Below are 55,200 nucleotides of genomic sequence, written 5' to 3'. Positions count from 1 at the left end.
CAGGTCGGCACCGCCGTCCAGCAGCGCCTGCACCTGCGCCTCCAGCGCCGCCAGGTAGCTCTCGACGGACGCGATGAGCGCCGGCGCCGCGCCCGGCGCGCCGTAGCCCGGCACCAGGGTGCGCAGCCCCGGCTGGCCGGCCAGGCGGCGCAGCGCCTCGCGCCAGGGCGCGGCTTCGCGGCCGGGGTCGATTTCAGGCACCCGCCCCGCGGGCACCAGCGCGCCGCCAAAGGCCACGCCGCTGCGCTCGTCCAGCACCACCAGGTCGCCCGCGGTGTGGCCCGCCAGGTGCAGCAGCGCGATGCGCCGCCCGCCCAGCTCCAGCACCTGGCTGCCTTCCACGCGGCGGCCGGGCAGCACCAGCCGCGTGCCGCGCATCACGGCCTCGCCCAAGTCGGCGCGCAGCCGGCGCAGGCACTCGTGGCAGCGCTGCGCCATGAGCTCGGCCGTGGCCGAGTGCGCCAGCACGGGAATGCCGGCCTCGGCAAAGGCGGCGCCGCCCATGAGGAACTCCGGGCGCGCCTGCGTGATGACGGCCAGCACCGGCTTGCGCCCGGTCAGGCGCCGTGCCTCGGCAATGGCCCAGCGCGCCAGGCGCGAGGAACCGCCGGTCTCGACGAGGACCGGACCGGCGGGCGTGTCCAGCACCCCCAGGTTGCCCACGGCGTCCTGGTTGCCGGCGTCGGCCGCCTCCAGGCTGCCGGGCAGCACCCACACGCCCGGTGCCACGGCCTGGGCGGCGCCGTAGCGGGCGGGCGGCGGATTCGCCATCGCGGCGGACAGCGCCGGCGCAGCCGCGGTGCCCGCCAGGGCGGCGAGCGCGGCCAGTGCCAGGCGGCGGCGCGGGATCAGGGGAGTCGATGCATGCACGGCCGGCAGCATGGCATGCGCGCGCCGCGGCTCAGGCCGAGAGCTGCAGCTTTTGCTCGAAGTGACGGCCCTCGGTGTCGTCCACGCGGGCGACGAGCTCGCCGCCGCGCGGCTCGGCCTTGAGCCAGAAGCGCAGGTGCGGGTTCTCGCTGAGCGAAAAGTCCACCTCGGCCTGGAGCAGGGGCGCGCCGGCGTAGGCCAGGGCGATGTGCCGGACGAACTGGGCCTTGGTGTACATGCGCGTCACCTGGTCCATCACCAGCCCGGAGTCGTTGGGATGGCTGACCATGAGCTGCGCGCGCAGGGGCTGACCCGGCGGCGCGTCCTCCTGCACCGCCAGCCGCATGCGCCCCAACGCGGCGCGGGCAGCCTCGGCGTCCTTGCCCGGGGGCGCGGAGCAGCCGCCGGAGGCTTTGACGAAACGCTTGCTCATGACCAGGCGGCCGTCGGAGAGCTCGGCCACGGCGCGGACAAACCCGTACTCGTCGATGCGCACGCGGGTCTCGAAATCGGCACGGCCGCTGGCCGGGCCGTACTCCATTTGCGCGGCCAGCGGCGAGGGGTTGTTGTCTATGACCAGCACCAGGCGGCGCACCGACAAGCCGCGTTCACTCTGGGCGAAGCCCATGCGCACGCCCAGGGGGACGACGGCCGCGTCCTCCGCGCGCACGGGCGCCTGCAGGGCAATGAGCGACTCGTCCTCGGCGATGGGACGGCGGCCGAACAGGGCCTCGCGCTGCTGCTGCCAGCGCGGGTTGTTCTCCGACTCCTCGGCCGTGCGCAGTTGCGCGCGGGCGGCGGCCGGCGCGGCCAGCAACAGGGCCAGCGCCTCGCGGCGGTGAAGAAGTGACGGCTTCATGGCGACCTCCTCGGAAAACTGCTGAACTGCTGGGCGAGGCAAGTGCCTGGCAGCGGGCCCGGGTGCGGGTGCGGGAACGGCACCGCCGCGGCCTGTTCAGCGCGCCCACTCCAGCTCGGCGTAGGCGGTGGTCAGGTTGCGGCGATGGAAGTCCGGCGCCAACTGCCATTGTCCCGGCAGGCGGGTGGCTTCCAGAGTTTCGGTCAGGCTCAGGCCTTTTCCCAGCGCGGCTTCCACCTCGCGCCGCAGGTCGGCGAGGTAGGCGGCGGTGGGCTGCAGATCCGCGGGCCAGTGGTCCATCACGCGGCCATGGCCGGGCACGGCGCGGCGCACGCCGCTGTCCTTGGCCAGGTCCTGCAGCACCTGCTGCCAGCCCAACAGCCGGCCGTCGAGCACGGGCAGGTGGCCGTCGAAGGCGAGGTCGCCCAGCCACAGCGTGCCGCTGGCGTCGTCCAGCACGGTGAGATCGTCGTCGGTGTGGGCCGTCGGCCAGGCGCGCAACTGCAGCGTGCGCCCGCCCAGGTCCAGCTCCATGCGGTCGGCCACGGCCAGCGTGGGCGGCGCGATGCGCTCAGGCACGTCCGTGGCGCCCTCGCGCTGCAGCGCGCGCAGGTAGTAGGGGCCGCGCGCGGCCAGCGCCGCCGCAAGCTTCAGGTGGCCCACGATCTGCGGCGGCCGCCCGCCGTTGGCCGTGGCAAAGGCGCCGTTGCCCATGACGTGGTCCGGATGCACGTGGGTGTTGACGAGCCAGCACACCGGCAGCGGGCTCACGGCGCGCAGCGCGGCCAGCAGGTCGCGCCCATGCTGCGGGCTGCCGCCGCTGTCGATCACCGCGGCGCAGCGGCTGCCCAGGATGAACCCGGTGTTGGCGACGCGGCCGTGGGCGGCGTCCCACACGGCGTGCTGGCCGGGAAAGAGGTAGACGCCGGGGGCAATGGGCTGCGCGGCGCTTGGAACGCCGGCCTGGGCGCCGGCTTTGGGGTCCGGCCCGCCCACCGGCGCGCAGCCGGCCGCGAGCCAAGAGAACGCGGCAGCGGCCAGGAAACGGGTGAGGGACATGCTTGCGACTCCAGCCGGTCCATCGCGGCGACTTCCGGTCCCCGGGACCGCTGCCGTGGCGGCAGCGGCGGGGCCGTGGTGCGGCGGCCGGCACCGGCCGCCGGGGGGAAGGCTTACTTGCCTTCGGCCATCTTCTTGAGGTTGGCCAGGCCGCCCTGGTAGACGCCGGTGACGGCCTTCACCGCCGCCTCGTCGTTCTTGTCGGCCGGGGGATCGTTGCCGGGAAAGGCACGGTAGAAGGCACCGCGCCACTCGACCACCGATTTGCCGTCGCCGTCCGGCGAGACCTGGATGGTGGAGGTGTAGTTGCTCACGGGCAGCGCGCCGCCGTCCTTGGCGCGGTAGGTGTAGCGGCGCTGCTCGTCGCTGTAGCCCTCCAGCGTCTCGACGATCTCGCCGCCGCCCTTGATGGCGATGGTGCGCACCGAGCCCACCTCATTGCCCTTGTCGGCCGGGCTGGCGGCCACGGCCGGATGCCACTTGGCCAGCCCATCGAAGGCCTTGATCTGGTCCCACACCTTGGCGGCGGGGGCGTCGATGTTGATCTTCTCGACCACCTTCTGGCGGGTCGGCCCGTGGGCCAAGGCACTGCCGGCAAAGGCGGCGGCCAGGCCAAAGGCCATCAGGCGCTTGAACAGCTTGGGATGCACGTTGGTCGTCTCCTGTCGTTGTGCTTGAAAGCTCTGGGAAGCTGGGGAAACACCCGTCAGGGCGGCGCCGCCACGAAGGCGCCGAAGCCCCGGGGATTGGAGCCGGTGGGGATGCGCGCGCGCAGTTGGCCGCTGGCGGCATCCAGCACCGAGAGGTCGTCGTCCATCCAGTTGACGACCAGCAAGTCGTCGCCCTGCACCGCCACCCCTTCCGGCGAGCCGAAGCCCTCCAGGCGCTGCAGTTGCGTGAGCGTCTGCGCGTCCAGCACGCTCACCGTGTCCTCGTGCTGGTTGGTGACGTAGAGGCGCGCGCCGTCGGCCGACAGCGCCGCGCCGTAGGGCGCGCGGCCCAGCGGCACGCGCTGCACCTCGCGCAGCGCGCGCAGGTCCACCACGCTCATGTCGTCGCCCTGCACGTTGAGGGCCAGGAGGCGCGCGCGCGGCTCGTCCAGCAGCAGCGCGTAGGGATGGCGGCCCACGGCCACGCGCTGCGCCACGCGCCCGGCGCGCAGGTCCACCACCGCCACCACGTCGTCGTCGCGCTCGGCCACGTAAGCCGTGGCGCCGTCGGCCGACACGGCCACGCCGCAGGGCGTGCGGCCCAGCGCGATGTCGGCCACGCGCTCCAGCGTGCGGGTGTCGAAGCCCAGCAGGCGCTGGCCCTGCCAGTCCGCCACCCAGACGCGGCGGCCGTCCGGCGCGGCGGCGATGCCCAAAGGCTGCTCGCCCGCGGGCCGCGTGGCCAGCAACCGCGCGCTGCCCTGCTCGATCACGGCAAGCTCGCGGCTGTCGGGGTTGGTGATGAAGACACGGTCGCCGGCCACCGCCACGCCCGCGGGCGAGCGACCCACCGGCACGGTGGCCACCACGCGGCGCTGCGCGATGTCCACCACGCTCACGTCGTGGCTGCCCTGGTTGGTGACGTAGGCCAGCGCACCGGCACCGCCCGCCACGCCGGGCGCGGCCTGCAGCGCCAGCGCCAGCAGCGCGCCCAGCGCCGCGGCGCGGCGGCGCATCCGGCGGGCGGCGCGGACTTCAGAACGCCACATCCGCAATGCCCAGCACTTGCCAGCCGCGCTCGCGGGCCACGGCGCGCAGCTTGTCGTCCGGCCGCACGGCCACGGGGTCGGTCACGGCCTCCAGCAGCGGCAGGTCGCCCGCGGCGTCGGAATAGAACCAGCTCCGCTCGAAATCCTGGAGCGCGAGCCCCTGCGCCGCCAGCCAGCGGCGCACGTGCGCCACCTTGTGCTCGCGGTGGCAGGGCTCGCCCTGGATGTCGCCGCTGAGCGAGCCGTCACCGGCGCGGTGCGGCTCGGTGGCCAGCAGCTGCGCCACGCCGAAGACGCGGGCGAAGGGCTCGGCCACCAGGCGCGAGGTGGCTGTGACGATGGCGCAAAGATCGCCCGCGTCGCGGTGGCGCTGCACCAGCGCCAGCGTGGAGCGCGGCACGCGGCGCGCCATCTCGGCCTCGAAGTCGCGCCGCCAGGTGGAAAAGAGTGCCTGCGCCTGCGCGCCGGGCGGGCAGACCACGGCGCGGTGCAGCGCCTCCAGGCCTACGCGACCGGCCACGTAGCGGCGGCAGGCGTCGAGGTAGCGCCTGGGGGCGTCCTCGGGCACGGCATAGCGGTCGGCCAGGAACTGCAGCCACTCGCGCCCGCTGTCGAAAGGGATGAGGGTGTGGTCCAGATCGAACAACGCCAGTCGTTGAGGCTTGGCCATGGCGTCAGTCGTACTTGATGTGCTTGAAGCGCGGGTCATCGGGCGTGCCGTCCAGCGGCGAGTCCTCGTCGCGGCCAGGCTGCCACATCAGCACGTCCTCGATCTTGTGGGCCAGTGCGAAGTCCTTGTCCGTCACGCCCTTGGCGGCGTGGTTCATGAGCTTGACGATCACGAAGGCGTAGGAGACCGTGAGGTCGGGGTGGTGCCAGGCCGCCTCGGCCAGATGGCCCACGGTGTTGACGACCATGAGCGTGGACTTCCAGCCGCTGGTCTTGTACTTGCGCCGTATCCAGCCGTCCTCGCAGTACCAGGCGGGCAGCTCCTCCTTGAGCCGCGCGTCTATCTCCTCGGGGCTGTACACCGTGTCGGCGGTGGACTTTCGCCATTTCGTCATGACATCCCTCCTGAAGCGGCCGGCCGGGTGCGGACATCGCACCGTGCAACGCCGCCGCAAGGCGCAGTCTTGCGCCTTGCGGGCAGCGCTGCCCAGACCCGGGATGAAGCCCACGCCGCGGGCATCAAGTCATTCCGTGCCAACGGGCGGACCGTTGGTCGCCGGCGCTGCGTCAGCTCCAGTCGTCCATGTCGTGCTTGATCTTGTGGCGGTTGGCGATGAGCTCTTCCACCGAGGGCTCGTTGGCCAGCGCGCGGCGCAGGGCCAGCTTGGTGGCCTCGTAGTTGGTGCGGTACATGTCCTTCTTGTCCAGCTCGGCGTGGGTGGCGCAGCGCGGGTCGATCCAGACCAGGGAGATGATGCAAAGCTCGTTGGCGATGTCCTTGGGGATGACGCCCTCGATGAGGCAGTCCACCACCGCGTCGGCCGTGGCCGATTGCACCACGCCGCCGAAGAGCTCGATGTTGGTCATGTCGCGCAGCGTGACCTTGGGCACCATCATGGTGGCCGGGCGGACGAGCTGGTTGCACGCACGAATGGCGAACATGGCCGTGTGGCCCTTGCTCTGGGCCATCATGTTGGCGAAGGCCTGGCCCACCGGGCCGTCGGTGCGGCCGATGAGGATCTCCGGCATCGCATCCGTGAACTGGCCCTCGGCGGCCAGCACCGTGGCCTCGCCGGCGTGGAAGAGAAAGTCTTTGCTCATGTGTTGTTTCCTGTGAGTGGGGATGAAGCAGGTGTGGTTCGTCAGCCTGTAGGAGGCCCGCAAGCGGCCCCCTACAAGGCGTGGTCGTTGCCATGTCAGCCGGGCAGCAGGATTTCCCCCCGCCCGCCCGTGGCCAGGTCGCCGGCCAGGCGGCGCACGCGCCGCGACGGCAGCCCGGCAAAGGCCCCGCCATAGGCCACCAGCGAGCGCGCCAGCAGTTGCCAAATCACGCCCACGTCGTGCCGCGTGGCGATGAAGTTGGGCGACGCCTCGATCGCGCAGCCGCCCGCGCACAGCAGCGTGCCGCGGCGCATCTGGAAGCCGGCGTGCGCGCCTAAAGCGCCGCCCACGGCCACGGTGCCGGCCACCAGGCGCGAGGCGGCGAAATCGCCCGCGCCGCCGTGCACCAGCACCAGGCCGCGGCGCATGCGGTCGGCCAGCCGCGCGCCGGCGCGGCCCTGCACCAGCAGCACGCCGCCCTTGACGCCTTCCATGCTCCCGGGCAAGGGTGCTGCGGCAAAGTCGCCCACGTTGCCCTGCACGGTGATGCGCCCGCCCTGCATCTCGCAGCCGGCCAGCTCGCCGGCATGGCCGGCCACCGTGATCTCGCCGCCGCTCAGGCCCGTGCCGAGCAAGTCGCCAACGCAGCCGCGCACGGCGATGCGGCCAGAGGCCATCTGCCAGCCGATGCGGTCGCAACGGGAGAGGTCGCCCTCGAACACCAGGCTGTCGCCGGCACCGTCGTCCGTGCGCGCCACCTTGAAGAACTCGGCCAGCGGCAGCGGCTGGCGGCCCTGCCACAACGGCAGCGTTTCAACCGCGGCCACGTCCATGCCGGCCAGCGCCTGGGGCACGAGCGAGCGCAAGTCCAGCCGCAAGGCCGGCGGCTGCAGGAGGGTGAAAGTCCAGGTCATGCCGCCGCCTCCAGCAGCTTGTGCAGGTGGAAGTGGAAGGGTCCCAGCTTGCCGCCGTAGTTGCCGGCGGTGATGCGCAGCAGGCCGCTGTCCACGCCCCGCGCCGTGGCCGCGTGCAGGCCCGCGCGCATGGCGGCGGCGACGTCGGCCTCGGTCAGCCCGTCGATGACGATCTCCATCACGCAGTCCTGGCCGGGCGCGAGGTCGCTGCGCGGCGAGAGGCCGGCCAGAGAGGGGCAGAAGGCGTCGTTGGTGGAGGCCGGCAGCGTCTTGTACTTGCTGCCCACCTTGGAGCCGGAGCGCACCACGCCGCCGGGGAAGGGCATGATGACGTTGGGCACCGCCCGCATCGCCGCCACGGCGGTTTCGGCAGCCGCCAGCGCCGCGTCCACGTCGCGCGCCACCAGCAGCAAGTTGCCGCCGCCCACGCCCTTGACCACCGCCGTGGTTTCCTGGGCAACGAACTCGCCGTCCATCACCGGCACGCGCCAGTAGCGCCGGCCGTCGATCACCTTGCTCACCTGCCAGCCGTCGCCGAAGAAGCGCAGGTTCTTGCCCAGCGCGATGGCCTCGCCCTCGTCGATGCCGGCGTACACCGCCGTCGTCGGGCAGGTCAGCACGCACTGGCCGACGCGGCGCTCGACCTGCTTGGCCAGCTCCTTGCCCGACATGGAGAAGATCAGCACCGACACGCCCGCGCGGCCGTCCGGCGTTTCTTCAGGCGCCAGCTCGCGCTCGATGGCCGCCTCGCAGCCGCAGGCGATGACGGAAGTGGCAAAGCCCGTGGCGGCCACCGCGGCGTGGCGGGCCCACGCCAGGTTGTGCGCCGTGATCAAGAGGCGCGTGCCCTTCATGGGGAAGGCTTCCGCGAAACCGTCGTCCACCAGCACGCCGTTGAGCAGCACGGGCGCTGCGGTCGTGGAGGTCGTCATGCGCCGGCCTCCTCGGCGTTGGTGAAGCAGGCCGCGGGCAGCAGCCGGCCGCCGTTGCAGCAGGCGCACAGCTCGTCGCGGCCTATGCCGGCGTGGTCGGGGTGGATGCTGCCGTGGCGCTCGGCCCAATTGCGCAGCAGCCGCGTGATGCCGCGGTCGTACTCCGGCGTCACGAAGTGCGTGCCGCCCGTGGGCACGGCGGTGATGCGCCCGGCCTGCGCCACCAGCGTGCCGTCCTTGAACACCAGCTCCGGCGTGGTGAACATGGCCTGCGCGTCGAGCTGCCGCCGGTACACGGCGATGTCGGCTGCCGAGCCGGGCGCCAGCCGCCCGCGGTCCTTCAGGCCCAGCAGCCGCGCCGGGCCGGCGCGGGTGATGATGGCGATTTCCTGCAGCGTGTACTCGCGCGTCAGGTCCTTCAGTGCCGACTGCGCCGCCACCTCCGGGTGCAGTTTCGAGAGCTGCTCGTCTCTGAAGCTCTTGTCCATGAGCAGCCGTATCAGGTGCGGGTAGCTCGTGAACGGGCCGCCGTTGGGATGGTCGGTGGTGAGCACCACGCGCCACGGGTCCTTGATCAGCAGGAACAGCTCCAGGCCGATGCACCACTGCAGCGCGTTGACGTAGCTCTGCTCGCGGTACTTGAAGGGCACCACGCCGCAGCCGCCCACGCACTCGATGTCCGCGCCGGTCCACTTGCGCGGGTGCGCCAGCGCCGCGGTGGCGAGCTGCGACATGGTGTCGCCCGACGCCGTGACGGTCTGGCCGAAGATCACCTGGCCGACGTCTATGGAGACGTTGGGGTGGGCGTTGACCACCTCCGCCAGCTCGTGGGCCGCCGACGAGAACTTGTAGGGCCCCTCCTTGCCGTAGCTGTGGAACTGCACGTGCGTGAGGTGGCCGGGCAGGCCTTCGAGCGCGTCAATGGTGGCCAGCGTCGAGGCGATGTTGCCGGCCGCGCCCAGGTTGCTGGCGTGGATGTGCAGCGGGTGCGCCAGGCCCAGCTCGTGCACGGCGCGCGCCAGCGTGGTGACGACCTGGCGCGGCGTGATGCCCCAGTGCGTGTGCGTGCCGTCCACGTCCAGCCGGCGCTGGTTGAACTTGAAGGCCGAGATGCCGCCCGGGTTGACCACCTTCACGCCCATGGCCTTGCTGGCGTCTATGGCCCAGCCGACGTAGTCGCGCAGCCGCTCGAAGGGCTGGCCTTCGGCCAGCATCTGCAGGAACAGCTCCTCGTTGCCCAGCATCACGTAGGCGCCGTGGTCGAGGATGGGCACGTCGCCCATTTCCATGTGCGCGTGGCGCGCGTTGCTCAGCACCATGGCCGGCTCGAAGGCGGCCGTGTAGCCCATCTCCACGTAGCGGTAGCCGGTGGACAGCGTGCCCGGCGCGCAGGTGCCGCAGGAATCGAATTCCAGCGGGTTGACGGGCCGCGGCAGCGGGTCGCGGCCGCGGCGGTGGTCCTCCGGCAGCAGCATGCGAGCGAGGTTGACCTTGCCGCCGCCGATGTGGGTGTGCAGGTCTATGCCGCCGGCCATGACCACGCAGCCCGCGGCGTCGAAGCTTTGCGAGGGCGGCGCGCCGGCGTCGGCGGCGGCGATGCGGCCGTCGCGCACGTGCAGGTCCATCACCACGTCCAGGCCCGAGGCCGGGTCCATGACGTGGCCGTTCTTCAGGACGAAGTCAGTCATGCGTTCTGGGCCTTTTCGAGCTCGGCGCCGAGGGCCGCCACCACCTGGTCCACGCCGGGCAGGCCGTCGGGGCGCAGGGCGCGCAGCGGCATGAGCACCGTGCCGTCGGTACGGAAGAGGTGGCCGGAGCGGCCCAAGCCGGGCGTGGCCACGGGAATGAAGACGCTGGGCTCGCCGCCGGCAGGCGGCGGCGTGTCCGGATGCGCCAGCAGCACCAGCGGCACGCCGGCCGCGGGCGGCGGCTCGGGGTGGAAGGCGTTGACCCACAGCAGCGCGTCCACGGCCTTGTCGGCCAGCAGCCGCCGCGCGTCGTGGCGCAGCGGGTCGTGCTCCAGGCCCAGCGCCGAGGCGTGGGTGCGCGTGGGCAGGCCCGACAGCCAGGAGAACACCTGCTGCACCGTGCCGCCGCCCTCGTTGCCGCCCAACGGCAGCGAGGCGGCGCGCGTGGCGTGGTTGAGCGCGTTGACGATATGGTGAACGGCTTCGGCCGCCAGCGCGCCGTGCTCGCCCAGGCGGGCGGGCTCCCACACCAGCACCGCGTACTGCGCGGCGGCCAGCGCCTCGGCCAGGGCCTTGAGCGCGGGGTCGGCCTGCGGCAGCGGGCGGCTGGCGCACAGGGCCTGCAGCACGGACAGGGTGGTGAACAGGTCGCCCCCCTGCAGCGGCAGCGCGTCCACCGCCACGCCGCTCTGCGAGGGCGCGTCCGGCTCCAGGCCCAGGTAAACCAGGCGGCGCTGGGCCACGAGGGAGGTGTCGCCCACGCCGCAGCGGCGGAAGAACTCGGGGAAGTTGTCGCTCGGCCGGGTCAGGCAGATGAGCAGGTCGGCGCGGTTGCGGACCTCGGCCAGCGTGGCCGTGAAGCCGCCGCGGTCCTGCAGCGCGCGCGTGGCGTTGAAGAGGGCGCTGCCGTGCAGGTGGTCGGTGACGGCGCCGCTGCGCTCGGCCAGGCGGTAGAGGGCGCGGGCGCCGGCCACGTCGGTGGCCAGGCCCCCGAACAGCGGCAGCCGGCTGCGGCGCAGCAGTTGGGCCGCGGCACTGACGGCCTGGGCCAGCGTGGCTTGGGCGCCGTTGACCAGCGGCGCGGGCGCTGGGCCGGGCTGCGCGGCGAAGCTTGAAAGGCCGCGGCGCGCGCGCGGGCAGTCGCTGCCGGTGAGCTGCAGGCTGTTGTCGGCTTGCGGCAACACGCCGAAGCCGTCGCACAGCAGCGAGCAGAAAGGGCAGGTCCAGGGAGGTGCGTCGGCCGGGGGCGTGCCGGCGTCGGGGACGGCTTGATCCATGGCGGCCCGGTCCGCAAGGGGCATGCCACGCGCAGGCGGCGCGGCGCGGCAGGGATTTAGGGGGGCAACGGGGGCAGGGTGCTGCGCCGGGACTGTCCCACTGTGCTGCGGGGGTGAAACACTGTGTGGCGTTGGGAAGGGGTGGAAGGGCAGGGAATGGCTAGGAAAGCATCGGGCTGCCGCGAAGTGCAGCCAAGGCGCGCAAAGCGTATGGACAGCGGGAGGGGTTTGGCTTGCGCATCACGGGAGCTGTCGCGGCTCGCTCTCCACTACGTCATTCCCGCGAAGGCGGGAACCCAGGCGGTCCCCTACCAGAACGCAGACGTGACGCCGGCTCGTGAGCTGCCGGCGGGCTTGGGGACCGCCTGGGTCCCCGCCTGCGCGGGGATGACGAGGCAGGGGGCGATGCGTTGTCTCTCACGGGATACCGAAGGCGTGTGCTTCTTCTTCGTCGGCAGCGGCACACGGCACGTCAGCCCCCATGGCACAGATCGTGTTTAACCCCCCGCCATGTTTCCCGCCCAAGCCACCCGCCGCACCCTGCCGCGCCCGCCCGGCCGCGGGTCAGGGCGCGCCGAGCTTGCCGTCGTGCAGCGCGCTGGCCACGAGCCAGCCGGCGGCGCCGGCGGCGCGGGCGGTGTCCAGGTCGGCCTGGGAGCGAATGCCCCCGGCGCCGAAGAGGCGGGCCCGCGGCGCGCGCTCGCGTATGGCGGCCAGCGTCGCCAGGTCCGGCCCCGCATCGGCCCCCACGCGGTCCAGCGTCATGACGATCAGCTCGCGCGGCCAGCGCCCCGCCCGCGCCCAGGCGCCGGCCGGGTCCAGGGGCGCGGCGCCGCGCTGGTCCAGCGACAGCAGCGCGCCCAACACGGGCTTGGCGGCGTCTTCAGCCACCGCGCCGCCCGGCTCGCCGAAGCAGTCTTCGAAGGCCGCGCTGCCGTTGAACGACTCGGTGCCGAACACGGGGCGCACGCGATGCGCGGCCTCGCCCAGCGCCGCCAGCGTCGCGTGGGCGGCGGCGGCATCTTTGAAACCCGCGTCCAGCCACAGCGTCACGGCGGGCAAGCCGGCCAGCAGCTCGCGCAGCAGCGCGGCCTGCGCGGGGCGGCCCAGGATGGCGTCCAGGTCGGCGACGTAAAGCGTGCCGGACGCGCAGCGCGCCAGCAGCGCGCGTGCCAGCGGCAGCGGCGCGCTGCCGGCGCACAAGGCGGACTGCATGGGCTGGTACTGGCTGCGCTGGCCGCGCACGGCGCGCACCACCTGGCCGGCCAGCAGATCGATGACGGGAACGAGGAGAAATGAATCCATGCCTACCCAGCGTGTGTTCGTTTACGAGTATCTCAGCGGCGGCGGCCTGATCGGCGGCGAGGACGGCGACGACGAGGAGCTGCTGGAGCAGGGCATCGCCATGCGCGACGCGCTGGTGGCCGACCTCGCCGGGGCTCCCGGCATCCGGGTGAGCGCCGCAACCGCCACGGCCGAGAGCGTGCGCGCGCCCAACCTGCAATGGGTGCGGCCGCGCGAGGGGGAGTCGCCGCACGACTTCGTCTGCCGCCAGGCCGCGGGGCACGACCTGTGCTGGGTGGTTGCCCCCGAAACCGCCGGGCTGCTGGCCTGCATGCGCAAGCTCGTGGGCTCGCGCCGCTGGGTGGGCTGCGACAGCGTGGCGCTGCGCGTGGCCGGCAGCAAGCTCGCCACGCTGGAGCACCTGGACCGCCACGGCATCGCCACGCCGCTGCGCTTCATGGGCGCGGGCCAGGCCTCGCGCTGGGTGGTCAAGCCCGACGACGGGGCGGGCGGGCTGCACACCCGGGTGCATGGGACGCTGGAGCAGGCCAAGGCCGACTTGCGCCAGCGCCTGCGCCAGCAGCAGGCCGCCACGCTGGAGCCCTGGGTGGAGGGCCAGGCGCTGAGCCTGTCGCTGCTGTGCGGCGCCGCCGGGGCAGAGCTGCTGAGCATCAACGCCCAGCACATCGCCGTGGGCGCCGACGACGGCGCGCTGCATTTCCAGGGCGTGCGCCAGGGCGCCGTCGCGCTGGACGACGCGCGCGCCCCCGCGCTGCGCCGCCTGGCGCAGGACGCGGCGCAGGCCCTGCCCGGGCTGCGCGGCTGCGTTGGGCTGGACCTCGTGTGGCATGCACAGCGCGGCCCCGTGCTCATAGAGATCAACCCGCGGCTGACCACCGCCTTCGCCGGGCTGTCGCAGCGGCTTGGGCGGCGGCTGGCGCTGGAAGCCCTCGCCGGCTTCACCGATGCGGAGATGCGGTATGCGGCCTGAAGCGGCGGGCACCCTGGGGTGGGACATCGGCGGCGCCCACGTGAAGGCCTGCCGCGTGGTCAACGGGGAGCTGGTGGACGCCGTGCAGTGGCCCTGCCCGCTGTGGGAGGGCCTGGACAGGCTGGATGGCGTGCTGGCCCAGGCCCGCGCGCGCTGGCCGCACATGCAGCGCGCCCGCCACGCCGTGACCATGACGGGCGAGATGGCCGATTTCTTCGCGGACCGCGCCGACGGCGTGCGCCGCATCGCCGAACGCATGGCGCTGCAGCCGGGCATTGGGCTGGATTTCTGGGCGGGCGAGCACGGCTTCGTCGCCCTGGCCGACGTGGCGGCGCAATGGGAAGCCATCGCCTCGGCCAACTGGCTGGCCACGGCCGAGCTGGCCGCGCGCCGCGCGGGCCGCGGCCTGCTGGTGGACATCGGCAGCACGACCACGGACCTGATCCCCTTGCGCGACGGGCGCCCGGCCGCGCTGGGCCGCAGCGACGCGCAGCGCCTCATGAGCGGCGAGCTGGTCTACCAGGGCGTGGCGCGCACGCCGCTGTGCGCGCTGGCGCGGCACATCGACTTCCAGGGCCGGCCGCACAACGTCATGAACGAGCTTTTCGCGACCACGGCCGACGTCTACCGGCTCCTGGGCGAGCTGGACGCCGCGCACGACCAGCACCCCGCCGCCGACCACGGCGCCAAGGACGCGCCGGCCACCCGCCGCCGCCTGGCGCGCATGGTGGGCCGCGACGCCGCGGAGGCCGTCGACGCCGACTGGCTGGACTTCGCCCGCGCCTGGCGCGCCGAGCAGCTCAACGAGATCGGCCGCAACCTGGACCGCGTGATCGCCGCGGCCGCGCTGCCCCGCGGTGCGCCGCTGGTGGCCGCGGGCTGCGGCGCCTTCCTGGCGGAAAAGCTGGCCGCCGCGCGGGGGCGGCCCTGCCTCTTCTTCGCCTCGCAAGTGGCCCGGCTGGCGCCGCAGGCCCTGCCAGGCGTGGCGCGGCTGGCGCAGGTGTGCGCGCCGGCGCTGGCCGTGGCGCTGCTGCTGGAGCGGGGAGCGCGCTGAGCATGTGGGTGTTCAAGCTCGGCGGCAGCCTGCAAAGCGACCCGGCGCTGCTTGGGCGCTGGCTGGCGCTGCTGGGCACGCTGGGACGGGGGCGGGCGGTGATCGTCCCGGGCGGCGGGCCCTTCGTGGACCAGGTGCGCGCGGCGCAGTCGGCCTGGGGCTTCGACGAGCTGACGGCCCACAACATGGCCATCCTGGGCATGGCGCAGACGGCGCTGCTGCTGCGCTCGCAGCACGGCGCGCTGCAGCCCGCGGTGCGCGACGCCGACATCCGCCGCGCGCTGCGCGCGGGCAAGACCGCGCTGTGGATGCCCATGGAGCTGCTCAAGGAGCACGCCGACGAGCTCACGGGCTGGGACGTCACCTCCGACAGCCTGGCGCTGTGGCTGTCCATGCGGCTCAACGCCGAGCGGCTGGTGGTGGTCAAGAGCTGCGTCGTGGACCCGGCGCTGGATCTGCCTGCCCTGGTGCAGGCCGGCGTGCTCGACGCCCGCTTTGCCGCCATGGCCGCGGGCGCCGGCTGCGCCGTGGACGTGGTGCACAAGGCGGCGCTGGACGACGTGGCCGCCGCGCTCACCGGCGGCTGCCGCCACGCGCCGGCCTGACTCCCGCAGGGCTTTGCTCGCCCTTTTGCGTCCCTTGGTGGTGCTTCATGCGCCCGCGCGGCCCAGTCAAGCCTGAAAAAACAGCCGGGAAGGCAGAAATTTGCTGCCCGAGGTCGATACAGCTTGTCACAGCGGCATTAGGCTGCGGACAATCGTGCCCGGCTGCTTTCACCTTGCAGCTACCTTGCTGTCCAGGTTGGAAATCGCCTGCACCAGCCGCTCATGACACGCACACGTGGCCTTCTTGCACCGCTGACCATGGACCTTGCCGACTATTTCCTTTCCGCCTCGACCGCCCTGATCGGGCTGGCCTTGTGGAGCAACACCCGCCGCACGCAGCGCCTGCAGCAGCGCGTGGCGCAACTGGAAGCGCGGCTGGCCGACGGCGGCGGCGCGCAGGGCGAAGGGGCGGCGCCGGCCCGCCCGGCGGCCGACCTGGCGCTGGACGACGTGCAGCCGCTGCAGCTCTACTACTGCAGCGCCGACGGCAAGGTGCTGTTGGGCGTGAAGAAGCTGGACCCGCAGAGGCTGGCCAAGCTGCCCAAGTCGCCCATGGCGGGGGCCGAGGCCAAGTTGGGCGCCATCGCCGCGCTGCTGCAGGCGGTGCCGGCCGTGCTGCCGCACGCGCGGCTCAGTGGCCAGACCATGGAAGTGCTGCTCAACGGCCCGGTGGCGGCCAGCCGCGGCAACGAGGCGCTGGTGGCCATGGTCAAGGGCGCCACCGGCAAGGTGGTGGACGTGGCGCGGCTCAAGGGCGTGCCCGCGCTGGCGCCGCTGTCGTGCAGCGCCATTGCCGCCACGACGGTAGCCGTGGCCGCGCGGCTGTCGGTGGAGGGCATCGCCGAAACCCTGGCCGAGACGCTCAAGGGCCTGGCCGAGGTGCGCGGCACCCACGCGGCCGAGCGCAAGGCCGTCATCGGCGAGGCCGTGAAGCACCTGCGCGACGACGTGCTGCAGGCCGTGCAGCGCGGCAACCTCTCGCCGGTGCTGGTGTCCGACGTGGAACAACTGGACCACGGCCTGGCCGAGGTGCAGCGCGACCTGCAGGCGCAGCACCGCAAGCTGCACCGCGGCACCAAGGGCCTGCATTGCGAGGGCGAGTTCGACCCGGACGAGTTCTTCAAGCTGCTCTCCGACCACGTGCGCAACCTCGACGCCACGCGCAAGCAATACGTGCTGACCCTGAAGGTGCGGCTGGTGTGCTGGCAGTTCCTGAACCTGTTCCCGCAGGACCGCGAGGCCAACGCCGCGCGGCGCCAGGCCCTGGCCGAGGCGACGCAGGCCCCCGAGCTGGGCACGGCCTACGAGCCGGTGGTGAAGGCGCTCACGACCCAGATCGACGCCCTGGACGAGTCGCTTTCCGACGACAAGACCCTGGCCCACCGCAAGGCGGGCATGACGGTGTACGCGCAGAACGCCTTCGAGAACACGCGGCAGCAGCTCGACGAGATCCGCGAGAGCCTGGAGAAGCTGGCCGCCGCCGCGGCGCAACAGGTGACCTCGGTGGACAAGCCCACGCGGCTGGCCGTGCGGGTGCTCAAGGGCAAGCTCGAAGCCTTTGAAATCCAGGACACGGCCGCCCCCGCGGGCACGGCGCAGGCGCGCACGGGCGCCACCGCGGCGGCGGCGGCGGCGTGAAGGCGGCGCGGCCCATGCCGCGCACCTTTGCCTTTGCCTTTGCCATTTCCCCTGAAATATTTTCAATTTCCAGATGCACCGCCGGCATGCCACATTCCATGGCCAGAGCTTCACTCAGGCATGGAATTGAAATTTAACCGGCCTGATGCGTGGCATTTGGCTGATGCCATCCGCAGACGACACGAGAAACATCGCTCGACCCGCCATATTTATTTACTCAAGCATAAAAACCGCCCAAGCGGCACAGGCATGCAGCATCAACAATGAATAGCATTATGCGGCCCACAATTTAGTGCACCAACCCAACACAGCCGACAACACTTGCCGACATGCTGGGCGACGCACAAAATAAAATATAACGCAATTTAATATTGAATTATTCAATTTCCCAAAGAAACGCAATCCAAGTTCAAGAGATTTGATTGCCAGAATATAACAATTACCAAAAAACATATTGACGCACATGCAATATGTGCAGCCAAGCAAATCCCGACAAACACTTCGGCAAGTGTTCTCTTGATTCAAAAAATTAATTTTGCCGAAACTCATCTCACACATGAGATTGAAATATTCACTTTATTTGACACTGTTGAAATATTTTCAATGTTTCTCAGCATAAAACATTAAATCAATTGATCGACCTTGGATGTGGCAGATGATTTTCAGAATCTTCGCGAAATACTTCCACGCATTGATGATTATAAAGATTTAAAATCAAACAAAGAGGCCATGAATGACAAAATGCACCACTTTAAAACAACCAAAAATACATTTACGCGTCACTCAATCCAACAAACAACAGGCCTGTGATCCAATTATCAATTATATTCAATTCAAGTACGGCATTAATTTTCCACACCTCAGGCAATGCCTGTTTCGCCCCCTGAGATGAGCGCCATTTGCCACGGCTTGTGGCCGCGGTGCGCAGGGCGTGCCCTTGCGAAAGATTCGCCATATTCAAAGATCAACGCAGGAACCTGAAATGAATTTGCAAGCATTTTGTGATGGAACACGCTGGACTGTGCAGCCTGTGGACATGGCCGTTTCAGCCCAAAACTCCTTGGGCGCACATTGAATGTGTCTTGCACAAATTCCTATCAAATACCTTGCAGCACATGAGTTAAAATGATGACGCCTGTGCTTCTCGCTCATGCCGCGTTGAAGGTGCACAGACCTGGGCATGAATAGCTATCAAAAACCTTTCCAAAGGTCATATCCCGGCTCAAGTTGCGGCACCTGCCGTGCAAGTTGCCTCGTTTCCTTCTATGGGGCGGAAACCGAGGCGGAGGCGACAGAGCCGGCCGGCCGCGCGCCGGCGGTGCCCGCCAGCGCAGCCACCGCACACCACGGCCACCCCTGAACCGTCCAAGCCCCCGGCCGCCTCCACCGCCTCCCAAACGCAGTCCTCATGCAGCAAGCACCCGACAACGATCACCGCGGCAGCACCGGCCCCCTGCGGCGCCTGAGGAACATGGTTCAGCGCAACTACGCGGGCCGGCGGGGTTTGACGCGGCTGTTGCTCACCAATTTCGATTACCTCCTGGGCACGGCGGTCAAATTCACGCGGCCGGATCTCTCACGGGTGGACAGGCTGGTTTTCGTTTGCATGGCCAATTTGAAGCGCAGCGCGTTTGCGCACGTGGTCAGCCAGCGCGCGGGCCTCAATACCGCATCCTTTGGATTGAATACCGTTTCAGGCCAGCCCCCTTTGCCGCTGGCCATACGCGTGGCCGAGGAAATGGGGTATGAATTCAATGAGCACCGCAGCACGGATTTGCTCAATTTCCGTCCCAAGCGGGGTGACCTGTATCTGGTCATGGAACTGCGCCATGCCTACGAACTGACGCGCCAGGGTTTCCCGCCTCACCAGATTGCCCTGCTGGGATACTGGTCATGCCCGCAGCGGCTGCATATACACGATCCGCACCGCATGGGGGTGGAATACCTGCGCAGCTGCTATACGCTGATCCAGTCCGCGGTCACCAACCTGGGCCACAAACTGCACGCCCTGGGCCGTGCCAAGCGCCTTCAGCCGCCACCGCCGGCGGGGCCTTCCACGGCAGCCTGAATTTTTGCGTGGCCCAAAGGCCACACTCGAATTCTTATTTTTGGTCCAACTGCCAATTCCAGCGTGCATCCGAGACGATGCGGAAATCATGGGATTTTCCGCCGCTCAGTTGCTGGACCGTTTCATAATATGCCGCGCTGCGCGGTTCCGCTGCAGGCTTGGGGCTCAAAGGATCTTGGCCTGAATATCTCAGGCCAAGCACATATTTTCCCGGGGGAACGTGCAGCATCACGTTCTCACCGTCCTTGATGCTGGCCGCGGGCTTGCCGTCGATGAGCAGCGTGATGGGCTGGGCCCAGCCTTTCCAATGGGATTGCCTCACCACGTGCAGCATGGCTGCCGGCTCGCTGGACAGGCGTTCAGGCATCCAATGGATGCGCTCGGCCGGCACGGGGCGGCTCAGCACCTCCATCGGTCTCGCATCGGCGCGGTACGCCTGTATCAGCGCCAGGGGAATGGCCGCAGCCAGGAATTGCAGAAAACAAACGTTGAGCGGCCTCTTCATGGAAGTCCCCAGCAAAAACATCGAGTACGCCGGAAAGGCTGCGAAACCCGCGCACATGATCACACACGCGCCAGCATCGCATGATTGTGATCAGGTTGCCGTCGCTGCAGGATACATGGCACGGCGAAATCATGGTGAATCACAGTGAGTAATTCACCAAGTTCCGTCCAACGTGCATCGGGCTGACCCGTATTCGCTTCGGGGGTTTATTGGGGCCGCGTCAATTTGCGGCCACCAAGCCGACACAACTTATCTCGGTGACTCAATTATTTATTTCTGTTGCCAGCGCTTGCAGACGCTGCGGCGACAGCCCGGCGGCGCGGCCCCCTTCGCACAGCGCGCCGCGGAAGCCGGCCAGGTCCGGCGCCAGCTCGCGCAGCAGCGCGGCCTGGGAGGCGCGCAGGGAGCCCGCGATGCCCGCGAGCTTGCCCGCGCCTTGCACGCGGGTGATGAAGTGGCGCACCGAAGGCGCGTCCAGGCACTCCAGCAGGCTGCCGTCGGCCTTGCCGGCCGTGTCCAGCATCACGCCGGGGAAGGGCAGCCAGCACGCCAAGGCCAGCAGCGCCTCGTCCAGGCCCTGGTCGGCGAAGAACACGGGCACCACGGGCGCAGGCGCGCCGGCCAGCGCGGCCAGCAGCGCGGCGGCGCCGTCGGCGCGCTCCACGCCGACCTTGACCACGTCCACGCCGCAGGCGGCGGTGGCGCGCACGCGCTCCAGCACGGCGTCACGCGCGTGCACGGGCCAGTCGCCGACGGTGGCGGTCACGGGCTGCGCATGGCCGGCCGCGCGCAGCGCCACCACGACCTCGTGCACCACGTGCAGCGGCACGGCCCCCAGCGCGCCGGCCGCGGGCTCCTTGAGGTCTATGACGTCCACGCCGGCCTCGGCCACCAGCCGCGCCTCGTGCAGGTCGCGCACGCTGGCGAGCATGCGCAAGCGGCCCGCGCCACCGCCGCGCAGCCGCTCGAAGGCCGTGGCGGCCGGTTCAGCCGCCCGCGGGTTGGCCGACTGCACCGGCCCCGGCTCCAGCCGCGCCGTCACGCCGCCTCCCGTGCCTGGTGGCGGGCCACGGCCTCGCACAGCCACTGCCAGGCCTCGTGCTCGGCGGGACCGGCGGTCTTGTCTATGGCGATCTGCAGGTAGCGCATCTCGCTCTCTATCTTTTCGCGCGGCAGCAGGTGCAGCCGGCTCACCAGCACGGCGCCTTCCACCACGGCGGCCTGGGCCCGGTTGAAGCCGGCGAATTCGCCATGGCGCTCGGCGTGCACGCGCGCCATGCGCAGCACGGGGCGCTGCGGGTCGTCCTGCGGCGCCAGCAGGCACAGCTCCAGGTGCGACAGCGCCGCCTCCAGCCGCAGGCCCGGGATGCGCCCGGCGGGCCGCAGCGGCCAGTCGCGCCGCCCGGTGACGCAGCCGGCGAACACGCGCGTGTCCACCACCACGTTGAGCACGGCGTGGCCGGTGGCCAGGATGTTGTCCAGCGTCGTGGACGGCTTGAAGGGCATGAGCACCACCTCGTCGCCGCGGTAACGCACGCCCAGAGGGGCGAGGTGGGGTTTACCGGCAGGCGACACCGTGCTCACCACGGTTTCGAAAATCTGGTCGTTCATGCGGGGTCGTCCTTCTTGCGCAGCGTTGGGCCGGGGGCGCACCAGGCGTCCAGGGCCTCCCGTGGGCGCTCCACGGCGCAACCCCAGTCCAGCGGCTGGTCCTGCACGTAGCGCTTGCCCAGCCGCCATGCGATCTCGGCGCGGGCCAGCTCCACGCCCATGTAGAAGGCGTGCGCGGCGTCGTTGTCCAGGTGGAGCTGCGGCCACAGCGCGAAGGCGTCCTGCGCCAGGCGGTGGCCGTCGCGGTTGTAGACGTGCAGCCCGTCGGCGGCGACCTGCACGCGGAAGTTGGGGTCGCGCACGCCGGCCGCGTTCTGCGCGATCTCCTGCGGCGTGTCCGGATAGGGCCTTTTGGCGTGCACCGTGAGCAACTCATCGGTAAAGCCCTTGGCCAGGCTCTGGCTGCCGTGGGCGGCGTGCATGAGGCGGCGGGCCACGTCGGCCTCGCGCACGGCGCGGCGGGCGTGGGCGCTGACCTGGGTGGTCAATATCGCGCTGGCCTGCAGTTCCTCGCACATGCCCAGCAGCAGCGCGTTCATGCCGCTGGTGTCGGCCTCGGTCAGCTCGGTGACGTTGCCCACGCCGACGAGGATGTCGACGTCGGGGAACCGGTCGCGCAGCCGCTGGTAGCGGCACACGGAGCGGGTGAAGCCGAAGGGCAGCGGATCGAGGATGGCGTCGGCGAGGAACCTGCGGCCCTTGCGCTGCATAGCCGCTATGGCCTGGGCCAGGGACTCCTCGTCCTGCGGCGTTTTCGGGATGAGCACCGGCGTGCTGGGCACCTCGTCGGCGATCCACAGCGTGTCGATGTTCAGGCTGAGCAGGTAGTCGGCGCCGGCACGGCCGCCGCGCAGCAGCTCGGCCGCATCCAGCGAGTCGAAGCTGACCTTCAGCCCTTCGGCCTTCAGGGCGCGGATGCTGTCTTCCAGGTGCGGGAAGGGCGTGGCGGGCAGGCCGCCGAGGTCGATGACGTCGGCGCCGTCGGCCGCGTAGCCGCGGGCGCGCTCGACGATGCCGGCCACGTCCAGCCGCGGCGCGTCCACGATCTCCGCGAAGATGGCCACGCGGTAGCTGGAGAGGTCCACGGGCTTGCTTTGCCGGTTGAAGAAGGCGGGCAAGTCCTTGAGCTCCTCGGGGCCGCGCTGCACGGGGATGCCGTAGTGCGCCTGCAGCGCCGCGACGTCGCCGCGGCAGCGGCCGGGCAGCAGCAGGCGGTCGGCGCGGCGGGGCTCCTCGCCTTCGGCCTGGGTGAGGACGGGTGCCGCGACGCGGCGGCGCACCATGTCGGCGGTCATGAGGCCGGCGACCTGCAGGCCGATCTCGCGCACTTCCCAGGTGAAGGGCGGCTCCATGCCGGCCAGCACGCGCTCCAGCGACGGCTGGGCCAGGCGTCCCGTCAGGAAAACGATGTGTTCCATGCGAGGGACAACTCCTGCAGGCGGCGTGACAGTGCGGCTTCGAGCTCGGCGGGCGAGCACACCACGCGGCAGTGGTCGATGGCGCGCAGCCGCTCCACGTTTTCCAGCTCGATGCGGCGCGGGTGCAGCGTGACCCACTCGCGCGGCGCCTTGGTGATGACGGTGGGCTCGGTGTCGCAGGCGAAGACGATGCCCGGGATGCCCAGCTTGCCGGCCTGCGCGAACATGTTGGTGGGCAGCGTGTCGGAGAGGCCCAGCGCGCACTTGGCCACCGTGTTGCTCGTGGCCGGCGCCACGATCACCGTGTGGTAGACGTCCGAATACAGCATGCCCACGGGCACCGAGCTGGCGCTCTTGTCGCGAAAGACCTTGAAGCGGTCCTTGAGCGCGTCCAGCGTGAAGCCGTACTGGGGCAGCACCTCCTCGGCGGCGGCGGAGAGGAAGAGGTCCACGGCCGGCAGCCGCGCGGCCAGGGCCATGGACTCTTCGAGGTAGTGGCCGGAGCCCGTGACGGCAAAGGCGAAGCGCGAGCGGGGCGCGGCCTGGCCGCCCTCAGGCGCGCTGGGAGACGGCGATCTGCAGTTTGTGGAGCTTGCGGTAGAGGGTGTTTCGACTGACATCCAGCGCCTTTGCGACGTTGCTGACGTTCCAGCGGTGCTGCTCCAGCAGTTGCAGCAGCACTTGCCGCTCGTGCGACTGGATCAGGTTGAGCCCCGCGGGCGGGGGCGTTTCCGCAGGAACCATGCCCGCGGCCAGCACGGACACGGGCGCGACCGGCGCGGCGGCGGCCTGGGGCGAGAAGGCGGGCGCCGCCGCGGCCGGCGCGGGCAGCGACGCGCGCAGCGAGGGCAGGTGCTCCAGGCCCACGGACGCACCGTCGGCCAGGGCCACGGCGGCGCGCAGCACGTGGCGGAGCTGGCGCACGTTGCCGGGCCAGCGGTGGGTCATGAGCAGTTGCTCGGCCTCGGGGCGCAGCGCCAGCGGGGCGCCGTTTTCCTCCTGCAGGATGCGCTGTATGAGCTCGCGCCGGTCGGTGCGCTCGCGCAGCGCGGGAATCTGCAGCTCGATGCCGGCGAGGCGGTAGTACAGGTCTTCGCGGAAGCGCCCCTGGGCGACCAGCTCCAGCAGGTTGCGGTGGCTGGCGCTGACGAGCTGGAAATCGACGGGGTGGGTGTCCTCGGTGCCCAGCGGCGTGACGCGGCGCTCGTCGAGCACGCGCAGCAGCCGCGCCTGCAGCTCCAGCGGCATGTCGCCGATCTCGTCCAGGAACAGCGTGCCGCCGTCGGCCTGCAGGATCTTTCCGCGCCGCCCGGTGCGCTGCGCGCCGGTGAAGGCACCGGCGCGGTAGCCGAACAGCTCGGACTCGATGAGGCTCTCGGGGATGCTGGCGCAGTTCACGGCCACGAAGGCGCCGGTGGCGCGCGGGCTGCGCTCGTGCAGGGCGCGCGCAAACACTTCCTTGCCGGCGCCGGTTTCGCCGCGCAGCAGCAGCGGCGTGCCGCGGGCCAGCACGCGGGAGCCGGTGGCCAGCTGCTGGACGAGCTGCGCGTCCGACAGCCCGGCCGTGGCTGCCGAAGACGCCGCCGGCACGGCCGGCTTCACAGGGCGTGCGGCCAGCGCCGCCTGGGCCGTGGCCGCACGCGCGGGCTGCGCCTCGGCCGCGGGCAGCCGCGTCACGGCAAAGAAGCGGTGCGCGCCGTTGACGCGGTAGACCGGCACGGGATGGAAGCTGGCGGCGCGGCTGCGCTCCAGCAGGTCGTCCAGCGTGGCTTGAAAGACCTCTTCCAGGCGGCGGCCGCACAGGGCCTGCGGCGACTCCACGCCGAGCTGGAAAAGGGCACTGCGGTTGGCGGCGCGTATGACGCCTTCGGCATCCAGCGCCAGGCGCCCCTCGTGCAGCGTGTGGACCAGCTCGGGGCGGGTGTGGAAGTGCAGCGGGTGGGCGTCGCGAAAGCGCTGCTCCATGAGGCGGTTCTCGATCATGCGCGCCGTCATGCCCAGCAGCACCAGCACGTGCTGCTGCTGCAGCGCCGAGCGGCTGGTGACGTCCAGCACCGCCACCATGCGGCCTTCCGGGTCGTGCACGGGCACGGCCGAGCAGGTCAGGGTGGTGAGCCGGGTGAAGAAATGGTCCTCGCGGCGCACGGACACGGGCTCGGCCAGGGCCAGGCAGGTGCCCATACCGTTGGTGCCGGCGCAAGCCTCGTTCCAGATGGCGCCCACGGTGAAGCCCACGGGCTCCAGCTCGGTGGTGAACTCCGGCGAGGTGACGAGGTGCAGGATCACGCCCTCGCCGTCGGTGAGCACCACGGCGGTCTCGTTGTCGGCGAGCTGCTGGTAGAGCGTGCTCATCTCCAGCCGCGCGGCTTCTATGACGTCGCTGAGGCGGCGCCGGCGCAGCGCGAGGGCGTGGCCGTCGAGCACGGGCGGATGGGGTTCGCTGTCCGGATCGAGCCGGTACTCGTTGAGGCAACGCGTCCAGGACTGCGCCACCTGTTCATGCAGCCCGGTGCGCAGTCCTCCCAGCACCGCGCCCAGCACGCGCTGGCCGTGTTCGGCGGCGCTCGCGGCAAGCAGGCCTTGTGTCATGTGTCGTACTCCAACTGCGGCCGCCCTCGGGGGAAGGGCGGTGACTCCGGGGCGCATTGTGGGCCGCACGCCCGGGGGTGGCGCTGTCCGGAATTGCCCGCGGTCGCGAGTCTGACTGCGTCAGAACGTGACACCGGCAGGGAGGCGAAGCGTTCTTGGCCGAAAGCGTCACCGATCGTGTCCGGCACGCCGTTCGCTCGCACCGGACAGGCCGTTGGCGCACAACTTGCGGAGCCGGCGCCGTCCGCAATCCGCCTGGAGGCTTTTCAGATGTCCGCCCTCATGCCCCTGTCTTCCCTGCCGCAAAGCGACACCACGGGTGCCGCGCTGGACCTGGTGTTCATCGAGGGGCTGACCATTGCGACGGTCATCGGCATCCACCACACCGAGCTGCACGACCCGCAGCCCGTGCGCGTGGACCTGGCCGCCGGGCTGCCGCGCGCAGCTGCGTGCGACAGCGACCGCATCGGCGACACCATCGACTACGCCGTGCTGCGCGAGCGGCTGCACCGGCTCTTTGCCGAGCACAAGGTGCAGTTGCTGGAGGCGCTGGCCGAGGAGATCGCGCGCATCACGGTGTGCGAGTTCGGCGCCCACTGGGTGCGCGTCGGGCTGGCCAAGCCGCGCAAGTTCGAGGATTTGGCGGCCGTGGGCGTCGTGATCGAGCGCCGGCGGGCGGATTTCGAGGCCGTCACCGTCGCCGCGCGCTCGCGGCCGGCGGCGCGGGTGCTGTCGCTCATGGGCGAGGGGATGGTGCCGAAGGGGTGAGCGCTTCCTCGGCAGCAGAAGTGCTCCGCACTTCGACCCGTCATGCCCGCGAAAGCGGGCATCCACGGGCACTGACACGGCAGCCTGGAAACGGTGGCCTGCTGCAAAGCGGTTCGAAGGCCACACCTCGGCTGTCGTGGATGCCCGCTTTCGCGGGCATGACGGGGTAGGAAGCGGACACCGCGACTGACGGCACGCATTGAAAAAGCCCGCGGCGCTTGTGCAAGCGCCGCGGGCCTTGTCGTTATGAGGTTGGGCCCCCCAGCCGCCGTCCGGGGGCGGCGGCCAGGGAAGGGGGATCAGCCCTGGGCCTGGAACGGGTGCATGGCGGTGCCCTTCTTGGACACCACGTCCTGCGCGCTGGGTTCGTTGCGCACGGCGCGGGCGATGGACTCGCGCACGGCCTGGTAGTTGTAGTCCTGGATCTTCTTGTCGTCCTCGGCCTGCCAGTGGATGAACACGCCGACGCAGATGAAGAGGTTGTCGGCCTCATCGGCCGGAATGGTGCCGTCTTCCACGCTGTCGGCCACGGCCATGGCCACGCCGCGCTGGGCCGGGCCGAACATCTGCACGGCCTGCTTGGCACCCTTGATGGTGACCTTGTTGAACATCACGGTGGCGGGCTTGGCCATCAGGTTGGGCGCCACCACGGCCAGCAGCGACGTGAAACCTTCCTTGTTGTTCACCAGGGCGTTGGCGAAGGCGGTCTCGGCAGGGCTGCCGCGCGGGCCGATGATCAGATCGATGTGGGCGACTTCATTGCCCTCCCCAACCAGTGATTCGCCGACGAGCATGCGGTCGATCTTTGCCATGGGTCAGTCTCCGTATGAGTTTCGCGAGCCACGCCGCGGCTGCGGCGCTTGCGGCTTTCAATCACGTTCCGTGCCACGCGGGGCCAGCAGCGCCAGCATCGCCGTGGCCACGGCCAGATCGGCCGTGGTGCCGGGGTTGATGCCCCGGGACTTGAGCGATTCGTCCCACTCCCGCAACGCCTTGTCCAATGCCGCCGGGCCGGACGCCTCCATGCGGGCCTGGAACCCTTCCGCCTGCTTCAGGACAGTTTGTGCCACCGCCTCGCCCTGCTTTCGCACAATGTGTGAATCGGCCCGGCGCGCGAGAAAGGCCAGCCACGCGCGCAGCAGGCCCTCCTGCGGCGTGGCGCCGGCGCGAAACGCGGGCAGGCCCACGTCGAAGAGGTCGGCATAGCCGCTGGCGTACTGGCGCGCGATGCTGTCGCGGTGCGCGGCCAGCGCCATGGCCTCCCGCAGGCCGACGGTGGGCGCCTCGCGCACGTCCTGCTCGCCGGACCGCCCCAGGCCGCCGGGGTTGGTGGCGGCAATGGCGCGGAAGGCGCACGCCGCGTCCCCCACGTCCAAGGCGTCGAGCACGGCCTGCACGGCCCCGCGCAGGGCTTGAGGCCCACACGCCTGGAGCGCCTGGGGACAGCGCTCCAGCGCCGCCGCGATGGGCGCGCACAGCAGCACGATGCCCAGGTTGGTGTTGCAGCCGGCCACGGCCAGCGTGGCGCGCATGGCGGCTTCGATGCGCGGCCCAACGCCCAGGCCGGGCGCGAAGAGGCCCGCCTGCGCGGCCTCGGCGCTGTCCAGGAACTGGCGGGCCACCATGCCGTGGCCGGGCGAATGGAGGCTGACGTTGCCCGGCTTTTCCACCTCCACGTCCAGCCGGCAGGCGGCCAGGAAGGCGTCGCGGCCGCGGGCCAGGGCCGCGACGCCTGCGTCGTGGGCCCTCACGGCGGGCTCAGGCACTGAGCCGCCCCCGCGCCGCCGCGAGCTTGCGGTCCAGCAAGTCGTCCACCAGGGCCTGCGCGATGTCGAACGGCGTCACGCGCTGCAGCCCCTGCCAGGCGGCCACGCCGTTGACTTCGAGCACCTGTGGGCCGTCCGGCGTGGGAATGAGGTCCACGCCCGCGTAGTCCAGCCCAAGCGCCTGCGCGGCGCGCTCGGCGGGGCGTGCGAGGTCGGCCGTGAGCTCGGCCGCCTCGCAGCGCGCGCCCTGGGCGACGTTGTGCACCCAGTGGCTGCTCACGCGGCGCATGGCGGCGACGGCGCGGCCGCCGATGACCAGCACGCGCCAGTCGAAGCCGGGCGCCGACACGGGCGGCACGTACCGTTGCAGGTAGGCCAGGCCGCCGTAGGCGTCCAGCGAGGGCAGCGGGACGAAGCGGCCGTCCACGTGCCCCACGAGCTGCAGCCCCTTGCCCTGCGAGCCGAACAGCGGCTTGAGCACCAGCGCGTGGCCGGCGGCGGCTTCGCGCAGCACGACGCGCTGCGCCTGCGCGGGGCACTCGGTGGTCCAGGCCGGCGGCGAGGCGATGCCCGCTGCGCGCAGCAGCAGGCTGGTCATGGCCTTGTCCACGCTGCGCTCTATGGCGCGGGCCTCGTTGTAGACGGGCACGCCCAGCGCGGTGAGCGCATGCAGCACGGTCAGCCGCTTGGTGACCTGCTCGAAGCTGCCGGTGGCCACGCCGCGCACGATCACCGCGTCCGGCAGCTCTTTCCCAAAACCCGGCAGCACCAGGCCGTGGCGCGAGGCGCCGGTGGCCACGCCGCATTGCGCCAGGTCCAGGCAGCGCACCAGCGCAGCGCCGCGCGCAAGCAGCGCGCGGCGCAGGCGGCGCACGTGCCAGCCGGACTCGTCGCTCATCACCGCGACGCGCAGGCCCTGCAGGCCGCCGTGGGCCATCACGCCATCTCCAGCCACAGCCCGCGCAGCAGCGCCATGCTGGTGCCGCCGGCCTGCCAGGTGCGCCCGGATGGTTGATGCGTCACCCAGGCCACCGCCGGGGCGAAGAGGGCGCCGTCTATCTTGTAGAAGTCGTAGCCCGCGTCTTTAAAAATGTCCGCGAAGCTGCGGCCGTGGTCGGCCGAGTTCTTGGACGGCAGCTGCTGCGCCAGGCGCTGCGCGTCGGCCAGCTCGCCCTTCACGACCAAGTGCACGCGCCCGCCGTAGAGGATGGCGTCGTTGGTGCGCCCCATGGCCTGCAGCCCGTCGGCGCCCGGCGCCGGCAGCGGTGCGCAGGCGCTGCCGCTGACGATGTCCTGCAAGTTGAAGCCCAGCTCGTGGGCCTTGTGCAGGGCCACTTCCAGCACGCGGGCCACGACCTGCGTGGTGCCGGCCAGGCTGGCCGTGGGCGTGACGATGAGGGTCAGGCCCTGCGGCGGCAGCGCGCAGTCGCGCAGCACCTTTTCCACCACCACGGGCGGGGGCAGGCGGTCCACCTCCATCACCAGGCAGCCGGTGTCGGCGCGGTCGCGGTAGCCCAGCTCCTCGAACAGCGTCTCGCGGCCGGCCAGGGCGCGCGCGGGGCCGGAGCCCAGCGAGAAGAATTTCTTTCCGCCGGTCTCCTCCTTGGTGGCGGAGAGGCTCCAGCCAGCGTACTGGCTGGCCAGGCAGGCCAGCACGGGTTGGGCGCTGTGCACTTCCACCCAGGTCGGCCAGCCGTCCTCGGTGGATGAGCGCAGGTGCACGTCGCCCAGGCCGCCCAAGCAGATGCGGGCGATGGCCAGGCCCGCCTCCACGCTGCCGGGGGCCTCCAGGCCGGCATCGACGATTTGCACGCCGAACTCGTCGCGCTGCACGCTCACGCGCAGTTGGGAAGCGTCGTCCAGCAGGCGCTGCAGCAGCGGCTGCGCCAGGCGGTTGACGCTCAAGGGATCATTCCATGTGCTCATGGGATTCAGCCTCCAGAAGTTCGAGCAGCTCGGCGTGGCGCCGCTGCAGTTGGGCGCGCACCTCGGCGGCCGTGGCGCCTTGGGCGCTGAGGGAGCACAGCGGCTCCATCGCTTGAAGAGAACAGGCCTGGCCCGGCCGGTCGTGCACCCAGGGCCGGCGCGCCAGGCGGCGCAGGGCGTGCGGGCCCAGGTGCAGCGTGCGCGGCGCGAACACGGTCTCCACGCCGCAGACCGCTTGTGGCACAGGCTGTACCGCCCACGGCACACCACTGCAGGCGCGCAGGTGCAGCCCAAGCGGCGACTGCGCCGCGTAGAGCTGCAGCGTGCCGCCGGGCCGGGGGTTCACTTCCAGCAGCGCGATGGTGCCGTCGGCGCCCAGCAGGAAGTCCAGGCTGCCCAGGCCGCGCAGGCCGCAGGCGGGGACGAGTTGTTGCAAGGCCGTGTCAATGTGCGTCGAGACCTTGGGCGGCATGGTCAGCGGTCCCACGGCCCCCCGCCAGGCAAACGGCGCTTGGGCCAGGCCCACGAGCTGCTCGTGCACGCCCAGCAGCCGCGCGCGGCGGCCGTCGGCGACGAAGGCGGCGGCCATGGGGGTGCCGGCCATCCGGCGTTGCCAGTACGGCAAGGCCCGCCGGGTGGCCGCGGCGCCGCGGGCGGGCTGCACGTGCCGGCCGCCGCAGGCGCCGCCGTCCTTGAGCAGCCAGCCCTGGAGGTCCGTGGGGGCCTGGCCCCAGCGCGTGGGCGGGTGCGGCAGGCCCAGCGCATCGAGCAGCGGGAAGAAGCGGCGCGGGTCGCGCAGGCGTCTCCAGGCCGCGGGCGGCGTGCCCAGCAGCGGCAGGCGCTGCGCGGCGGCCTCCAGCAGGTCCGGGTGGGCTTCGAAGCCGCTGGCGGCGATCCAGCCGCAGGCGCCGGCGCGGGCGGCCTCGTCCAGCGCGGCCAGCAGCGTGGCGGCGTCGAAGTCGCGCCAGCGCTGCCAGCGGCAGGCCGCGGCGCGGGTGTCGGCGTCGCCGAAGGCGTCCAGGGCGACGAGGCCGAAACCCTCGCGGGCGGCGGCCTGCGCGAGCTGGCGCACGGACACCCCCGCGGCCAGCAGCAGCGGCCGCCCCGCCGGGCCTTCAGCCGGCACGCAGCTCGCAGGCCAGGGCGAAGGCGTCATCGAAGCTCAGCGCCAGCGGCTTCTCGGCATTGCGCATGCGCTGCAGCAACTGGTGCTGCACCTGGTATTTCACATTGCCCACGGCCAGGGCCCCTATGCCCACGGCCTGGGTGCCCGCCACGGGCTTGCCGTCGTCCATCACGCCCACGCCGGCGATGCCCTCGGGGGGCACGGCATTCACGTCGGCGGCCACCAGCAGCTTCTGGCCCGCCGCCGCGAGATCTTCGGCCGAGAGCACCTGCACGCCGGCGGCGGCGGTGGCCAGCACCACGTCGGTGTCGGCCAGGGCCTCGCGCAGCGCGGCGGCGTCGGCGCTGGAAGCGCCCGCCACGGCGGCGCCGAAGCGCTCGCTCACGGCGCGGGCCGTCTCGTTTGCCACCTGCTGGCCCTTGTGGCTGGCGATGCGCACCTGCGCGCCGGCGCGCGCGGCCAGCACCGCGACGATGCGGCCCACCGGGCCCGTGCCGCCCAGCACCAGCACGCGGCGGCCGTCGAGGTCCGTGCCGTGCGCCTTGCGGAGCTGCCCGCGCACGCAAGCCAGCATGGCCGCGGCGGTGGTGAAGGCGCCGCTGGGGTCGGCCATGACGGACACCACGAAGGGCGGGACCATGGCCTTGCGGGCGGCGTCGAGCATGTCCACGGCCTGGGTCACGTCGCGCCCGCCGATGAAGAGGCCGGTGCGCGACACGCCCTTCGGCCCGCGGGAAAAGATGGCGTCCTGCGTGAGGTTGGGCGTGGCGGCCACGTCCACGCCGCAGTAGGGGACGATGACCTGGTAGCCGGCGTCGGCGGCCATGTTGACGTCGAAGGGGCTCATCCACGGTCCGGGCGTGAGCATGTGCAGGATGTAGGGACGGTCCATGTGGCGTGGCTTGCTGCGGGAGGTGGTGCGCCGTCAGGCGCAGGCGGCGGCCGGTGCGGCCGCCAGGAACTGGATGTCGGCGCCGCGGTTGCGGCCCTGCACGGTGAGCAGCCGCAGCCCCGGCGCCACGGCGCCGGCCGCGTGGGCGGCGCGCAGCAGGGCATCGGCGGCCTCCTGCGAGGGCAGCACGGCAAAGGCGGTCGGCCCCCAGGAGCTCTGGCCCACGGCGGTGTCGCCGTGGCGGCCGGCCCAGCGCATGAAGGCGTCCACCGCGGGGCTGGTGTAGGACAGGCCGCCCTGCGCGGGCGCGAAGTAGCCGCCCAGGAGCGCCTGCATGCGGTTGAGGCCTTCGGCGAAGGTGGGGAAATCGGCCCCCGCGGCGCCGGGCAGGATTTGCATGAGCACGCGGTGGCACAGCTCGGCCGCGTACTCGCGCGGGAAGGGCGGCAGTTGCGCCAGGGCCTGGCGCTCCTGGGCGCCGGAGAGCCCGCGGCGCGACGGGTCCAGCACCAGCAGCACGCGCCAGTGCTGAGGAAAGTCCAGGTGCGAGGTGACGCGTGCCGGGCGGCCGTCGGCCTGCGGGCCGCCGTCCAGCAGCAGCCCGCCGCGCTCGAAGCCGGCGATGCCCACGCCGGAGCGCAGGCCGCGGCCCAACAGGGCCGCCACCTGGGCCGCGTCCAGCGGCAAGCCCTGCAGCCGCGTGAAGGCCATGCCCACCGCCAGGGCGAGCTGGGTGCCGGACCCCAGGCCGGCATGGGGAGGCAGCAGCTCCAGCAGGCGCAGGTGCAGCGGACGCGACAGGCCGGTGTGCGCCTGCAGGGCCGCGAGGTGGGCGGCGGCCCGCTCCACCTCGGCCGCATCCAGCCCCGGGGCGGCTTCGATGTGCGGGCGGCCGGCGAAGGCCAGCTCCAGCGCGGTGTGCGGCCCGTCCACCACCAGGCCCAGGCTGCCGAAGCGCCGGCCCAGGGAAGCGCCCGGGTCCAGGAAGCCCAGGTGCAGCCGGCCCGGCGTGCTCACGCGCACGCGGTCGCGGAATTGGACGGCGGTCGGGCTCGTGGGCGGAATCGAGGACGGGACCGAAGGCGCAATGGGTACGGCAGGAACAAAGCTCATGGCCATGGATTGACGCTGGCAGGGGCTTGCCTATCTGCAAGGCTTGTTCCACGGCTTGGCATGGCGTGCTTGTTGCAAGCCGAGATGCCCGGCAACCCTTCTGCTGCCCTGGATTCAGTACACAGTGTCACGGCGCGCCGCGCGGGTATGCTGCGCGCGGCTGTAAGAAAACCCAGAGGAGACGACCGCCCGCGGGCGGAGTGAAAGGAAGTTCATGCTCACGACCCGTCCTTCCGATGGCTCCACAGCCGGCCGCAAGCGCGAGCTTGGCTTTGGGCACTCGGCCACGAGCGTGCTGCTGCCCACCGACCCGGCCCACGTCGAGGCGATACGCAAGTCGCACGAACGCTGCGCGGCGTTGGGCCTCACGCGCATAGGCCATGGCGACTACACGCCGCTGCCGCGCGCGGACCTGGCGCAGGCGCACGAGCGCAACCGGCGGCTGTTCGTCCATGCCGCGCCGGTGATGGAGCTGCTGCTGGAGCAGATCATCGTCAGCAAGAGCATGGTGGTGCTGGCCGACACGCAGGGCACGGTGCTGCACTCGGTGGGCCATGCCGACTTGCTGGAGCGCACGGCCAAGGTGGCGCTGGCGCCGGGCGTCAATTGGGCCGAGGCCAGCAAGGGCACCAACGGCATGGGCACGGCGCTGGTGACGGAGGAGCCGGTGTTCGTCCATGCCGACGAGCACTTCATGTACGCCAACGATTTCCTCACCTGCTCGGCCGCGCCCATCTTCGACCCGCGCGGCAACCTGCTGGGCGTGCTGGACGTGACGGGCGACCACCGCTCCTACCACGCGCACACGCTGGGCCTGGTGAAGATGTCGGCGCGCATGATCGAGAACCACTGGCTCACCGACGACTGCCAGCATGCGCTGCGGCTGCACTTTCACAGCCGCGTGGAGTTCATAGACACGCTCATGGGCGGCATCCTGGCCGTGGGCGAGGACGGCCGGCTGCTGGGCGCCAACCGCAGCGCGCTGGACCTGCTTGGGCTGAGCCCGGCGGGGCTGCGCATGAACAGCCTGGAGTCGCTGTTCGGCCTGGGCCTGGCGCAACTGGTGGACCAGGCGCGCAGCGCCGCGGCCGGCCCCTTCGCGCTCAACCTGTCCAACGGGCTGCAGCTGCATGCGCGGCTGCAGATGAACTGGCCGCTGGTGCGCCAGGGCGCCCGCCTCCAGCCGGAGGACGGCGACGCGGCGGCGCAGCCGGCCGAGGCGGCGGGCGAGGCGGGCCTGGCCATCGCGGCGGACATGGCCGCAGGCGTGGCGGCACTGGGCGGCGAGGTGCTGGCCTGCCTGCGCGAGGCCGCACCGCTGCCGGTGCGAGCGCCCGCGTCACCGGCGGTGCTGCTGTCCGGCACGGCGCCGCGCGCCCGCCCGGCGGCCGAGGGCGAGCTGCCCAGCGACCTGTCGTGGCTGCAGACCGGCGACGCGCAGCTCGACAGCGTGGTGGCCAAGCTGCGCCGCGTGATGGACCGCGACATTGCCGTGCTCATCCTGGGCGAGACGGGCAGCGGCAAGGAGGTGCTGGCGCGCGCGCTGCACCAGGAGTCCGCGCGTGCGCGCCAGCCCTTCGTGGCGGTGAACTGCGCCAGCATCCCGGAGTCGCTGATCGAAGCCGAGCTGTTCGGCTACGAGGAAGGCGCGCTGAGCGGCGGGCGGCGCGGCGGCGCGGTGGGGCGCATCCTGCAGGCGCATGGCGGCACGCTGTTCCTGGACGAGGTGGGCGACATGCCCGCGGGGCTGCAGGCGCGGCTGCTGCGCGTGCTGCAGGAGGGCGAGGTCATGCCCTTGGGCGGCACGCGCCCCGTGCCGGCCGACGTGGCCGTGGTCAGCGCCACGCACAGCGACCTGCGCGAGCTGGTGGAGCGGCAGGCTTTCCGCGAGGACTTGTATTACCGGCTCAACGGGCTGTCGGTGCGGCTGCCGCCGCTGCGCGAGCGCAGCGACCTGATGGCGCTGGCGACGCGGATCCTGCGCAGCCGCTGCCCGCTGCGCGCGCCCACGCTGGACGCCGACGTGGCGCAACTGCTGCAGGCCTACCACTGGCCGGGCAACGTGCGCCAGCTCGTCAACGTGCTGCGCGCCGCGGCGGCCATGGCCGGCGACGAGCCCACGATCACGCGCGCGCACTTGCCCGACGATTTTCTGGAGGACGTGCAGCGCTCGATGGGACGGCGGCGCGGTGGCGCAGGCACGCCGGCCGCGCCCGCTTCGGTTGAGGCGCCGGCGGCGGCCTTGCCGCCTTCAGGCGAAGCGGCGGATGCCGGCGCCACGCTGGAGGAGCTGGAGATGCAGACCATCCTGCGCGTGGTGCAGGAGCTCGACGGCAACATCTCGCTGGCGTCCAAGCGGCTGGGCATCAGCCGCAACACCATCTACCGCAAGCTGCGCCGGCGCTGACGCCGCCCGGTCCACGAGATGTACCGAACGCCAAGCAAACTGTCCCGCCGCCGGCTGCTGGCATGGTCTCTGGCCGGTGCCGCGGCCGCACGGCCGGCGTGGAGCCAGGCGAGCGTGCCCAGCGCGGTGGTGCTGGACTTCGACCTGCTGGACGACCACCCCAACACCGCGGGCGACAACCAGGCCCAGCTCGGGGCGCGGCTGCGGCGGGCGCACGTGCAGTTGCAGCAGGCGTTGCAGGCGCAGGGGCTGTACCGCATCGTCCCGCTGGAGAACGCGCAGGCGCTGCTGGACAAGCTGCGCAACGAGCAGGAGTACATGCACCGCTGCGAGGACTGCGCGCGCCAGATCGGCCGCCAGCTCGATACCGACTACGCCATCACGGGCTGGGTGCAGAAGGTCAGCGAGCTGATCCTGAACCTCAACATCGAGGTGCACGACGTGCGCCGCGGCCGCGTGGTGCTGTCCAAGTCGGTGGACATGCGCGGCAACAACGACCAGTCCTGGGAGCGCGCCGTGCGTTTCCTGGTCAACGACATGGCGCAGAAGCGGCAGGGCAATCCGAAGTACGGGATGTGAGGGATACGCCCTCGGCATCCCGCGAGCCGAGGCGGTACGCCCCCTATTTCGTCATGCCCGCGAAAGCGGGCATCCACGAGCGCCGAGGTAGGGCCTTCGAATGGCATCACCCAGCGCCAACGCCGGCGCGCCAGCACCCCGGCAAGCGTGGATACCCGCTTTCGCGGGTATGACGGATGAGGATGCGAAGCGGCCGTGCCAAAGGGCTGACGGGGCACGCTATTTTTTCCAGAACAACAACGCTGTCCTCACCTCGCCGCCGTGGGCGGGATGAAGCAGCCCTCGCGGGCCGTGGACTGCAGCTTGCGGAACTCGCGGATCTGCTTTTGCAGCGGCTCGCTGTCGCGTATGGCGTTGCCGCGCTCGCCGGCAATGCTGTTGGCGTTGGTGGCGGTGCTCATGGACACGAAGTCGTCGTAGGGGATCTTCTCGGCCAGGTGGTCCAGCGCGCACGAGCACTTGTTGAGCATCTCGTAGTAGGTGCCGGGATGCTCCCTCATGCAGCTCTGCACGTACTCCACGCGCGCGGCGGTGGGGTAATCGAAAGCCGCGGCCCAGGGCGAGGCGGCGGCCAGCAGCGCCGGCACCAGCGCACGGCGCAGCAGGGCACGGGCAGGCAGGCAGGCGGGCAGGTGCAGGGTCATGGTTTCGCGGCGCCCAGCTCGGCGCCTTCCAGGGTGAGGGTTTCTTCGAGCAGCGGGGCGGCGTCGGGGCGCTCGCCGGCCAGCACGGTGCGCAACTGCACCACGCCGCCGGGCACGTCGGCCAGGACGAACTCGTAGCGCTTGGCGGCGTACTGCTCGAAGCGGTTGCGCATGGGGTCGTCGAGGTAGGGGCTGATGAGCACCCGCCGGGCGGCCATTTCCCGGCCTTGCCAGCGCACGCGGGTGTCGTCGCTGCGCGCGTCCTCGGCCAGGGCCACGCGGATGCGGCGGCGAAAGTGGTTCACCTGGCCGCGGGTGAGGCGCTGCATCTCGCGCAGGTCGTGCTCTAGGAAATACAGGATCACGGGGTTGGAGGTGGCGCCCTCCACCGCGGGCAGCTCGCGCGCGCCTTGCGCCTCGGGAAAGGCGGGCGCGCTGACGTTGCAGCAGCGCCCGCCGGGGCCGGCCGACAGGCGCAGCTCCACGGGGCCGCCGTAGCCGCCTTCCAGCGAGCCGGCATGGACGAAGGCGTAGCGCAGCACGGTGCCGGGCTTGAGGCCCTGCAGGTGCGGCGCCATGAAGATCTGCTGCTCGGCGGCGGAGATGGCGCCGCTGCCGGCAACACGCGGCTCCTCCTCGGCGGCAGCGGCGGGGACCGTGGCGACGGCCCCCAGCAGCGCGGCAACCAGCGCGGCGGCCGCGGCGGCCGCGGCGGCCGCGGCGGCCGGGGGCCGGATGAGGTGGCGGAGGATCATGGGTGTGAGGAATCCTGTGGTTCGGCCGGATCGGCGCGCAGCCGGTCCGACACTTCCAGCGCGAGGCCGGGATTGAGCGCGGTGAGCGTTTCTATGGCCTGCTGCGCCTGCGCGGCCTGGCCGGTGCGGTGGTAGAGCTGGGCCAGGCCCGCCCAACTGCGGCTGTAGCCGGGGTCCACGTCCAGGCTGCGGCGCCAGCTCTGCACGGCGGCGGCGTCGCGGCCCAGGCGCTCCTGGGCCAGGGCGCGCAGGTACAGCGGCTCGGGGTCGGCGGCGTCCTCGCGCATCCAGCGCTCGGCCAGCTGCAGCAGCGCCTGCCACTGGCCGGCGCGCTCCAGCGAGGCGGCCTGCAGGAACAGCGGCTGCGCCGCCATGGGCCGCTCCCAGAAACCCAGGCCGCCGTGCGGACGCACCTCGGCAAAGCGCAGGCGCTGCTCCAGCGTGTCCAGCAGCCATTCGGCCGGCACGGCGTAGTAGTGGGTGCGCCCGCCGGGCAGGCGGAAGGTGAGGATGCCCACCAGCCGCCCGTCGCGGTCGAAGAGGCCCCCGCCGCTGGCGCCGGACGTGAAGCCGTTGCTGCACTGGATGACGAGCTGGCCATTGAGGTGGTGCAGGGCCACGACGCTGCCGCCGCTGATCTGCAGCGCCGGCCCGCCGGTGTAGCCCAGGGCGGCCAGCTCCTGGCCCTCGCGCAGCGAGGCGGCGCGGCCCAGCGCCACGGGCGTGCTGGGCAGCCCGGGCACCTGCAGGATGCACAGGTCGCGCTCGGCGTCCATGGACTGCGCCTGCACCGTCCAGCGCGAGCCGGCCTGCACCACCGAGATGCTGCTGGCGTTGCGCGTGACGTGGCAGTTGGTCACCACGCGCTCCTTGCCGATGACCACGCCGGAGCCGAGCTGCAGCCGCCCGCCTTCGCCCTCGGCTTCCACGCGCAGCACGCTGCGGCCCAGGAGGATGAGGGAGCGGCGGTCCAGCTCCGCGTGGGCGCTGCTGGTGCTCAGCAGGCAGGCCGCCAGCAAGGCCGAGCCCATGAGGCTGCGGTGCCGCGGCGAGGGCGCGCGCGCCACGTCCACCTCAATCCCTGGACGCCGCACGGCCGGAAGCGCCGGCGGTCTCCAGCAAGGGCACGCCGAAGTCGCGCAGGATGGCGTTGATCTCCGGACGGCGGCGCTCGATCAGGCTTTCGATCTGGGTCTTCCATTGCGGCTCGCCGTAGCGCACGCCCATGGCCATGGCGTAGTCGAAGCGCACGCCCGGCTCGGAGGCCAGCGGCACCACCGCCAGCCTGGCCTGCGGCTGGCGCTTGGCCGCGAAGCCGGCCATGGGGCCCCAGAGGATGGCGGCGTCGATCTTGCCCGCGGCCAAATCCGCCTCCACGGGCTGGCCGGGGTCGCGGTCGGTCTCGGGCGTCATCATGGGATAGACCACGGCGCGGTCCACCAGCTGGTGCTGCGCCAGCCACTTGCCCGCGGGCGAGCGGTCGTGCACGCCGATGCGCAGCTTCGCCAGCACGGCCGGGTCGAGCTTGAGGAAGTCCTCGGCCGAGCGCACGTTGTCCAGGCCCTTGCCTTGCGGGAACACCAGCGCGTAGGTGGAGCGGTAGTAGGGCTTGGTGACGGAGACCTGGTCGAAGCCTTCCGGCACGCCCAGCACCACGTCGCAGCGCCAGTCCTCGCCGGGGAGCTTGTAGCGCAGCGTGTTGCGTATGAAGGCCAGGCGGTTGGGGAAGTCGTAGTACTGCAGCGGCAGGCCCAGGTCCTGGGCGAACAGCTCGGCGATGCGGTTTTCTATGCCGTTGCCCTGGGCGCTGGAGAAGGGCAGGTTGTGCGGGTCCTGGCAAACCTTGAGGGCCTTGCGCGGCGGCTGCTCGTCCTGGGCCGAGGCGGGCAGCGCGGCCAGCAGGGCCAGCGCACCCAGGAGCAGCGCCGCGACAGGTCCGCGCCGGCCCGGGCGCGGGATGGCGGCGGCGCGCATCACGGCATCTCCTGGACCTTGGCCGAGGTGATGGCCCCGTCCGAACGGCCCTTGAGGTAGGCGTAGAGCTGGTCGATGTTGTCGACCACGGTCTTGTTCTCGCCGAAGGAGGGCATGCCCTTCTCAAGGCGGCCCTTGGTGACGGTGGTGACGAACTCGTCCTTGCTCAGCCGTTTGAGGCTTTCGATCAGCGAGGGGCCGACCATGCCCTCCTGGTTGGGGCCGTGGCAGCGGTCGCAGGCGGCGGCGCGCCAGGTGCGAAAGCCCTTCATGGTTTGCGGATCGACCTTGTTGCCGTCAACCACGGTGTAGAGCTGGTTGCCTTGGGCGCTGCTGTAGGCGGCGGCGCCGAACAAGGCGATGCAGGACAGGACGGCCAGGGTGGCGCGGCGGTACTTCATGAAGCGGTGTCTCCAACGATCGTCGTGATTGAGGAAGACGCGGGCAACGGGCGCGCCCACAGGGGCTGATGGGGCGCGCCGCCGCCGTCGTCCAGCGGTTGAAGCAGGCGCTGAGCTGCGAGGGGTTCGAGCCCCTCTGTGGGCCGGCCCCCGCGGGCCGGCCGGATCAACGCGGGCTCAGGCTCAGTTGGGCAGGGCGAACACCGTCAGCGAGCCGCCCAGCTCGGTGTACTGGTTGAGCTCGCGGTAGCCGCCCACGGCGCCCAAGCCGTCGTTGTCCTTCTCCAGGCCCGCGGCCATGCCGATGCCGGCCCAGCCGCCGATGCCGGAGAAGACGCCCATGTACTGCTTGCCCTTGTGCTCGTAGGTGAACACGTTTCCGATGATCCCGGAGGGCGTCTTGAACTTGAACAGCTCCTTGTTGATGTCCTTGGCGTCCACGCACTTGAGGTAGCCCTCCAGCGTGCCGAAGCAGCTCAGGCCGCCGGCCGTGTTGAGCGCGCCGCTCCACACCGAGAACTTCTCGGCCTTGGTCTGGACGATCTTGCCCGTGCCGGCGTCCCAGGCGATGTAGTTGCCCATGCCGCCGTGGCTGCCCGGGGCGGGGTACATGGACAGCGTGGCGCCCACGTAGGGCTGGCCGGCGGTGTACTCGACCTTGAAGGGCTCGTAGTCCATGCACACGTGGTTGGTGGGCACGTAGAAGAGCTTGGTGTTGGGGTCGAAGGAGGCCGGCTGCTGGTCCTTGGTGCCCAGCGCGGCGGGGCAGATGCCCTTGGTGTTGACGTCAGGCCCGTTCTGCGCGGTGGAGAACTGCTTGACCACCTGCGGGCGGCCCGTGCGCATGTCCACGTGCGTGGCCCAGTTCACCTTGGGGTCGTACTTCTCGGCCACCAGCAGCGCGCCGGAGACGCGGTCCATGGTGTAGGCGAAGCCGTTGCGGTCGAAGTGCACCAGCGCCTTGGTCTGCTTGCCCTTGACCGGGATGTCGGCCAGGATCATCTCGTTGATGCCGTCGAAGTCCCACTCGTCGTAGGGCGTCATCTGGTAGGCCCACTTGGCCACGCCCGTGTCCACGTCACGCGCGAAGATGGTCATGGACCACTTGTTGTCGCCCGGGCGCTGCGCGGGGTTCCAGGTGGAGGGGTTGCCGGTGCCGTAGTACATCAGGTTGGTGCCCTTGTCGTAGCTGTACCAACCCCAGGTGGTGCCGCCGCCGGTCTTCCACTGGTCGCCCTGCCAGGTCTTGAGGGAGGAGTCCTTGCCCACGGGCTTCAAGCCACCGTCGGCCCAGGTCATGGTCTTGTCGGGGTCCATCAGCATCTCGGCGTCGGGGCCGACGCTGTAGGCCTTCCAGACCTGGCGCCCGGTGTTGATGTCGTAGGCCGCCAGGAAGCCGCGCACGCCCCATTCGCCGCCGGAGATGCCGGTGATGACCTTGTCCTTGAACACGTGCGGGGCGTTGGTGTTGACGGCGCCGAGCTTGGGGTCGCCGTTCTTCACGCTCCACACCACCTTGCCGTCGGCCGCGTTGAGCGCCACCAGCGTGGAGTCGGCCTGCTGCAGGAAGACCTTGCCCTCGGCGTAGGCCAGGCCGCGGTTGACGGTGTCGCAGCACATCTGCGCGACCACGGCCGTGTCCTGCTTGGGCTCGTACTTCCACTTGATCTTCTGCGTCTCCAGGTCGATGGCGAAGACCTTGTTGGGGAAGGGCGAGTGCAGGTACATGGTGCCGTCGATCACCAGCGGCGAGCCCTCGTGGCCGCGCAGCACGCCGGTGGAGAAGGTCCAGGCCACCTGCATCTTGCCGACGTTGCCGGTGTTGATCTGCTTGAGCTGGCTGTAGCGCTGGTTGTACATGTCGCCCGCCTGCATCGCCCAGTTCTTGGGGTTGGCGATGTTCTTCTCCACGTCGGCGTTGGCCAGCGCCACGGCGGGTACGGCGAGCAGCAAGCCGCCGAAGGTGTGTGCCATCAACGCGATCGAAGGCTTCAGTCTCAAGGTCATTTCTCGTCTCCTGGTGATATGTCAGTGGGACCACCGTGGCGTCCATGACGGGCTCCCAGGAGCGCTTTGTAGTGAGCCGCCCGTGGCGCCACCACTAGGTGCAGACCCTGCGGGTTCAGCCAAAATTGAACAGTGGCGCGCGGGCCGCGCGTCAGCGCGTTACAGCACCGGGTGCGGCAGGCGTTCGAGCTGCGCACGCACCAGCGCCTGCCCCTGCTCGCAGAGGAAGCGTTCGAAGGCCGCGGCCACCTGCGGCAGCTGGCGCGCGGCCAGGTGCATGACGTGCCAATCGCGCTCGATGGGGTTGCCCGGCAGGGGCAGCAGCGCCAGCAGCCCGGCCTGCATCTCCAGCACGCAGGTGTGCAGCGACAGGAAGGCCACGCCCAGGCCCGCGGCGCACATCTGCTTGATGGCCTCGTTGCTGGACATTTCCGAGCCCAGGCGCAGCGGCAGGCCGGCCTCGCGGAACAGCGTTTCCACCGTGGCGCGCGTGCCTGAGCCGCGTTCTCGCACCAGAAGATCGGCATCGAGCAAGTGCGCCAATTTGAGACCGGTTTCACGCATCAGCGCATGCTGCGGTGCAGCGAGGAAGGCCATGGGGTGTCGCGCAAATGCCGCGGACACCGTCTTCAGCTCGGCCGGGGGGCGTCCCATGATGACCAGGTCCACCTCCTGGCCGGCGAGCATGCGCACGATCTGGTCGCGGTTGCCCACCTGCAGCTTCACCTTGACGCGCGGGTGGGCGTTGGCGAAAGCCACCAGCAGCGGCGGCAGCAGGTACTCGGCGGTTGTGACAGCACCCACCCGCAGCGTTCCCGAAAAGTCTCCGTGCTGCGCGGCCATCTCGTCGCCGGCCTCGCGCCAGAGCTCTAGGATGCGCCCCGCGTAGCCCGCCAGCAGCGTGCCGGCCTCGGTCAGCCGTATGCCGCGCCCGGTGCGCTGCAGCAGCGGCGCGCCGGCGGCCTCTTCCAGCGCGGCGATCTGTATGGACACCGCCGGCTGCGTCAGGTGCAGCTCCGCCGCGGCGGCCGAAACACTGCCCAGGCGCGCCACGGCGTGCAAGGCGGCAAGTTGCTTGAAGGTGGCATGGCGCAGCGCTGACATGCGCCTGATATTAGCCAAAGCTGATATCAACTTAAAAACAATTAACTTTTCCTGATTCCAAGCCCTCCCTAGAGTCCAGCCCATGCCGATGCAAACCGGTGTCGGACAACCAGCCAAGTACTACGAAGGAGCAAGGTCCATGGGCGAGATGAACGAACTCAAGCAGATCGTGGACGCCACCAAGCGCTACGCGGCCGGCGTGCTCAAGTACGCGCAGATGGGCTACTGGAACCCGGACTACGAGCCCAAGGAGACGGACATCCTGGCGCTGTTCCGCATCACGCCGCAGGAGGGCGTGGACCCAGTGGAGGCCGGCGCCGCCGTGGCCGGCGAGTCGTCCACCGCCACCTGGACCGTGGTCTGGACCGACCGCCTCACCGCCTGCGACATGTACCGCGCCAAGTGCTACCGCGTGGAGCCCGTGCCGGGCCAGCCGGGCCAGTATTTCTGCTGGGTGGCCTACGACCTGAGCCTGTTCGAGGAAGGCTCCATCACCAACGTGGCGGCCTCCATCATCGGCAACGTCTTCAGCTTCAAGCCGCTGAAGGCGGCGCGGCTGGAGGACATGAAGTTCCCCGTGGCCTACGTGAAGACCTTCAGCGGCCCGCCCACCGGCGTGATCGTGGAGCGCGAGCGGCTGGACAAGTACGGCCGCCCGCTGCTGGGGGCGACCACCAAACCCAAGCTGGGCCTGTCCGGGCGCAACTACGGCCGCGTGGTCTACGAAGGGCTCAAGGGCGGCCTGGACTTCATGAAGGACGACGAGAACATCAACTCGCAGCCCTTCATGCACTGGCGCGACCGCTTCCTGTTCGTGATGGACGCCGTCAACAAGGCCAGCGCCGCCACGGGCGAGGTCAAGGGCAGCTACCTCAACGTCACGGCCGGGACGATGGAGGAGATGTACCGCCGCGCCGAGTTCGCCAAGGAGCTGGGCTCGGTCATCGTGATGGTGGACCTGGTGGTGGGCTACACGGCCATCCAGTCCTTGAGCCACTGGTGCCGGCAGCACGACATGATCCTGCACCTGCACCGCGCGGGCCACGGCACCTACACGCGGCAGAAGAGCCACGGCGTCTCTTTCCGCGTCATCGCCAAGTGGATGCGCATGGCGGGCGTGGACCACATCCACGCCGGCACGGCGGTGGGCAAGCTCGAAGGTGACCCGCTGACGGTACAGGGCTATTACAACGTGTGCCGGGACACGCACACCGTGCCGGACCTGCCGCGCGGCATCTTCTTCGAGCAGGACTGGGGCGCGCTGCGCAAGGTCATGCCCGTGGCCTCCGGCGGCATCCACGCCGGGCAGATGCACCAGCTCATCGACCTCTTCGGCGACGACGTGGTGCTGCAGTTCGGCGGCGGCACGATAGGCCACCCGCAGGGCATCCAGGCCGGCGCCACGGCCAACCGCGTCGCGCTGGAAGCCATGGTGCTGGCGCGCAACGAGGGCCGCAACATCAAGGAAGAAGGCCCGGACATCCTGCGCGCTGCCGCCAAGTGGTGCACGCCGCTGCAGGCCGCGCTCGATACCTGGGGCGATATCAGCTTCAACTACACGCCCACCGACACCTCGGACTTCGTCCCCACCCCCTCGGTGGCCTGACCCGATCGCAACCGGAGCCTCACATGCGTCTGACCCAAGGCACCTTCTCCTTCCTGCCGGACCTCACGGACGAGCAGATCCTCAAGCAGGTCGAATACGCCCTCGACAAGGGCTGGGCCGTCGGCATCGAGTACACCGACGACCCGCACCCGCGCAACACCTTCTGGGAAATGCACGGCAACCCCATGTTCGACCTGCAGGACCCCGCCGGCGTGCTCATGGAGATCAAGGACTGCCGCAAGGCCTTCCCCCACCACTACATCCGCGTGACGGCCTTCGACTCCACGCACGGCACGGAGTCGGTGGTGCTGTCCTTCATCGTCAACCGTCCGCAGGACGAGCCGGGCTTCCGCCTGGTGCGCTCCGAGGGGCCGGGGCGCCAGGTGCACTACCGCATCGAGGGCTACGCGGCGCAGGCGCGGCCCGAAGGCGCGCGCTACGGCTGATGCAGGAGGCCGCCATGCAAGCCGACGTGCTCGACGCTTCCCAGGCCGTGGCGGCCTCGTCCGCCGCCACGGCGGTTCCCACGGCCCCGATTGAGAGCCCGCGCCAGCTCTTCGAGAGCAGCGGCGTCAAGGCGGTGCTGGCGCAGCTCGACGCCGAGCTGGTGGGCCTGGCCCCGGTGAAGGGCCGCATCCACGACATCGCCGCGCTGCTGCTGGTGGACAAGCTGCGCGCCCAACAGGGCTTCAGTTCCCAGCCCCCCTCGCTGCACATGTGCTTCACCGGCAACCCGGGCACGGGCAAGACCACGGTGGCGCTGCGCATGGCCGAGGTGCTCAAGCAGCTGGGCTACGTGCGCAAGGGGCACCTCGTGGCCGTCACGCGCGACGACCTGGTGGGCCAGTTCATCGGCCACACCGCGCCCAAGACGCGCGAGGTGCTCAAGAAGGCCATGGGCGGTGTGCTCTTCATCGACGAGGCCTACTACCTCTACCGCCCGGAGAACGAGCGCGACTACGGCCAGGAGGCCATCGAGATCCTGCTGCAGGTGATGGAGAACCAGCGCGAGGACATCGTGGTGATCCTGGCCGGCTACAAGGACCGCATGCAGACCTTCTTCGGCTCCAACCCGGGGATGGCCTCGCGCATCGCGCACCACATCGATTTCCCCGACTACACCGAGCCGGAGCTGCTGCGCATCGCGCAGCTCATGCTGGAGAAGCTGCACTACCGCTTCGACGACGGGGCGCTGCAGGCCTTCGCGCGCTACATCGCGCTGCGCCGCGCGCAGCCGCACTTCGCCAACGCGCGCTCCGTGCGCAACGCGCTGGACCGCATGCGGCTGCGCCATGCCACGCGGCTGTTCGACAGCGACGTGCCGCTGCAGCCGGAGCAGCTCGTGACGCTGCAGGCCGCCGACGTCACGGCCAGCCGCGTGTTTGCCGCGCGCCACGCGGCCTGAAACCTGCATCGCCCCCCAACGGCACCACCGCAAGGACCTGCCCGTGAGCATCACCACCCTGATCTTCGACGTGGACGGCACGCTGGCCGACACCGAGGAGCTGCATCGCCAGGCGTTCAACGCCGCCTTCGCCGACGCCGGCCTGCGCTGGGACTGGAGCCGGACGCTCTACCGCGAGTTGCTGCACGTGACCGGCGGCAAGGAGCGCATGGCGCACCACGCCGCCTCGCTGGACCTGGGCGAGGTCGACCGCCGCGCGTTGCAGGCCCACATCCCGGCGCTGCACGCGGCCAAGACGCGGCACTACGCGGCCATGGTGACGGGCGGCCGGTTGAAGCTGCGCCCCGGCGTGGCGCGGCTGTTGCGCGAGGCGCACGAGGCCGGCATGCACCTGGCCATCGCCAGCACCACCAGCCCGGCCAACGTGGAGGCACTGCTCACCGCCACGCTGGGGCCGCAGGGCCCGGGCCTGTTCGGCGTCATCGCCTGCGGCGACCTGGTGGCGAGCAAGAAGCCCGCGCCGGACGTGTACGAGCTGGTCCTTCGCACCCTGGGCGCGGACGCCGAGGAGGCCATCGCGTTTGAGGACTCGGCCCACGGCCTGCGCGCCGCGCGCGGCGCCGGGCTGTGGACCGTGGTCACCCCCACCTGGTGGAGCGAGGCGGAGGATTTCACCGGCGCCGATCTGCTGCTGCCGCACTTGGGCGACCCCGGTGAGCCGCTGGCCGGCGAGCCCGGCGCCCGCTTGCCGGACGCGCCCTGGCTCACGCTGCAGGGCCTGGAGCAGTTGCGCCACCCGCCGGCCGCCTGCGCGGTGCGGCAGCTCTACCAGGGCGCGGCGTGATGCGTGCCGACGCCATCGCGCTGGACCTGGACGGCACGCTGGTGGACAGCGCGCCGGACATCGCCGCCGCGCTTGCCCACGCGTTGCGCCGCGAGCACCTGGACGCCGGCTTCGAGCTGCGCACCGTGCGCGGCTGGGTGGGCGACGGGCCGGACGCGCTCATCCGCCGTGCCCTGGGCGCGCGCGGGGTGAGCGACCCGCACCCCACGCTGCTGCAGCGGCTGCGCCGCCACTTCGACGAGGCCACGCTGGCCGCGCCGCTGGCGCACGGCCACGCCTACGAAGGGGTGGAGGCCACGCTGCGCCAGCTCTCGCGCCGCATGCCGCTGGCCGTGGTGACCAACAAGCCCACGCCGCTGGCGCGCGCGGTGCTGGACGCGGCCGGCCTGCTGCCCTGGTGCACGGTGGTGCTGGGGGCGGACAGCCCCGAGCAGCGCAAGCCCGCGCCCACGCTGCTGCTGACGGCCGCCCAATGGTTCGGCGTGATGCCCTCGCGGCTGCTCATGGTGGGCGACGGCCCGGCCGACCTGGGTGCCGCCGCCGCGGCGGGCTGCGCCGCCGCGCTGGTGGCGTGGGGCTACGGCGGCGTGGCCGACCCCGGGCCGGCGGTGTGGCGGCTGCGCGCGCCGCAGCAGTTGCTGGCGCTGCTGCCGCCGCAGGCCGTGAGCGGCTGAAGCGCCCACCCTCCCGTTCGGCTCAAGAAAACCATCTCAAAACAAACTTCAGGAGACCTCCCCATGCTGATAGAAGGCCGCAGCAACCTCACGCAGTTCCTCATCGAGGAACGCCGGCGCCACCCGCGCGCCACGGGCGAGCTCAACGCGCTGGTGACCGACGTGTCGCTGGCCTGCAAGGCCATCGCCGCGCGCGTGGCCCGCGGCGCGCTGGGCCAGGACGCCGAGCGCGAGCCCACCCTGCAGTTCGCCCGCGACGCCTTCACCCGCGCGTGCGAATGGGGCGGCAACCTGGCGGGCTACTCGGCCTGCGGCGAGGCGCCGGCCACGCCCATTCCCGAGCCCTATCCGCGCGGCAAGTACCTGCTGCTGTTCGAGGCGCTGGACGGCGCGGGCAACCTGGACATCAACCACGGCGTGGGCAGCCTGTTCTCGGTGCTGCGCGCGCCGCAGGCCGGCGCCCCGCCGGGCGACACGGACTGGCTGCAGCCCGGCAGCAGCCAGGTGTGCGCGGGCTACGCGCTCTATGGCCCGGCCACCATGCTGGTGCTGAGCTTTGGCAACGGCACGCACGGCTTCACGCTGGACCCGCAGCTGGGCGAATGGATGCTCAGCCATCCCAACCTGCAGGTGCCGCGGCGCACGCGGGAGTTCGCCATCAACGCCTCGCACAGCCGCTTCTGGGAGCCGGCCGTCAAGCGCTACGTGGACGAGTGCCTGGCCGGCAGCGGCGGCGTGCGCGGGGCGGACTTCTCCATGCGCTGGATCGCCTCGCTGGTGGCGGAGACGCACCGCATCCTGCTGCGCGGCGGCGTGTTCCTGTGCCCGCGCGACGGCACGGACCCGCAGCGCGCCGGGCGGCTGCAACTGCTGCACCAGGCCAACCCGGTGGGCATGCTCATCGAGCAGGCCGGCGGTTGCGCCAGCACCGGGCGGCACCGCGTGCTCACGCTGGAGCCCGAGGCCCTGCAGCAGCGCGTCGGCTTCATCTTCGGCTCGGCCGACGAGGTGGAGCGCATCGAGCGCTACCACGAGGAACAACTGCTGGACGGGGGCTACAGATCGCCGCTGTTCGGCCAGCGCGGGTTGTTCGCGCCGGTCTGACAGGTGCCTCGCCGTGAGCTTGTAGGAGGCCCGCTTGCGGGCCGAATTGCAGCCAAGCGACGGTTCGGCCCGCAAGCGGGCCTCCTACGGATTCGCGCCGCACCCAGTCCAACCGCCAGCCGCCCCTTCGCGCCCAAACACGAATCCACCGAATTGACGATCCACAGGAGCCTGCCGCCATGTCCGTGAAACATCCCATCGTCGCCATCACCGGCTCCTCAGGCGCCGGCACCACCTCGGTGACGCGCACCTTTGAAACCATCTTCCGCCGCGAGGGCGTGCGCGCCGCCATCGTCGAGGGCGACAGCTTCCACCGCTTCGACCGCACCGAGATGAAGAAGAAGATGGCCGAGGCCGAGTCCAATGGCAAGCCGCACTTCAGCCACTTCGGCACCGACGCCAACCTCTTCTCCGAGCTGGAAAACCTCTTCCGCCACTACGCCGAAACCGGCACCGGCCAAGCGCGCAAGTACCTGCACGACGACGCGGAGGCCGCGCCCTTCAAGCAGCCGCCGGGCACCTTCACGCCCTGGGCGCCGCTGCCGGAATCGGAGCTGCTGTTCTACGAAGGCCTGCATGGCGGCGTGAAGACGGACGAGCACGACGTCGCCCGCTACCCCGACCTGCTCATTGGCGTGGTGCCGGTGATCAACCTGGAGTGGATCCAGAAGATCCACCGCGACAAGGCCACGCGCGGCTACTCGACGGAAGCGGTGACGGACGTGATCCTGCGCCGCATGCACGAGTACGTGCACTACATCTGCCCGCAGTTCACGCGCACGCACATCAACTTCCAGCGCGTGCCGGTGGTCGACACGTCCGACCCCTTCATCGCCCGCACCATCCCCACGCCGGACGAGAGCCTGGTGGTGATCCGCTTCGCCAATCCCAAGGGCATCGACTTTCCCTACCTGCTGAGCATGCTGCACGACTCCTGGATGTCGCGCGCCAACACCCTGGTGGTGCCCGGCGGCAAGATGGACCTGGCCATGCAGCTGATCTTCACGCCCATGATCCTGCGGCTCATGGAGCGCCGCCGGCAGGCCATGGTGGCGTAGGCAACGGGCGCCGCCACACAACCGCTTTACGTCGTCATGCCCGCGCGACCAGGCCGTCTGGGGAGGCCTGGCCGCACGGTGCAGCCGGGGAACTGACAGGTCCGGCATCGCGTGTGGGTCCCTGCCTGGGAAGGCGGGCAGGGCTCTCGGGTCAGCGCGATGCAGGGGACGCCATTTGCGAATGGCCTCGGATGCCGGGGCCGCGCGCCGCCCATGCAGGCTGCACCGTCCAAGCGGGCATGACGACCTTTTATTCCGCTCACCACGATTCCTTTGAACAGCCAGGAAGGAGACGCCATGCCCACCGATTCCCAGCGCCGCCGCTGCGCCAACGCCTTGCGCGTGCTTGCCATGGACGCCGTGCAGGCGGCCAATTCCGGCCATCCCGGCATGCCCATGGGCATGGCCGACATCGCGGAGGCGCTGTGGCGCCACCACTTGAAGCACGACCCGGCCGATCCGGCCTGGGCCGACCGCGACCGCTTCGTGCTCTCCAACGGCCACGGCTCCATGCTGCTGTACGCGCTGCTGCACCTGAGCGGCTACGCGCTGCCCATGCGCGAGCTTCAGAACTTCCGCCAGCTCGGCTCGCTCACGCCCGGCCACCCGGAGGTCGGCCTGACCCCGGGCGTGGAAACCACCACCGGCCCGCTGGGCCAAGGTTTGACCAACGCGGTGGGCATGGCGCTGGCCGAAAAACTGCTGGCGCGCGAGTTCAACCGCCCGGGGCACGAGATCGTGGACCACCGCACCTGGGTGTTCCTGGGCGACGGCTGCCTGATGGAGGGCATCAGCCACGAGGCCTGCTCCCTGGCCGGCACCTGGGGCCTGAACAAGCTGGTGGCTTTCTACGACGACAACGGCATCTCCATAGACGGCAACGTGAAGGGCTGGTTCGGCGACGACACCCCCGCGCGTTTCGAGGCCTACGGCTGGACGGTGCTGCGCGACGTGGATGGCCACGACTTCGCCGCGCTGGACGCCGCCATCGCGCGGGCGCGCCAGTCCGACCGTCCCGTGCTGGTGTGCTGCCGCACGCGCATCGGCCAGGGCTCGCCCAACCGCGCCGGCACGGCCGACGTGCATGGCGCGCCGTTGGGCGACGCGGAGATCACGCTCACCCGCCAGGCGCTGGACTGGGACGCGCCGCCCTTTGAGATACCGGCCGAGGTGCGCCAGGCCTGGGACGCCGTGGAGCGCGGGGCGGCGCAACACCGGCAGTGGCAGCAGCGTTTCGATGCCTACGCGCAGGCCCACCCCGAGCTGGCGGCCGAGCTCCAGCGCCGCGTGCGCGGTGGCTTGCCGCAAGCGACGGTGGCCGCGCTGGCGCAGGCCGTGCGCGAGGCCGAGCAGCGCGGCGCCAAGGTCGCCACGCGCAAGGCTTCGCAGGACCTGCTCAACGCGGTGGCGCCCACCGCGCCGGAGCTGCTCGGCGGCTCGGCGGACCTGACGGGCTCCAACCTCACGGACTGGAAAGGCAGCGAACCGCTCACCGGCCGCGGCGTGGGCAACCACGTGCACTACGGCGTGCGCGAGTTCGGCATGGCGGCGGTGATGAACGGCGTGGCGCTGCACGGCGGCTACAGGCCCTTCGGCGGCACGTTCCTGACCTTCTCGGACTACTCGCGCAACGCGCTGCGCATGGCGGCGCTGATGCGGCTGCCCGTGGTGCACGTGTTCACGCACGACTCCATAGGCCTGGGCGAGGACGGCCCAACCCACCAGCCGGTGGAGCACGCGCACAGCCTGCGCCTGATCCCGGGCCTGGACGTGTGGCGCCCGGCCGACGCGACGGAAACCGCCGTGGCCTGGCAGGAGGCGCTGCTGCGCAGCGACGGGCCCAGCTGCCTGCTGCTGAGCCGCCAGGCGCTGCCGCATGCGGGCGACGGGGCGGATCGCACCGCCCTCATCGCCCGCGGCGCCTACGTGCTGCGCGAGGCGCGCGGCGCGCAGGTGGTGCTCATCGCCACGGGCTCCGAGGTGGGGCTGGCGCTGGCCGCCGCGCAGCGGCTGGCCGACGAGGGCATCTCCGCGCGCGTGGTGTCCGCGCCCTGCCTGGAGGCTTTCGAGCGGCAGGACGAGGCTTACAGGCGCAGCGTCATCCCGCGCGGCGTGCCGCGCCTGGCCATGGAGGCCGGCCGCAGTGGCCTGTGGTGGAAGTACGTGGGCGAGGACGGCGACGTGGTGGCGCTGGAGCGCTTCGGCGAATCGGCGCCCGCGCCGGCGCTGTACGAGCACTTCGGGTTCACGGCGCAGGCGGTGGCGCAGCGGGCGAAGAGGCTGGTGGCCTGAGCTGGTAGTAGCGGCGTGGCGTTGCTGGCTTGTCGCTGTCGGCCGACGCCAGCAACGCAGCCTTACTACCTCGTCATTCCCGCGAAGGCGGGAATCCAGGCGGTCCCACACCGGAGCGCAGAAGCAATGCAGGCCAGTTGCGGTTCTGGTCCTCGGTGCGCCATCACATGAGCTGACGGCCGACTTGGGGACCGCCTGGATTCCCGCCTTCGCGGGAATGACGAAGTAGAGGGCGCAACGCTGCCTCTTCGCGGATGCCGTAGGGCTTCGTTTTCGAGACACAGCAAAGCCTCGCCATCCGAGATGCCACAAGGCCTCACCTCTTTCGTGCTTCGAATCACCTTTCCCGTCCCGTTCAACCATTCAGGAGCCACACCATGCCCATGATCTCCCTGCGCCACCTGCTGGACCACGCCGCCGAGCACGGCTACGGCGTGCCGGCCTTCAACGTCAACAACCTGGAGCAGATACAGGCCATCATGCAGGCCGCCCGGCAGACGGACAGCCCGGTCATCCTGCAGGCCTCGGCGGGCGCGCGCAAATACGCCGGCGAGCCCTTCCTGCGCAAGATGGTGGAAGCCGCGGCCGAGATGTACCCGCAACTGCCCATCGTCCTGCACCAGGACCACGCGGCCAGCCCGGCCGTGTGCGTGCAGGCCATACGCTCCGGCTTCACCAGCGTGATGATGGACGGCTCGCTCATGCCGGACGCCAAGACGCCCGCGACCTACGACTACAACGTGGACGTGACGCGCCAGGTGGTGCGCATGGCGCAGGCGGTGGGCGTGTCGGTGGAGGGCGAGCTGGGCTGCCTGGGCTCGCTGGAGTCCGGCCAGGCCGGCGAGGAGGACGGCGTCGGCGCCGAAGGCACGCTGTCGCACGAGCAACTGCTCACCGACCCGGCCCAGGCCGCCGATTTCGTGGCCCAAACCGGCGTGGACGCGCTGGCCATCGCCATAGGCACCTCGCACGGTGCCTATAAATTCAGCCGGCAACCGACGGGCGACATCCTGGCGATCGAACGCATCAAGCAGATCCACGCCCGGCTGCCCAACACGCACCTGGTGATGCACGGCTCCTCCTCGGTGCCGCAGGCGTGGCTGGCCGTCATCCGCGAGCACGGCGGCGACATCCGCGAGACCTACGGCGTGCCGGTGGCCGAGATACAGGAGGGCATTCGCCACGGCGTGCGCAAGATCAACATAGACACCGACATACGCCTGGCCATGACGGGCGCCATGCGCCGCGCCATGGCGCAGCAGCGCAGCGAGTTCGACCCCCGCGCCTTCCTCAAGCAGGCCACGGCGGCGGCGCAGGCGCTTTGCGCCGAGCGCTTCGAAGCGTTCGGCTGCGCGGGGCAGGCCTCGCGCATCAGGGCCCTGCCGCTGGCGGCGTGAGCCCCGCCCGCGCTCAGAAGCGCCAGCCGGCCGTGACCCACAGCCGCGGGTTGTGATCCGGCGCGGTGATGGACGCTTCGCCGTCACGCCAGGCCACGCTGGTGCGCACGTAGGCGCCGTTGCTCCATTGCCCCGCCACGCCCACGCCCATGCCCCGCAAGGTCTGCTGGTTGCGGCCGGCCGCGTAGGGCGTCTTGCTGTAGTGCACGCCGCCAACGTCGTAGAAGACGCTGGCCTGCCATTGGGCGCTGAGCGGGCGGCGCAGCTCGATGCTGGCCAGCCAGCCCTCGTCGCCCACGCCTTCGCCTTGCGGGTAGGCCCGCACGCCGTAGGCGCCGCCCACGACGAACTTCTCCGACGAATCCAGGTTCTTGCTGGCCGTTTGGGCCGAGGCCGACACGGACAGCGTCACGTCGGACGTGACGGTCTGCAGCCGGCTCAGGCCCAGCTGCAGCTTGGAATAGCCGCCGCCAGCCTTGGGGCCCGCTTCATCCGACGCCCGCGCCGCCGGCGTCTGGATGTCCAGATGGCCCACCGTGCCGCCCACGCGCCAGGTGCTGTAGCCGCCGCCGGCCAGTGCATCGGCCCAATCGCCGTAAGCCTCGAAGTTGCCGGCCTGCGCCTGCTTGTCGGTCGTGGTGCCGGTGGAGCGCACCACGTCGTGCAGATCGCGGTACTCGATGGAGCCGCTCAGCCAGACGTTGCGGGTCAGGCCGCGCAACAGCGGCCACGCCGCGTAGGCCGTCACGCTGCGGGCCGAGCCGAAGGCATCCAGCCGTGCGAACTCGCGGCCCAGCTCGTAGCGGCTGTAGCTGGCCGCCACGCCGCCGCGCAGGCCGTTGTCGCTCAGGGGCAGGTCGTAGGCGGCCCGCCCGGAAAGGAGCTGTTCGTTGGTCACGGTGGCGCGCAGGTCCAGGCGGTCGCCGACGCCGCGCGGGTTGTTGAACATGACGTGCCCGTTGAGCCGCTGCGCGCCGGTGTAGCGGTTGCCGTGGTTGTCCAGTGACACGTCGCCTTCCACGGCCTTGCCCGGCTCCACCGAGATGACCATGTCGGACGTCCCCACCTGCTGGCCGGGCTTGAGGTTGCCGCTGACGTTGCCCACGCCGGGCAGGTCCGCCAGCAGCAGCAGCGTCCGGTCCATGGAGTCGGCCACGATGGGCTTGTGCAGCAGATCCTGGGACTGGACCACCGCGGCCATCACCGGCTCCTGCATGCCGGAGCGGTTGTCGAAGGAGAAGGTGTTGAGCGAGCTCTCCAGGACCGAGATGGTCACTGCGCCGTCAACCACCTGTTGGGCAGGCAAGTAGGCCCGCGCCACGATGAAGCCGCGCTCGCGGTAGAAGCGCGTGATGCGCTGTGCCGCCTGGCGCAACTCGCCCAGGCTCGCCTGCGTGCCTTCCAGCGGCGCCACGAGCGCGCGCACCTCGGCCTCGTCCAGGCTGCGCACGCCTTCGATGCGCAGGGTGCGTACCGCAAAGCGCTGGCCCTGGTCCGCGCTGGTGTCGGTGTCGGCCGGCACGGTCAAGGTGGCGCCGCCGCGCGGCACTTGCTCCACGGGCGGACGCAGGTCCCGCAGCACTTGCCCGGCGTCGGGCACCGGCTGCGCCGCCGCCGGCAGGGCCCACACCGCAGCGGCCAAGGCCGCGGCCAGCAGGGCGGGGCGCGAGCCGTGGCCCGCGGGGAAGAAGGGGAGTGAATGGCTCATGTCGCTGGAATTGATTGGATGCGGGTATGCGCTCACTGGGCGGCGTCCTTGTCCGAGCCCTGCACGCCTGCGGGCAGCCGGATACCGCCGTCGCCAACGCTGAAGGTCCGCCGCATCAGCAGGTTCTCGCGCGTGTTGTTGCTCACCACCGTGGCCTCGGCCTTGCGGGCCGTGCCTTGGCGCGGCTGGCTGGCATCCTCGCCTTCGGAAACGCCCTTCTCGGCGGAGGCCACGGTGGGCACCGCTTCCGCGGCGGGAGCGGGCGCAGGCGACGGCACGGCAGCCATCGTCGCGCCGGCGTTGATGGCGGCGATGTACGCCGGTGCCGTGGTGACGGCGTCACGCACCTCGCCAATCGCGCCGGAAACGGTTCCCGTGAACAGGCTGTAGTTGGCCAGCAGCGTCTGGTTGCCGGCCTGGTAGTCCGAGGCCTGCAGCGAAACGCTCACGCCCTTGTTCGTGCCCACGGTGGCGTCGTCGAAGCGGCCGATGGCGCGGGTGATGGCGATGGACTCGCCGGACACCACGCCCGTGAGGCTGTAGTTGGACGGCGTGAGCGCGGCGCCGGCATTGCCGTCTTCGGACTTGGCCACGCTGCCCTGCAGCGCCACCGTCAGCAGGCGCGGGGTGACGTCCGTGGTCGTGCTGGCCGCCGTGTTGATGCTGTAGTTGCCGCTGTCCGAGCCGCTGGCATGGATGTCGGTGACGTTGACCACCTTGCCCGCACCGGCGTTCTTGTCGGCCAGCGTTGCGGTACCGCTGAAGCTCACCTGGTCACCGGCGAGCACGCCGTTGCTGCCCAGGATGACGGCGGCCGCC

The 55,200-nt window shown here is 71.0% G+C and carries 53 protein-coding genes (1 of these 53 only partly in view); 18 read left to right on the top strand and 35 right to left on the bottom strand.

Annotated features, from left to right (window positions below; translation table 11 throughout):
• The 13 genes from ALA01S_RS02120 to ALA01S_RS02055 form a co-directional block, all read right to left on the bottom strand.
• Positions 1-870 carry the 5' portion of an MBL fold metallo-hydrolase gene (locus ALA01S_RS02120; protein WP_169805833.1) on the bottom strand. It extends 144 nt beyond the left edge of the window, so 870 of the gene's 1,014 nt are visible here — the first part of the coding sequence; it begins with the start codon at positions 868-870; its stop codon lies beyond the left edge, outside the window.
• A gap of 31 nt (positions 871-901) precedes the next feature.
• Entirely contained in the window at positions 902-1,729 is an 828-nt protein-coding gene (locus tag ALA01S_RS02115) for a quinoprotein dehydrogenase-associated SoxYZ-like carrier (protein ID WP_066331380.1), read from the bottom strand.
• 96 nt (positions 1,730-1,825) lie between these two features.
• Complete coding sequence (locus ALA01S_RS02110) at positions 1,826-2,788, bottom strand: quinoprotein relay system zinc metallohydrolase 2 (protein ID WP_066331378.1); 963 nt, start codon at positions 2,786-2,788, stop codon at positions 1,826-1,828.
• Positions 2,789-2,901: 113 nt separating this feature from the next.
• Positions 2,902-3,438 carry an SRPBCC family protein gene (locus tag ALA01S_RS02105; protein ID WP_238455665.1) on the bottom strand — a complete coding sequence of 179 codons (537 nt, stop codon included), beginning with the start codon at positions 3,436-3,438 and terminating at the stop codon, positions 2,902-2,904.
• Between the two features lie 56 nt (positions 3,439-3,494).
• Positions 3,495-4,487: a YncE family protein gene (locus ALA01S_RS02100; RefSeq protein WP_066331377.1), complete on the bottom strand. Its 993-nt coding sequence runs from the start codon at positions 4,485-4,487 to the stop codon at positions 3,495-3,497.
• A complete protein-coding gene (locus tag ALA01S_RS02095) occupies positions 4,474-5,157 on the bottom strand; it encodes an HAD family hydrolase (protein WP_066331376.1) in 684 nt (227 codons plus the stop codon). Before ALA01S_RS02095 ends, ALA01S_RS02100 begins: the two co-directional genes overlap by 14 nt.
• Before the next feature lie 4 nt (positions 5,158-5,161).
• A complete protein-coding gene (locus ALA01S_RS02090; protein ID WP_066331374.1) occupies positions 5,162-5,551 on the bottom strand; it encodes a 4a-hydroxytetrahydrobiopterin dehydratase in 390 nt (129 codons plus the stop codon).
• 172 nt (positions 5,552-5,723) lie between these two features.
• Entirely contained in the window at positions 5,724-6,257 is a 534-nt protein-coding gene (fae, locus tag ALA01S_RS02085; RefSeq protein ID WP_066331370.1) for a formaldehyde-activating enzyme, read from the bottom strand.
• Between the two features lie 95 nt (positions 6,258-6,352).
• Positions 6,353-7,171, bottom strand: coding sequence for a formylmethanofuran dehydrogenase subunit C (locus ALA01S_RS02080; protein ID WP_066331367.1), 819 nt, complete (start codon positions 7,169-7,171; stop codon positions 6,353-6,355).
• Positions 7,168-8,103, bottom strand: a complete 936-nt coding sequence (fhcD, locus tag ALA01S_RS02075; protein ID WP_066331362.1) for a formylmethanofuran--tetrahydromethanopterin N-formyltransferase — start codon at positions 8,101-8,103, stop codon at positions 7,168-7,170. Before fhcD ends, ALA01S_RS02080 begins: the two co-directional genes overlap by 4 nt.
• A complete protein-coding gene (locus ALA01S_RS02070; RefSeq protein ID WP_066331360.1) occupies positions 8,100-9,791 on the bottom strand; it encodes a formylmethanofuran dehydrogenase subunit A in 1,692 nt (563 codons plus the stop codon). The genes fhcD and ALA01S_RS02070 overlap by 4 nt, the downstream gene beginning before the upstream one ends.
• Entirely contained in the window at positions 9,788-11,068 is a 1,281-nt protein-coding gene (locus ALA01S_RS02065; RefSeq protein ID WP_066331358.1) for a molybdopterin-binding domain-containing protein, read from the bottom strand. The genes ALA01S_RS02070 and ALA01S_RS02065 overlap by 4 nt, the downstream gene beginning before the upstream one ends.
• A gap of 564 nt (positions 11,069-11,632) precedes the next feature.
• A complete protein-coding gene (locus tag ALA01S_RS02055) occupies positions 11,633-12,373 on the bottom strand; it encodes a HisA/HisF-related TIM barrel protein (RefSeq protein ID WP_066331355.1) in 741 nt (246 codons plus the stop codon).
• On the opposite strand from ALA01S_RS02055, the gene ALA01S_RS02050 reads away from it, so the two are divergent.
• From ALA01S_RS02050 to ALA01S_RS02030, 6 genes are all read left to right on the top strand, one after another.
• Positions 12,372-13,343 (top strand): ATP-grasp domain-containing protein, encoded by a 972-nt coding sequence (locus ALA01S_RS02050; RefSeq protein WP_066331354.1) that lies wholly within the window; start codon positions 12,372-12,374, stop codon positions 13,341-13,343. The genes ALA01S_RS02055 and ALA01S_RS02050 overlap by 2 nt on opposite strands.
• On the top strand, positions 13,333-14,397 hold the full coding sequence (locus ALA01S_RS02045) for a hydantoinase/oxoprolinase family protein (RefSeq protein ID WP_066331351.1): 1,065 nt from the start codon (positions 13,333-13,335) through the stop codon (positions 14,395-14,397). Before ALA01S_RS02050 ends, ALA01S_RS02045 begins: the two co-directional genes overlap by 11 nt.
• 2 nt (positions 14,398-14,399) lie before the next feature.
• Positions 14,400-15,002: an amino acid kinase family protein gene (locus ALA01S_RS02040; RefSeq protein WP_066331349.1), complete on the top strand. Its 603-nt coding sequence runs from the start codon at positions 14,400-14,402 to the stop codon at positions 15,000-15,002.
• Between the two features lie 258 nt (positions 15,003-15,260).
• Complete coding sequence (locus ALA01S_RS02035; RefSeq protein WP_066331348.1) at positions 15,261-16,640, top strand: hypothetical protein; 1,380 nt, start codon at positions 15,261-15,263, stop codon at positions 16,638-16,640.
• Positions 16,641-17,282: 642 nt separating this feature from the next.
• A complete protein-coding gene (locus ALA01S_RS32515) occupies positions 17,283-17,450 on the top strand; it encodes a hypothetical protein (RefSeq protein ID WP_157118704.1) in 168 nt (55 codons plus the stop codon).
• A gap of 598 nt (positions 17,451-18,048) precedes the next feature.
• Positions 18,049-18,708: an arsenate-mycothiol transferase ArsC gene (locus ALA01S_RS02030; RefSeq protein WP_066331346.1), complete on the top strand. Its 660-nt coding sequence runs from the start codon at positions 18,049-18,051 to the stop codon at positions 18,706-18,708.
• Between the two features lie 34 nt (positions 18,709-18,742).
• On the opposite strand, the gene ALA01S_RS02025 is transcribed toward ALA01S_RS02030, so the two are convergent.
• The 6 genes from ALA01S_RS02025 to ALA01S_RS02000 form a co-directional block, all read right to left on the bottom strand.
• Positions 18,743-19,213: a hypothetical protein gene (locus ALA01S_RS02025; RefSeq protein WP_157118703.1), complete on the bottom strand. Its 471-nt coding sequence runs from the start codon at positions 19,211-19,213 to the stop codon at positions 18,743-18,745.
• A gap of 262 nt (positions 19,214-19,475) precedes the next feature.
• On the bottom strand, positions 19,476-20,255 hold the full coding sequence (locus tag ALA01S_RS02020) for a (5-formylfuran-3-yl)methyl phosphate synthase (protein WP_238455664.1): 780 nt from the start codon (positions 20,253-20,255) through the stop codon (positions 19,476-19,478).
• The gene (locus ALA01S_RS02015) at positions 20,252-20,824 is read right to left on the bottom strand and encodes a DUF447 domain-containing protein (protein ID WP_066331340.1); all 573 of its coding nucleotides are present in this window, start codon (positions 20,822-20,824) and stop codon (positions 20,252-20,254) included. The genes ALA01S_RS02020 and ALA01S_RS02015 overlap by 4 nt, the downstream gene beginning before the upstream one ends.
• Positions 20,821-22,242, bottom strand: coding sequence for a DUF6513 domain-containing protein (locus ALA01S_RS02010; protein WP_066331336.1), 1,422 nt, complete (start codon positions 22,240-22,242; stop codon positions 20,821-20,823). Before ALA01S_RS02010 ends, ALA01S_RS02015 begins: the two co-directional genes overlap by 4 nt.
• On the bottom strand, positions 22,221-22,862 hold the full coding sequence (locus ALA01S_RS02005; protein WP_066331334.1) for a flavoprotein: 642 nt from the start codon (positions 22,860-22,862) through the stop codon (positions 22,221-22,223). Before ALA01S_RS02005 ends, ALA01S_RS02010 begins: the two co-directional genes overlap by 22 nt.
• The gene (locus ALA01S_RS02000; RefSeq protein WP_066331327.1) at positions 22,795-24,831 is read right to left on the bottom strand and encodes a sigma-54-dependent Fis family transcriptional regulator; all 2,037 of its coding nucleotides are present in this window, start codon (positions 24,829-24,831) and stop codon (positions 22,795-22,797) included. The genes ALA01S_RS02005 and ALA01S_RS02000 overlap by 68 nt, the downstream gene beginning before the upstream one ends.
• A 282-nt stretch (positions 24,832-25,113) precedes the next feature.
• On the opposite strand from ALA01S_RS02000, the gene ALA01S_RS01995 reads away from it, so the two are divergent.
• Positions 25,114-25,599 carry a dihydroneopterin aldolase gene (locus ALA01S_RS01995; RefSeq protein WP_084267141.1) on the top strand — a complete coding sequence of 162 codons (486 nt, stop codon included), beginning with the start codon at positions 25,114-25,116 and terminating at the stop codon, positions 25,597-25,599.
• 299 nt (positions 25,600-25,898) lie between these two features.
• Here the strand turns inward: ALA01S_RS01995 and fae (ALA01S_RS01990) are convergent, their stop codons facing one another.
• From fae (ALA01S_RS01990) to ALA01S_RS01960, 7 genes are read right to left on the bottom strand one after another with little or no spacing between them, the layout of a single operon-like run.
• Positions 25,899-26,411 (bottom strand): formaldehyde-activating enzyme, encoded by a 513-nt coding sequence (fae, locus tag ALA01S_RS01990; protein WP_066331325.1) that lies wholly within the window; start codon positions 26,409-26,411, stop codon positions 25,899-25,901.
• 57 nt (positions 26,412-26,468) lie between these two features.
• Complete coding sequence (locus ALA01S_RS01985; protein WP_238455663.1) at positions 26,469-27,350, bottom strand: triphosphoribosyl-dephospho-CoA synthase; 882 nt, start codon at positions 27,348-27,350, stop codon at positions 26,469-26,471.
• Between the two features lie 7 nt (positions 27,351-27,357).
• Positions 27,358-28,302, bottom strand: coding sequence for an ATP-grasp domain-containing protein (locus tag ALA01S_RS01980; protein WP_066331324.1), 945 nt, complete (start codon positions 28,300-28,302; stop codon positions 27,358-27,360).
• Positions 28,302-29,291 (bottom strand): methenyltetrahydromethanopterin cyclohydrolase, encoded by a 990-nt coding sequence (mch, locus tag ALA01S_RS01975; RefSeq protein WP_066331305.1) that lies wholly within the window; start codon positions 29,289-29,291, stop codon positions 28,302-28,304. The genes ALA01S_RS01980 and mch overlap by 1 nt, the downstream gene beginning before the upstream one ends.
• Positions 29,275-30,447, bottom strand: a complete 1,173-nt coding sequence (locus ALA01S_RS01970; protein ID WP_066331303.1) for an ATP-grasp domain-containing protein — start codon at positions 30,445-30,447, stop codon at positions 29,275-29,277. Before ALA01S_RS01970 ends, mch begins: the two co-directional genes overlap by 17 nt.
• A complete protein-coding gene (locus tag ALA01S_RS01965; protein WP_066331301.1) occupies positions 30,407-31,309 on the bottom strand; it encodes an NAD(P)-dependent methylenetetrahydromethanopterin dehydrogenase in 903 nt (300 codons plus the stop codon). Before ALA01S_RS01965 ends, ALA01S_RS01970 begins: the two co-directional genes overlap by 41 nt.
• Positions 31,310-31,342: 33 nt before the next feature.
• Positions 31,343-32,422: a beta-ribofuranosylaminobenzene 5'-phosphate synthase family protein gene (locus tag ALA01S_RS01960; protein ID WP_084267140.1), complete on the bottom strand. Its 1,080-nt coding sequence runs from the start codon at positions 32,420-32,422 to the stop codon at positions 31,343-31,345.
• A 214-nt stretch (positions 32,423-32,636) separates the two neighbouring features.
• On the opposite strand from ALA01S_RS01960, the gene ALA01S_RS01955 reads away from it, so the two are divergent.
• Both ALA01S_RS01955 and ALA01S_RS01950 read left to right on the top strand, forming a co-directional pair.
• Positions 32,637-34,829, top strand: a complete 2,193-nt coding sequence (locus tag ALA01S_RS01955) for a sigma-54-dependent Fis family transcriptional regulator (protein ID WP_066331298.1) — start codon at positions 32,637-32,639, stop codon at positions 34,827-34,829.
• Between the two features lie 114 nt (positions 34,830-34,943).
• Complete coding sequence (locus ALA01S_RS01950; RefSeq protein ID WP_066331296.1) at positions 34,944-35,408, top strand: DUF3280 domain-containing protein; 465 nt, start codon at positions 34,944-34,946, stop codon at positions 35,406-35,408.
• Positions 35,409-35,656: 248 nt separating this feature from the next.
• Here ALA01S_RS01950 and ALA01S_RS01945 read toward each other — a convergent pair whose 3' ends face one another.
• The 7 genes from ALA01S_RS01945 to ALA01S_RS01915 form a co-directional block, all read right to left on the bottom strand.
• Entirely contained in the window at positions 35,657-36,052 is a 396-nt protein-coding gene (locus ALA01S_RS01945) for a hypothetical protein (protein ID WP_174548600.1), read from the bottom strand.
• On the bottom strand, positions 36,049-36,807 hold the full coding sequence (locus ALA01S_RS01940) for a hypothetical protein (protein ID WP_066331293.1): 759 nt from the start codon (positions 36,805-36,807) through the stop codon (positions 36,049-36,051). Before ALA01S_RS01940 ends, ALA01S_RS01945 begins: the two co-directional genes overlap by 4 nt.
• Complete coding sequence (locus ALA01S_RS01935) at positions 36,804-37,901, bottom strand: trypsin-like peptidase domain-containing protein (RefSeq protein WP_157118701.1); 1,098 nt, start codon at positions 37,899-37,901, stop codon at positions 36,804-36,806. Before ALA01S_RS01935 ends, ALA01S_RS01940 begins: the two co-directional genes overlap by 4 nt.
• On the bottom strand, positions 37,882-38,781 hold the full coding sequence (locus ALA01S_RS01930; RefSeq protein ID WP_066331287.1) for a quinoprotein dehydrogenase-associated putative ABC transporter substrate-binding protein: 900 nt from the start codon (positions 38,779-38,781) through the stop codon (positions 37,882-37,884). Before ALA01S_RS01930 ends, ALA01S_RS01935 begins: the two co-directional genes overlap by 20 nt.
• The gene (locus ALA01S_RS01925; RefSeq protein ID WP_066331285.1) at positions 38,781-39,182 is read right to left on the bottom strand and encodes a c-type cytochrome; all 402 of its coding nucleotides are present in this window, start codon (positions 39,180-39,182) and stop codon (positions 38,781-38,783) included. Before ALA01S_RS01925 ends, ALA01S_RS01930 begins: the two co-directional genes overlap by 1 nt.
• Before the next feature lie 183 nt (positions 39,183-39,365).
• Entirely contained in the window at positions 39,366-41,156 is a 1,791-nt protein-coding gene (gene xoxF, locus ALA01S_RS01920; protein WP_066331282.1) for a PQQ-dependent ethylene glycol dehydrogenase XoxF, read from the bottom strand.
• Positions 41,157-41,348: 192 nt separating this feature from the next.
• Entirely contained in the window at positions 41,349-42,293 is a 945-nt protein-coding gene (locus tag ALA01S_RS01915) for a LysR substrate-binding domain-containing protein (protein ID WP_066331280.1), read from the bottom strand.
• A 148-nt stretch (positions 42,294-42,441) separates the two neighbouring features.
• Between ALA01S_RS01915 and ALA01S_RS01910 the strand changes: the two genes are divergently transcribed.
• The 9 genes from ALA01S_RS01910 to fba all read left to right on the top strand — a co-directional run bounded on the left by ALA01S_RS01910 (position 42,442) and on the right by fba (position 52,673).
• The gene (locus ALA01S_RS01910) at positions 42,442-43,899 is read left to right on the top strand and encodes a form I ribulose bisphosphate carboxylase large subunit (protein ID WP_307189664.1); all 1,458 of its coding nucleotides are present in this window, start codon (positions 42,442-42,444) and stop codon (positions 43,897-43,899) included.
• A 23-nt stretch (positions 43,900-43,922) separates the two neighbouring features.
• Positions 43,923-44,345, top strand: a complete 423-nt coding sequence (locus ALA01S_RS01905; protein ID WP_066331267.1) for a ribulose bisphosphate carboxylase small subunit — start codon at positions 43,923-43,925, stop codon at positions 44,343-44,345.
• Between the two features lie 14 nt (positions 44,346-44,359).
• On the top strand, positions 44,360-45,304 hold the full coding sequence (gene cbbX, locus ALA01S_RS01900) for a CbbX protein (RefSeq protein WP_084267139.1): 945 nt from the start codon (positions 44,360-44,362) through the stop codon (positions 45,302-45,304).
• A gap of 49 nt (positions 45,305-45,353) precedes the next feature.
• The gene (locus ALA01S_RS01895) at positions 45,354-46,148 is read left to right on the top strand and encodes an HAD-IA family hydrolase (RefSeq protein WP_373862970.1); all 795 of its coding nucleotides are present in this window, start codon (positions 45,354-45,356) and stop codon (positions 46,146-46,148) included.
• Positions 46,148-46,822: an HAD family hydrolase gene (locus tag ALA01S_RS01890; protein WP_066331264.1), complete on the top strand. Its 675-nt coding sequence runs from the start codon at positions 46,148-46,150 to the stop codon at positions 46,820-46,822. The genes ALA01S_RS01895 and ALA01S_RS01890 overlap by 1 nt, the downstream gene beginning before the upstream one ends.
• A gap of 63 nt (positions 46,823-46,885) precedes the next feature.
• Positions 46,886-47,926 carry a class 1 fructose-bisphosphatase gene (locus ALA01S_RS01885; RefSeq protein ID WP_066331261.1) on the top strand — a complete coding sequence of 347 codons (1,041 nt, stop codon included), beginning with the start codon at positions 46,886-46,888 and terminating at the stop codon, positions 47,924-47,926.
• Positions 47,927-48,105: 179 nt separating this feature from the next.
• Positions 48,106-48,984, top strand: coding sequence for a phosphoribulokinase (locus ALA01S_RS01880; protein ID WP_066331259.1), 879 nt, complete (start codon positions 48,106-48,108; stop codon positions 48,982-48,984).
• Between the two features lie 297 nt (positions 48,985-49,281).
• Positions 49,282-51,276, top strand: coding sequence for a transketolase (tkt, locus tag ALA01S_RS01875; protein ID WP_066331256.1), 1,995 nt, complete (start codon positions 49,282-49,284; stop codon positions 51,274-51,276).
• A gap of 377 nt (positions 51,277-51,653) precedes the next feature.
• Positions 51,654-52,673, top strand: a complete 1,020-nt coding sequence (fba, locus tag ALA01S_RS01870) for a class II fructose-bisphosphate aldolase (protein ID WP_066331252.1) — start codon at positions 51,654-51,656, stop codon at positions 52,671-52,673.
• 13 nt (positions 52,674-52,686) lie between these two features.
• Here the strand turns inward: fba and ALA01S_RS01865 are convergent, their stop codons facing one another.
• On the bottom strand, positions 52,687-54,381 hold the full coding sequence (locus ALA01S_RS01865) for a ShlB/FhaC/HecB family hemolysin secretion/activation protein (protein WP_066331250.1): 1,695 nt from the start codon (positions 54,379-54,381) through the stop codon (positions 52,687-52,689).
• Positions 54,382-54,413: 32 nt separating this feature from the next.
• The coding region (locus ALA01S_RS33860) for a YDG domain-containing protein (protein ID WP_169805832.1) at positions 54,414-55,200 on the bottom strand (787 nt) is incomplete at its 5' end.

This window comes from Azohydromonas lata NBRC 102462, from assembly GCF_001571085.1.
In the GTDB taxonomy this organism is placed as follows: Bacteria; Pseudomonadota; Gammaproteobacteria; order Burkholderiales; family Burkholderiaceae_C; genus Azohydromonas; species Azohydromonas lata.
This window is presented reverse-complemented; position numbering and strand designations above follow the sequence as displayed.

Bases quoted from the DNA above. Each gene is read 5' to 3' on its own strand.
- ALA01S_RS02050 (WP_066331354.1), top strand. From the start codon at position 12,372: ATGCCTACCCAGCGTGTGTTCGTTTACGAGTATCTCAGCGGCGGCGGC.
- cbbX (WP_084267139.1), top strand. From the start codon at position 44,360: ATGCAAGCCGACGTGCTCGACGCTTCCCAGGCCGTGGCGGCCTCGTCC.
- fhcD (WP_066331362.1), bottom strand. From the start codon at position 8,103: ATGACGACCTCCACGACCGCAGCGCCCGTGCTGCTCAACGGCGTGCTG.
- ALA01S_RS02010 (WP_066331336.1), bottom strand. From the start codon at position 22,242: ATGGAACACATCGTTTTCCTGACGGGACGCCTGGCCCAGCCGTCGCTG.
- fba (WP_066331252.1), top strand. From the start codon at position 51,654: ATGCCCATGATCTCCCTGCGCCACCTGCTGGACCACGCCGCCGAGCAC.
- fae (WP_066331370.1), bottom strand. From the start codon at position 6,257: ATGAGCAAAGACTTTCTCTTCCACGCCGGCGAGGCCACGGTGCTGGCC.
- ALA01S_RS02045 (WP_066331351.1), top strand. From the start codon at position 13,333: ATGCGGCCTGAAGCGGCGGGCACCCTGGGGTGGGACATCGGCGGCGCC.
- ALA01S_RS02035 (WP_066331348.1), top strand. From the start codon at position 15,261: ATGGACCTTGCCGACTATTTCCTTTCCGCCTCGACCGCCCTGATCGGG.
- ALA01S_RS02000 (WP_066331327.1), bottom strand. From the start codon at position 24,831: ATGACACAAGGCCTGCTTGCCGCGAGCGCCGCCGAACACGGCCAGCGC.
- ALA01S_RS02030 (WP_066331346.1), top strand. From the start codon at position 18,049: ATGCAGCAAGCACCCGACAACGATCACCGCGGCAGCACCGGCCCCCTG.
- mch (WP_066331305.1), bottom strand. From the start codon at position 29,291: ATGAGCACATGGAATGATCCCTTGAGCGTCAACCGCCTGGCGCAGCCG.
- ALA01S_RS01995 (WP_084267141.1), top strand. From the start codon at position 25,114: ATGCCCCTGTCTTCCCTGCCGCAAAGCGACACCACGGGTGCCGCGCTG.
- fae (WP_066331325.1), bottom strand. From the start codon at position 26,411: ATGGCAAAGATCGACCGCATGCTCGTCGGCGAATCACTGGTTGGGGAG.
- ALA01S_RS02065 (WP_066331358.1), bottom strand. From the start codon at position 11,068: ATGGATCAAGCCGTCCCCGACGCCGGCACGCCCCCGGCCGACGCACCT.
- ALA01S_RS01940 (WP_066331293.1), bottom strand. From the start codon at position 36,807: ATGATCCTCCGCCACCTCATCCGGCCCCCGGCCGCCGCGGCCGCCGCG.
- ALA01S_RS01960 (WP_084267140.1), bottom strand. From the start codon at position 32,422: ATGAGCTTTGTTCCTGCCGTACCCATTGCGCCTTCGGTCCCGTCCTCG.
- ALA01S_RS02090 (WP_066331374.1), bottom strand. From the start codon at position 5,551: ATGACGAAATGGCGAAAGTCCACCGCCGACACGGTGTACAGCCCCGAG.
- ALA01S_RS02100 (WP_066331377.1), bottom strand. From the start codon at position 4,487: ATGTGGCGTTCTGAAGTCCGCGCCGCCCGCCGGATGCGCCGCCGCGCC.
- ALA01S_RS01925 (WP_066331285.1), bottom strand. From the start codon at position 39,182: ATGAAGTACCGCCGCGCCACCCTGGCCGTCCTGTCCTGCATCGCCTTG.
- ALA01S_RS02095 (WP_066331376.1), bottom strand. From the start codon at position 5,157: ATGGCCAAGCCTCAACGACTGGCGTTGTTCGATCTGGACCACACCCTC.
- ALA01S_RS01980 (WP_066331324.1), bottom strand. From the start codon at position 28,302: ATGGCCCACGGCGGCCTGCAGGGCCTGCGCGTCGCGGTGATGAGCGAC.
- ALA01S_RS02080 (WP_066331367.1), bottom strand. From the start codon at position 7,171: ATGACCTGGACTTTCACCCTCCTGCAGCCGCCGGCCTTGCGGCTGGAC.
- ALA01S_RS01955 (WP_066331298.1), top strand. From the start codon at position 32,637: ATGCTCACGACCCGTCCTTCCGATGGCTCCACAGCCGGCCGCAAGCGC.
- ALA01S_RS02005 (WP_066331334.1), bottom strand. From the start codon at position 22,862: ATGTCAGTCGAAACACCCTCTACCGCAAGCTCCACAAACTGCAGATCG.
- ALA01S_RS02040 (WP_066331349.1), top strand. From the start codon at position 14,400: ATGTGGGTGTTCAAGCTCGGCGGCAGCCTGCAAAGCGACCCGGCGCTG.
- ALA01S_RS01880 (WP_066331259.1), top strand. From the start codon at position 48,106: ATGTCCGTGAAACATCCCATCGTCGCCATCACCGGCTCCTCAGGCGCC.
- ALA01S_RS02025 (WP_157118703.1), bottom strand. From the start codon at position 19,213: ATGAAGAGGCCGCTCAACGTTTGTTTTCTGCAATTCCTGGCTGCGGCC.
- ALA01S_RS02070 (WP_066331360.1), bottom strand. From the start codon at position 9,791: ATGACTGACTTCGTCCTGAAGAACGGCCACGTCATGGACCCGGCCTCG.
- ALA01S_RS02110 (WP_066331378.1), bottom strand. From the start codon at position 2,788: ATGTCCCTCACCCGTTTCCTGGCCGCTGCCGCGTTCTCTTGGCTCGCG.
- ALA01S_RS01915 (WP_066331280.1), bottom strand. From the start codon at position 42,293: ATGTCAGCGCTGCGCCATGCCACCTTCAAGCAACTTGCCGCCTTGCAC.
- ALA01S_RS01910 (WP_307189664.1), top strand. From the start codon at position 42,442: ATGAACGAACTCAAGCAGATCGTGGACGCCACCAAGCGCTACGCGGCC.
- xoxF (WP_066331282.1), bottom strand. From the start codon at position 41,156: ATGGCACACACCTTCGGCGGCTTGCTGCTCGCCGTACCCGCCGTGGCG.
- ALA01S_RS01890 (WP_066331264.1), top strand. From the start codon at position 46,148: ATGCGTGCCGACGCCATCGCGCTGGACCTGGACGGCACGCTGGTGGAC.
- tkt (WP_066331256.1), top strand. From the start codon at position 49,282: ATGCCCACCGATTCCCAGCGCCGCCGCTGCGCCAACGCCTTGCGCGTG.
- ALA01S_RS02055 (WP_066331355.1), bottom strand. From the start codon at position 12,373: ATGGATTCATTTCTCCTCGTTCCCGTCATCGATCTGCTGGCCGGCCAG.
- ALA01S_RS02015 (WP_066331340.1), bottom strand. From the start codon at position 20,824: ATGAACGACCAGATTTTCGAAACCGTGGTGAGCACGGTGTCGCCTGCC.
- ALA01S_RS01970 (WP_066331303.1), bottom strand. From the start codon at position 30,447: ATGACGCCTTCGCCCTGGCCTGCGAGCTGCGTGCCGGCTGAAGGCCCG.
- ALA01S_RS01885 (WP_066331261.1), top strand. From the start codon at position 46,886: ATGCTGATAGAAGGCCGCAGCAACCTCACGCAGTTCCTCATCGAGGAA.
- ALA01S_RS01945 (WP_174548600.1), bottom strand. From the start codon at position 36,052: ATGACCCTGCACCTGCCCGCCTGCCTGCCTGCCCGTGCCCTGCTGCGC.
- ALA01S_RS01930 (WP_066331287.1), bottom strand. From the start codon at position 38,781: ATGCGCGCCGCCGCCATCCCGCGCCCGGGCCGGCGCGGACCTGTCGCG.
- ALA01S_RS01905 (WP_066331267.1), top strand. From the start codon at position 43,923: ATGCGTCTGACCCAAGGCACCTTCTCCTTCCTGCCGGACCTCACGGAC.
- ALA01S_RS01865 (WP_066331250.1), bottom strand. From the start codon at position 54,381: ATGAGCCATTCACTCCCCTTCTTCCCCGCGGGCCACGGCTCGCGCCCC.
- ALA01S_RS02115 (WP_066331380.1), bottom strand. From the start codon at position 1,729: ATGAAGCCGTCACTTCTTCACCGCCGCGAGGCGCTGGCCCTGTTGCTG.
- ALA01S_RS01965 (WP_066331301.1), bottom strand. From the start codon at position 31,309: ATGGACCGTCCCTACATCCTGCACATGCTCACGCCCGGACCGTGGATG.